Source organism: Streptomyces sp. NPDC047042 (assembly GCF_040644035.1).
Taxonomy (GTDB): Bacteria; Actinomycetota; Actinomycetes; order Streptomycetales; family Streptomycetaceae; genus Streptomyces.
The window spans coordinates 1-57,671 of record NZ_JBEYVP010000044.1 but is presented as its reverse complement, the minus strand read 5'-3'; the positions used below and the strand labels follow the sequence as shown (position 1 = coordinate 57,671).

Genomic DNA, 57,671 nt, shown 5'->3' with positions numbered 1-57,671 from the left:
TCAAGGCGTCCGGGACAGCGGAGCTCGACAGCAGTGTCCAGATGACCTGCCGACGGATCGCCGAGCTCTTTGCCGAAGACGGGCTGGCCCAGGGCCCTTGGCCGGCACAGGTGATCAGCGGATCCTGACTGGCCAGGCGCTGGCGATCGGCCGACGGCGCCCCAGAGCGCCGTCGTCCAGCTCGGTGGCACCTCCATCGAAGCTTGCCGGGCTCGCTCGCCTGCTCCAGGTCGAGCCCGGCGTGCGCCTGCCTGTGTTCGCGGGCTACCAGGCGACAACGCTCCGAGAGCAATCGGTGCTGGTCGCGGAGCCTTCGGTCCGTTCGCTCCTTGAGTCGCGACGAGGGTCCAGTGTGGTGGTCGTCCTGATCCATCCTGCCGGTGGCCGTCCACTGAGCTACCGGTCGCTTCGAGAGGCACTGCCTCCCGACCATCGCGTGATCGGGCTCAAGGACCCCTGTCCGACCTTCCGCCTCATTGTTGGCCCTGGTGGTCGGTACGCCCTCGCGCTTGAGTCGCTTGGCCGGCCGGCGCACCTCGTCGGCTGCTCGCTGGTCGGCGTGATCGCCGCGGAGATCGCTCGGCACCCGGACTCGAGGTTCGTTCGCTGACGATCCGACATGTGGCGAGCGAAGTGGGGAACTCCCCGACGTCGACGCGCCGCGGGCAGCGTGCGTGGCCGACTGCCGAACCCATCGGAGGCCAGCGCGTCGACCCAGGATGGTGCACCCTCCGTGGGCCGCCCGGATGACAGCCGCATCGAGGGGCTGCACCCCGCCGAGGGCACCGTGATCCAAACCACGTCCGGCGACGTACGACCGGGCTGTTCTCGGTTGGTCGCCCATGCCCTGGAGCACGTGCCCGCGGTGGCGCAGGAAGCCTCCGAGGACTTGGTCGCACCGACGGCAGCTGCCTCTGTCCGCATTCAAGTCGGCTGCTAGGGTTCGGTCATGCGAATCTTGGTCACCGGCGGCAGTGGCTACATCGGCTCCCACACCACACTCCAACTCGTCGCGTCGGGCCACGAAGTCGTGATCGCGGACAACTTCAGCAGGAGCAAGCCCTCGGTCATCGGCCGCCTCGATTCACTGTCCGGTGCGTCTATCGAGCACCACGTCATCGATCTCACGGACCGGGAGGAGACTGACCGTCTCTTCGCGCAGGGGGCGTTCGACGCGGTCATCCACTTCGCTGGGCTGAAGGCGGTCGGGGAGTCCGTCGCGTTGCCCTTGGAGTACTACTCGAACAACCTCGGCTCGACCCTCTCCCTGCTGACCGCGATGCGCGCGAACGGCGTCAAGAAGCTGGTGTTCTCCTCCTCCGCAACCGTCTACGGTGAGCACGCGCCGGTGCCGATGCAGGAGGGGTTCCCGACCTCGGCGAACAACCCCTACGGCTGGACCAAGGTGATGCAGGAGCAGATCCTGCGCGACGTCGCCGCGGCCCACCCGGAGATGCGGATCGCACTGCTCCGCTACTTCAACCCTGTCGGTGCCCACCAGTCCGGGATGATCGGCGAGGACCCGCAAGGCGTGCCCAACAACCTGATGCCGCTGCTCGCCCAGATCGCTGTCGGGCGGCGAGACCTCCTCCGCCTCTACGGCAAGGACTACAACACTCCCGACGGCACCGCACGACGGGACTACCTGCACGTCGAGGACCTGGCCGCCGGCCACATCGCCGCCCTGGACAGGCTGGAGAAGACAGAGGAGTCGGTCTCGACCTGGAACCTGGGCACCGGGACGCCGACCTCAGTCCTCGAGATGGTGTCGGCGTTCGCCGAAGCCAGCGGTCGAGAGATCCCGATCGTCGACGCGCCCCGGCGCCCCGGCGACATCGCGGACTCCTACGCGGACCCTGCCAAGGCTCAGGCCGAGCTGGGCTGGGTGGCCTCCCGCACCATCCACGACATGTGCACGGACACTTGGCGGTGGCAGTCGCAGAACCCGGACGGATTCCCGGACGCCTAGTGTCCAGAGTCCCAGAAAAACAACGGACCTGGTCCGCGTGAAGGGCTTGGGGCCGTTGCCCCCGGGGGCGATCCAGGCGCGGATGTCTTCTCGAGTGCGGACGTGTTTTGTGAACACTGGATTCGCGTTCCTGCGCAGGGCTGGTGGTCGGTTCTCATGCGGCTCTGGAGAAGGCGGCTGACGGCTCCGCAAGGCATTCGCGCACTGACGTCACCCTGGGGGTCGGTCGTTGCATCCTCGAGTCACTGCGGTCGTGCGGCGCTTGCCCACATCACGGGGGTAGACGAACCTCCTTGTACGTACAAGGACGTTGGTCGTCATCACGCGGGCCGGACATGAGCCGGTCGTCATCGTGTCCCTTGAAGACTACGAGTCCCTGAAGGAGACGGCATACCTGCTGCGGAGTCCCGCGAACGCCCGGCGCCTGCTCGCGTCCATCGACGAGCTGGAAAACGGCGGCGGCACCGTACGCGAGCTGGCGACCGACGACTAAGGGCCACGAGTGAAGATCACCTTCTCTTCCCGCGCCTGGGAGGACTACCTGTGGTGGCAGCTTCAGGACCGGAAGATCCTCAAGCGCATCGACACACTCATGGCGGACATCGCCCGCAACGACAACGAGGGGATCGGCAAACCGGAACCGCTCAAGCACGGCTTCTAGGGCTACTGGTCGCGCCGTATCAACGACGAGCACCGACTGATCCACAAAGCCACCGAGGACGGTGTCCTGATCGCACAGTGCCGCTACCACTACGAGAGCTGACAGAAGGCGAGGCAGAGCACAGCGCGGCAGCCTCCTCGCGACCTGCCCCACCCCGAACACGAATAGGCGTGTGAACGCGGAGTGGGCTGGGTCACATCCATGCCGGAACTGGTCACGGCCGTCCGCTCGGCGAAGCAGTTCCTGACGTATGTGGCGTCGGGGCCCTTCCAGTACGCGGTGGCGGAGGCGCTGTCCCTGCCGGACTCGTACTTCGAGGAGTTCCGCGCGGACATGCGGGCCAAGCGGGACCTGCTGTCGGCGGGGCTCACGGAGGCGGGCTTCAAGGTCTTCAACCCCTCCGGCACGTACTTCATCACCACCGACATCCGCCCCCTCGGCGAGACGGACGGCTTCGCCTTCTGCCGCGCACTGCCGGAACGGGCGGGAGTGGTGGCGATCCCGAACGCGGTCTTCTACGACCACCGGGAGCAGGGCGCCCCCTTCGTCCGCTTCGCGTTCTGCAAGCGGACATCGGTACTGGAGGAGTCGGCGGAACGGCTCCGCAAGGCATTCGCGCACTGACGCGGACGAACACCGACGTGGACGAACGCAGCCTCAGGAAAGCGGGCCCGCGAGCAGTTGGAGCCGTTCGGCGTCGGGGCCGCCCTCCTCGGCGGTGTAGACGATGAGCACCGGGCCGGGGGCACCGGGCATCGGGGAGGCGTCCCGGTCCAGGTTCCGCTCCCCGACCAGCGGGTGGTCGACCCGCATCCGGCCGCGCGTGGTCTCCTCGACGTCGTGGCGGGCCCACAACGTCGCGAACTGGGCACTGCGGACGGCGAGTTCGCCGACGAGTTCCGGGCCGCGCGGGTGACCCGGATCGGCGGCGATCCGCGTGCGCGGCATCCCGGTCAGTTCGGCGACGGTAGCCGCCCGCTCCGGGCCGAGCCGGGCAGCGGCCGCGTCTTTCAGGCCCATCGGGCCTGGGGCGCCCTGTGAGGTCCTTACTCGGTCGGCTGCACCCCATGGCGGACCTGGACGATCGGCAGCCGCAGAGCGGCGGGGGCGTGCTCGGGCACCACGGGACGCCGGGGGCTGACCGGGGCCAGGCGGTGATAGGCCGAGCCCACGGGAGGCCGCTGATCGGCTTCGCCCTTGTTGGGCCACAGAGCCATGGCCCGTTCGGCCTGGGCGGTGATGGTCAGTGACGGGTTGGCCCCGAGGTTGGCCGAGATCGTCGAGCCGTCGACCACGTGCAGGCCGGGGTGGCCGTAGAGGCGGTGGTAGGGGTCGACGACCCCGGTCTCGGGCGAGTCGCCGATGGTGCAGCCCCCGATGAAGTGCGCGGTCGCCGGGGTGTTGGTGATGTCGGCGGCCGTGGCGGTGGCTCTGCCGCCGATCTTCTCGGCCACACGGCGGGCGACCTCGTTGCCCACGGGGATCCAGGTCGGGTTGGGTGGGTGCCCCTGGGAGGTGACCAGCTTGTGGCGCCCGAACCGGGTGTTCTTGCCGGAGACGGTGAGGGAGTTGTCCAGTGACTGCATCACCAGCAGCATGATCGTCTTCTCCGACCAGTTGCGCACCCACGGTGAGCCCAGGTGCCGTGGGTTGCGCGCGAGTTCCTGGACCCAGGTGACCCACCGTGGATGCGGCTTGTCGCCGTCGGTCAGGGCGGTCATCAGCAGGCCGAAGGCGTTGCTGCCCTTGGCGTAGCGGAACGGCTGGATGTGGGTGTGCTCATCGGGGTGGATCGAGGAGGTGATCGCCACCCCTTGGCTGTAGTCGACGTCATTGCGCTCGGCCGTGGCGCCCAGGATCGCTTCGGAATTGGTCCGGGTCAGCAGGCCCAGTCGGCGGGAGATCCGCGGCAGTAGGCCGGTGTCGCGCATACGGTGCAGGAGCTTCTGGGTGTTGTAGGTGCCCGCGGAGAACACCACTTGTCCGGCGGTGAAGGTGCGCAGGTTCTCGCGGCGCCGCGGCGAGCGGCCACTGTGTACCGTGTGCACCGCGTATCCTCCGCCGGCCAGCGGACTCACCGCGCGCACAGTGGTCAGCGGGTGGACCTCGGCACCATGGTGTTCCGCGAGGTACAGGTAGTTCTTGTCCAGGGTGTTCTTGGCGTTGTGCGCGCAGCCGGTCCAGCACGACCCGCAGCCGGTGCAGGTGTTCCGGCTCGGACCGCTGCCGCCGAAGAACGGGTCCGCGACCTCGGTACCCGGTGCGGTGCCGGGACCGCCGAAGAGCACCCCTACCGGGACGGGGCGGAAGGTCTCCTCGACCCCCATGTCCCCGGCGACTTCTTTCAGGACCTTGTCGGCCTCGGTGACCAGCGGGTTGGCGGTCACGCCGAGCATGCGCTCGGCCTGGTCGTAGTACGGCGCCAGCTCACTCTGCCAGTCGGTGATGTGCGCCCACTGAGGATCCCTGTAGAACTTGGCCGGCGCCCTGTAGAGGGTGTTGCCGTAGATCAGGGAGCCCCCACCCACGCCGGAGGCAGCCACGAGAAACACGTCCTTGAGCCAGTACATGCGCTGTAGCCCGTAGAGGCCCAGCCGGGGCGCCCACACGGAATTGCGGGCGTCCCAGGAGGTTTTGGGGATGTCGGCGGCTTCGAAGCGCCTTCCGGCCTCCAGCACCCCGACCCGGTAGCCCTTCTCGGTCAGCCGCAGCGCGGATACCGAGCCGCCGAAGCCGGAGCCGATGACCAGCACGTCGTAGTCGTACGTCATGTCGTTAACTTCATTCCTGCCGGCTTGATCGCCTGGAGCGAGATGGTCTGGGACGCGTCCCACCGCGCGAAGGACATTCCCTCGGGCGGTACGAAATTCATGAGCCGCACGTGGCCGGCGAGCAGGCGTCACGCCACCGCGTTCAGCAGGTCCGCCAGGATGTCGGGCCGTTCCAGGGCGATGAAGTGGCCGGCTCCCCGCACCTGGGTGAAGTCGGCGGCCGGCAGCAGTCGCCTGTTGGCCTCCCGGTCCGAGGGCCGGGACCAGTCCTTCTCGCCGTAGACGAGGTGGATGGGGGCCTTGACCTCGGGGTAGCGCGAGCGAGCCGCGATGAGGCTGGGCAGCGCCTGGTACACGCTCCGGGCGACGGTCGGGTAGCCGGGACGCCGGCCCACCTGGAGGAGCTCGTCCAAGTAGTCGTCCCGCAGGGCGCTGTTGTCGCCCAGGCCGCCCTGAAGGATCTTGCGCATGACGGGCTTGGGCTGCACTCCGGCGATCACGGGGCCCACCACGGGGGCGAGGACACCGCTGACCACCGCGCGGGCGAGGAGACTGGAGCGAGCGATCCCGCCGGCGAAGTCGTACGTGTTCACCGCGACCACGCGTCGTACCCGCTCCGGCAGGTCGGCAGCGGCGGTCAGGGCGAGCACCGCACCCATGGACTCCCCCACCAACGTCACGTCACGCAGGTCGAGTTCGGTGAGGAGGCGTTCGACACCGGCGCGCATCGCCGGCTCGTCGTACGACGCCCCGGGCACGATCTCGGAGTAGCCCATCCCCGGCAGGTCCAGCGCGTACACGGTGTAGTGGTCGGAGACCAGCGGGATGAGCGAGCGGTAGTGCTCGGCCTGCGTGCGCACCGTGTGCAGCAGGACCAGGGGAGCGCCGGAGCCCGCCTTGAGGTAGCGCAGCGTGCCCTCGCGCCTGTTGCGCTCGCCGCGGGGGGCGAGGGTGTGGGTGGTGGTCCCGGGGACGGTGATCGTGGGACGTGCATTCTGACTGGGCATCTCGCCGACTCCTGGCGTGTGAACCGCTGGGGGGATGGGGGTACGGTCCGACGGACCTACGGTGGTACCGATCGGTTTCCAACATCATAAACCGATCGGTTTCCAAGCGCGCAACCCCTGATCAAGTACTGCGGGAAGGCTTCACCCTTTCTCCATAGCCGCGACGGCGGTGGCCGAGCGTGTGCGAGCGGCACAGCAGGGGTAAGCACGGCACGCCGTCGTCATCGGCCACGATCACGTCACCGCGCCGGACGGTGATGCCGGGCATCCACCCAGTCCAAGTGCGTGATCAGCCGCTTGAACCGCGGGTACGCGGTCCGCTCGATCGAGGCATCCGCAGCGAGAAGGGCATTCGCTGGGGTGGAGATCAGACAGAGGTCAGGCTCTTCGCCATGACCCGCTCCCTGCCAACGCCATCGGGCAGAAGATCGCCAGGCTCATCCGTGTCCGTGAAACCATTCCGCTCATAGAGCGCGGTCGCCTTGCGGTTGTCCGGCTTGACGGACAACCGCAGCGTCGTCGCACCGCGCTCCGCCCCCCACCGCTCGACCGCCTGGATCAAGCAGTCACCCACGCCCTTGCCCCGAGCCGTGGGGTTGACCCACAGCGAGATCAACTCCACGTTCTCCGCTCCCTCGCCCGGCACTCCGCTGGCCATGCCCACCGGAAGGCCGTCGAGGAGCGCGACAAGATCGTGCGCGCCAGGTATCGACAGACGGGCACGCCAGCGTTCCTCTCGGTCGCCGGAGCCCTGCCACTGAGCCAGCGTCGATCCGAACGCGTAGGGCGCCTCAGCGAGCGCGGACAGTCGCAACTCCCGCCAAAGGGGCCAGTCGTCTGATCCCAAGGTGCGTAGCTCAAGCATGATCCAGACCTTGCCCGCCCGACGGGACGGGCAGCAAGTTGATTACAACCACGCAAACGAGGCCGTTCAGTCCTGCCACCCGATCGCCTTTCTTCAGGCTCACCCGCGCACCTCGACCGGGCCGAGGTCGACGTCGCCAAGCGGGCGGAGGGCTTCCCTGAGCTGCTCAGGGTCAGCGTTGACCCGGGCAGTCGCCCGCCACGAGACGATCGCTCGACGCACCGTCTCCCTGGCGCCCAGCTCAGCCGCGTCGGACGACGCGTCCGAGCTCGACGGTGAATTCCCGGACTTCCTCGTCGTCCAGGTGACGCACCCACCGGAACACCTCGGGCACCTGACTCACGCGGCAAGGTGTCCGGCCGCTCGGGACCGGCAGTCCCGGCAACGGCCGGGTTCCGTCGCGCGGAACGCCCTGTCGCAGCCGTCGCAGTTCTGCAGGAGCCGCGCCGAGGTCGGATGCACGGCGGGTCCTGCGCTTCTGGTCGGCTCGGACGGGGCGAGGGGTGTCTCCTTGAGCCGGTAGGCGAGGATGCCCGCCGGGCGGGTCAGGAAGGTGTCCGGGAGCCGTGCGGTGAGGTGGTCGGTGATGTGTGTGGGCCGGATGCCTGCCGCGAGCCACCTGCTGACGCCGGGGGCGAGGCGGGCTGCTTCCTGTTCGGTCAGGGCGAGGCGGGGGTCGATGCGGCGCAGACCGGCGAGTACGGCGATGGCTTGCGGGTCGGCGTCCGCCATCGAGATCGGCGCCTCGGCCTCTACGGGCACCGCGACCGTTTCCTCCACGGGTTCCACGGGCTCCGCAGGCTCCACAGGCGCGGACACGGGCACCGGCGCGGGTGGAGCCGCAGCGACGGTGGCCTGTGTCAGGGACGGGCGCGGGTCGCGATCGAGGCGATCGAGGCGTGGGACGTCGTAGAAGTACGTCCGTGTGCGGATCTGGCCGGTGGAGAGGCGTTCGCGGCGGCGTTCCAGGTATCCGGCGGCTTCGAGTTCCCTGAGTGCCCGGGAGATGAGGATCTCGCCCTCGTCGAAGTGCTTGCACAGGGCGGCGATGGTCACGGGGGCGCTGTCGGGCAGGGAGTGGATGTAGGCCGCGACGCCTACGGTGACGGCGCTGCCGCGTCGTTGGGCGAGGGCGTTGGAGATCACGGTGAAGTCGGCCGTGAGGCGGGTGCGTACGTGGATCACGCCGGAGGTGGGAGCTCCGGCGTCGGCGCGCATGCGCGCGTTAGACTGCGGCTCAGCCATTGGGAAGGTCTTGCTTCCTGTTTGGTCAGGCCCTCGTTCGGGATTGCAGTCCCGGCGGGGGCCGAAGTCTTTGTGCGGTTGTCGCGGCGAACGTAACCGCCCACATCCCGCGCCCGCAAGCCGGTCACTCGGACGGGTGACGCGCGTGTGACGCGCGCCTCGCGTGCGGGGAGGGAGGGTGGGCGGGTAGCTTCCCCGCCTCCTTTGTAGTGGTTCTTTCTCCCGGTTCTCTAGGGAGGTCAGGAGCCCACCGGACCCCGACGGACCAGGCCCCGGTGGCCCCGTGACACCGGACGAAGACCGGGCCCCGGCCGCCCCGGTACCGGTCGCCTCGGCAGTGGCCGGCCCGGAAACGGCGAGAGCCCGGCCTCCCGGCCGGGCTCCCTGATCCACAGGCGTGCGGGGAGACCTACTCTTCGTCGCCCTCGGGCTTCTCCGCCTCGTCGATCTCCTCTTCCAGGCCCAGCTGCTCGATGAGCCACTTGTCGAACTCGATCGCGGCCCGTACCCAGCTCACCGTCGACGACACGAAGTGCTCCAGGCTGACGCCCGTCCCGATCAGCATCTGCGCCTCGCCGATGAGGCGGACGGTGCCGTCGTCGTGGGTGTGGCTGTAGACCTTGGGCCACAGGGTCCGGCGGTTCCAGTCGTCGATCGACTCGAGAAGCAGGGGCTTCTGCTCGATCTGGTGGGGGCGGTCGTAGAAGGTCCGCACCGAGAAGACCTGCTGGTCGCCCTCACCACGGAACATGAAGTACGTACGGAACTGCTCCCACGGCGCCGCGAGGTCACCCTCGTCGTCGACGACGTACTTCAGCTCCATCTGCTCGAGGAGCTGCTTCACAAGGTCCTGATCCGGGACGACGGGGCCCGCCGGGCCGCCGGGCTGCGGCTCGGGCTGGCCCCCGAAGTTCGGAATCGAGGACGGGTCGATGGTCATACGGAACACTCCTGCACTCGTCTGGCTCGTCCGGCCATCGCTGAGACCAGACCTACACGCCCCACCCTCTCCTGCTTCGCCCCCGAGCGGCAACAGCCGCCCGCGTGCGTCGGCCCGAGGCGTCCGAAATCAGCGTATGAAGATCCACGGGACACCCGCAGGGGCCCCTGCCGTCGAGTTCGACTACAGCGTCTTGCCGGTCGCCGGGCCCACGATCAGCCCGTCCCCGAACGCGTCCACCCGTACCGTGTCGCCGTCCTTGACCTCGCCCGCCAGGATCTCCTTGGCGAGGCGGTCGCCGATCGCCGTCTGGATCAGTCGGCGCAGCGGGCGGGCGCCGTACGCGGGGTCGTTGCCCTCGTCGGCGAGCCAGGCCAGGGCCGCCGGGGTGATGTCGAGGGTGAGGCGGCGTTCGGCGAGTCGCTTGGCGAGCCGGTCGATCTGGAGGGCCGCGATGCGCTCCAGCTCCGCCCTGTTGAGCGCGGAGAAGACGACCAGGTCGTCGAGACGGTTCAGGAACTCCGGCTTGAAAGAGACCCGGACGACCTCGAGCACCTGCTGCTTCTTCTCCTCCTCCGACGTCATCGGCTCGACCAGGAACTGGCTGCCGAGGTTCGACGTCAGGATGAGGATGGTGTTGCGGAAGTCGACGGTACGGCCCTGGCCGTCCGTGAGGCGGCCGTCGTCCAGGACCTGGAGGAGGACGTCGAAGACCTCCGGGTGGGCCTTCTCGACCTCGTCCAGGAGCACCACGCTGTACGGGCGCCGCCGCACCGCTTCGGTCAGCTGGCCGCCCTCCTCGTAGCCGACGTAGCCGGGGGGCGCGCCGACGAGCCTGGCGACGCTGTGCTTCTCGCCGTACTCGCTCATGTCGATGCGGACCATGGCCCGCTCGTCGTCGAAGAGGAAGTCGGCCAGCGCCTTCGCGAGCTCCGTCTTGCCGACGCCCGTCGGGCCGAGGAAGAGGAAGGAGCCGGTGGGGCGGTCGGGGTCGGCGATACCGGCCCGCGTCCGCCGTACCGCGTCGGAGACCGCCTGTACGGCCTCGCCCTGACCGATGAGGCGACGGCCCAACTCCTCCTCCATACGCAGGAGTTTCTGGGTCTCGCCCTCCAGGAGACGGCCGGCGGGGATGCCGGTCCAGGAGCCGACGACGTCCGCGATGTCGTCGGGGCCGACCTCCTCCTTGACCATGGTGTCCCTGGCGGCCTCCTCCTCGGCCTCCGACGCTGCCTCCAAGTCCCTTTCCAGGGTGGGGATCTCGCCGTAGAGGAGTTTGGAGGCGGTGTCGAAGTCGCCGTCACGCTGGGCCCGTTCGGCCTGGCCGCGCAGTTCGTCGAGCTTCTCCTTCAGCTCACCGACCCGGTTGAGGGACTGCTTCTCCTTCTCCCAACGGGCCGTCAGACCGCGCAACTCCTCCTCCTTGTCGGCGAGATCGCGGCGCAGCCGGTCGAGGCGCTCGCGCGAGGCCGGGTCGGTCTCCTTGTCGAGCGCGAGTTCCTCCATCTTCAACCGGTCGACGGCGCGCTGGAGTTCGTCGATCTCGAGGGGCGAGGAGTCGATCTCCATGCGCAGCCGCGACGCCGCCTCGTCGACCAGGTCGATCGCCTTGTCGGGGAGGAAGCGGGAGGTGATGTAGCGGTCGGAGAGGGTCGCCGCCGCGACCAGCGCGCTGTCGGCGATGACGACCTTGTGGTGGGCCTCGTACCGGCCCTTGAGGCCGCGCAGGATCGCGATGGTGTCCTCGACGCTCGGCTCCGCCACCAGGACCTGCTGGAAGCGGCGCTCCAGGGCGGGGTCCTTCTCGATCCGCTCGCGGTACTCGTCGAGGGTCGTCGCGCCGACCATGCGCAGCTCGCCGCGCGCCAGCATCGGCTTCAGCATGTTGCCGGCGTCCATGGCGGAGTCACCGCCGGCGCCCGCGCCCACGACGGTGTGCAGCTCGTCGATGAAGGTGATGATCTGCCCGTCGGAGTCCTTGATCTCCGCCAGGACGGTCTTCAGCCGCTCCTCGAACTCGCCCCGGTACTTCGCGCCGGCGACCATCGCGCCGAGGTCCAGCGAAACCAGCCGCTTGTTCTTCAGCGACTCCGGCACGTCACCCTTGACAATGCGCTGGGCGAGGCCTTCGACGACGGCCGTCTTGCCGACGCCGGGCTCGCCGATGAGGACCGGGTTGTTCTTCGTGCGGCGCGACAGCACCTGCACCACCCGGCGGATCTCCTGGTCACGCCCGATGACCGGGTCGAGCTTGCCCTCACGGGCGGCGGCCGTGAAATCCGTACCGAACTTCTCCAGGGCCTTGTACTGGCCCTCGGGGTCGGCTGTGGTCACGCGACGCCCTCCCCTGCTCTTCTGGAACGCGTCCAGCAGCTTTTTCGCGCCGGCGCCCTGCTGGGAGAGTACGTCCCCGGCGGCGCCGCCCTTCGCGGCGATGCCGATGAGGAGATGCTCGGTGGAGAGGTACTCGTCGCCGAGCTCCTTCGCCCGTTCGGCCGCGTCGGCGATGACCGAAAGAAGTTCCCGGTTGGGCTGCGGGGGTGCGACGGTCGAACCGGTCACGCTGGGCAGGCTCGCGAGAACACGCTCGGCACCGGACCGTACGGCCGCCTGGTCCGCCTCGACGGCGGCCAGCAGGTCGGTGATGTTCTCGTTGTCCTCACCGCTCAGCAGCGCAAGCAGCAGGTGCGCCGGGGTCAGGTCGGGGTGCCCCCCGGACACGGCCCTGCTGGTGGCCGCATTGATGGCGTCCCGGCTCCTGTTGGTCAGCTCGGCGTCCACGGTCACTGTCTCCCTTCCCTGTACGGGTCCTGCCCCGGTCGTGATGACTGACACAGCCAACGTACACAAAGTTGAGTCTATTCCACTCAAGGTGTGGATGGGGAGGGCCGGGAGGACTGGGAGTGCGGCTGGGCAGACAAAAAACCCGCCCGTCATGAATGACGGACGGGAGGCACAAACGGGGTCGAGGAAACGGCTGGTTTCAGCCAAGCAGGCGGACACCCGGGCCCCTCCCCGAGAGGAGCCCAAGTCCCGATATATCCCCGGAAACAGCAGCGGCGTCACCGTGTTCAGGTCACGGTGACGCCGCTACTGGGGGGAAGCACCTGAGCGATCTACTGCGACGGGGGAATCGCGTCAGGCACTGCGGGGGGTGGCTGAGATGGTCTGGACGTCCTGAAGATCCTGGAGGTTGGGGCCGTCCGAGATATCAGGCTGGTCCAGCCCGTGGTCACGCTGGTCGAGATTCACAAAGATCATTCCGTACCGAATGGCACACCGCACGGGCTGCGGCGCCCCCCGAGGCCGCCGCAGACACCGGTACGCCCTGACGTCCTCTTCGTCGTCCCGCGTCACGACGACCGGCTCTCCGAACACGGTCACCATCAGCGAGTCACCGCTGTGGGGGATGGCGGTGACCAGGTCGATGAAGTGCCAGCCGGAGCGGTAGGCCGTGGCCATTTCGCGACGGAAGGAGCGGTCGTCGGGTGGAGTCGTCATGTCATTCCCAAACGCTGTCAAACAGACCGTCGGAGGACTTCGCAATGCTGTCGTCGGCGACTACGGCATGCGTGGTCAACGGCGGCCAGACACTGTCCGCCCTACTGTCACCCTCCGCACCGGAGAGGCCACCCAGTGCTCCGAAGGTCGCAACGGCAGAGAAGGCGGCGACAAGCGCCCAGCGAAGCATTTTCTTACTCATAATCGGCTTCGTCCTCACTTGAAGGTCCCTCTTTCCCCCGTCGAGTAAGACGATGGCTCATTCGGGCACGTCATGGCCACACAATCGATGCATCATGTTCCTGCACGTTCAGGACCCTGGGGGGTGGAGATTTGGTGATGAATCGGACTAAAGAGACACATCCCCATGCGGTGACCGAGTTGTGCGAGGACGGCAGCCGTCTTTATGCAGCCGCACTGCGCACCGGGCGTGTCTCCCGTTCGGACGTTTCGACTGCTCCGTGCCTGATGGAGTTCGCTCTTCTGCAACCCGATCCCGACGACCCCACCTGGTTGCGGCCAGTACCCCCGTCGGTGGCTCTTACCCAGTGGCTGGACCCGATAGAGCGCGAGATCAGCGAACGCAGAAGACACTCGCTCGAACTGGTCGACTCCTTCGAACCTTTCATGGCCCTCACCGCCCAGCCGGCCGACGGCATGCACGCGATCACCGTGCTGGAGGGCAACGACCGGATCAACGCCGCGCTCAACCTCGCCACGGCCCAGTGCCAGACCGAGATGCTCACCGTCCAGCCAAGCCAGGGAGGCGCCCGACCCGAGCGCAGCCTCCTCCAGGGACTGGAGCGCGACCGCCCACTGATCGAACGTGGTGTGAAGCTGCGCACGCTGTATCAGCACACGGCCCGCTACAACCCCGAGCGCCTCGCGTACGTGGACCAGTTCGCCGACGGCAAGGTGGAATACCGCACGATCGACGAGCTGGTCGAGCGTCTCATCATCTGCGACGAAACGGTTGCCTTCATCCCCGTGCGCGACGACCGGCAGGTGGCCCTCGAGCTGAGGCACACGGGTCTGGTGCGCTATCTCATCAAGGTGTTCGAATTCATGTGGAACCGCGCGGTCCCACTGAGCGCGGGCGCCCCCTACGAGACCGCGCCGGACGGCATCACCGAAATCCAGCACTCCATCGCCAAGCTCCTCATCGAGGGCCACGTCGACGAGGCCATCGCCCGCCGCCTCGGCATGAACGTACGCACCTGCCGCGCCCACATCGCCAAGCTGGCCACCGCCCTCGGCAGCGGCAGCCGCGCCCAGCTCGGGTTCCTGATCGCGCAGTCGGGGATCCTCGACCAGGAACACTGAGCACTAGGGAGTCACCAGTGACGACACGGCACCCGCACGGGGCCGAGGAACTGTGCGAGGCCGGCCTGAGCCTGTACGGCCGCGCGCTGCGCGAGGGCCACGTCCCGGCGGGCGAGGCCGCGGACACCCCCTGCCTGCTCGACTTCGGGCTGCTCCAGCCGGACATCGAGAACCCGCTCCGACTGCGCCCGCTGGCCCCCGCGGTGGCTCTTCCCCGGTTACTGCGCGAGAGCGCGGAGGCGGTTGCCAGAAGGCGACGGCAGGAGGCGCTGCTGGCCGAGGCGTTCGAGCCGCTGATGCATCTCGACGTCCCGGACGCGGCGACCGAGACGCCCATGATCAGCCTCCACAGCGGCTTCGACCGGATCAACGAGATCATCGCCCGCACCCTGACGGAAGTCTCCGACGAACTCCTCACCATCCAGCCCCACACGGGCCTGCTCTCCAGGACCCTGACCGCCCTGGAACGCGACCAGGCCGTCCTCGACCGAGGCGCCCGCATCCGCACCCTCTACCAGCACACGGTCCGCCACTCCCCCACGATCCGCGCCCGCTACGAGACGCTGAAGGGCGACGCCGAGGCCCGCTCCCTGGACGAGGTCACCGACCGCCTCATCATCATGGACCGGACCGTCGCCTTCATCCCCGCCAACAAAGACCGGACCCTCGCACTGGAGATCCGTCACCCGGTCCTCGTCCAGTACTTCGTCACCACTTTCGAACGGCTGTGGGGCCTGGCCACTCCCATGTATCCCCAGGCCGTCCGGCCCCCGACCCTCAACGGCGTCACGCCCCGCCAACGGGCCATCGCCGGCCTCCTCGTCGAGGGCCACACCGACGCCGTGATCGCCGGCCGGCTCGGCATGAACATCCGTACCGCCCGCGTCCACATCGCCAAGCTGGCCGCCACCCTGGGCAGCGAGAGCCGCGCGCAACTCGGCTACCTCATCGGGCAGTCGGGGATTCTGGAGCCGGGGCCGGAGCCGGAGCCGGAGGAGCCGGAGCGGGAGCAGGAATCGAGGTCGGGGTCGGGGCCGGGGTCGCGGTCGGGGTCGTCCGCGCCGGAAGACTGAGCGCCGGGCCCGCGCCCGGCTCGGCGGCTGCTCCCGGCGGCCCATCCAGGCCCGCCTGTGCGATCCGTACCCCCAGCTGCGTCCGGCTCGCCGCCCCCAGCGTCTCCGAGAGGCGTGCGATGTGTGCCCGGCACGTACGGACGCTGATGCCCAGGCGTTCCGCGACCATGGCGTCCTGGTGGCCCTCCGCGAGCAGGGCGGCGATGGACCGCTCCCGGTGGGAGATGCCCTCGATGCCCGTGTCGGGCAGCGGGGCCGTCAGCGGGACGGCGAGGCGCCACAGCCGGTCGAACACCGTGACGAGGTACTGCACCAGCGCCGGGTGCCGGATCTCCAGCGCGACCGTCCGCTCCGTGTTCGCCGGGATGAAGGCCACCGTGCGGTCGAAGAGGATCAACCGCTCGACGACCTCGTCGAGGGTGCGCGCTTCGGCGGCTCCGCCCACCAGTTCCAAGTAGTTGAGCAGCCCCTGGCCGTGCCGGGCCACATGGTTGTACAGGCCGCGCATCCGCACGCCGCGTCCGCGCAGTTCGAGCGCCCGGTGCAGGCCCTCCGACAGTTCGTACTCACGGCGAATGCCACCCGGCTGAACGGTGAGCACCTCGGTCGTACACGCCTGGGTCGCCTCGTCCATCGCGGCCTGGATACGGGCGAGACCATCCAGAACGCGAAGCGCGGCGCCCTCGCCCGTGCCGGCACTTGGGCCGGGGGACTGGCCCTGTTCGCCCAGGGCCGTGTACCGCTCGAAAGCGGCTACGGCGGAGCCGACGCGCCGCTGACTCTCGCTGACCTCGTCGTAGACCCCGCGCAGCAGCCGGGTCATGACCTCCTGCGGGGACGTCGGCACCAGCCAGGCCATGTCGTCGGGGTCGGGGTGCAGCAGGGCGAGTTCGAGCAGGCACGGCACAGCCTCGGCGTCCACGCGCCGCACACGGCCCCGCCGTACGGCCCGGGAATACACCTGATCCCCGGCCTCGCACAGTCGGTCAGCACCGTGTGGATGCTCGTCCGTCCCGTGCCCGGCCATCGCCCATCCCACCACTGGTTCCAGCCCTCTGCAGCGCAACTATGCGCGGCCGGGACGTGCTCCGCAACACGGCTCGACCCGCCGGGCGCCCCCAATCCCCTTACTATGTCCGACTTTCGCCCCTCCTCCGCCCGTGCCCCTGCAACAAGCTGACGGTAGTGGGGCGTTGCCCTTAAGGGCATTGTTGAAGGCGCTTCCCAGGGCGAAACGGGGGCGCCGAAAGGCGCGAACGGGGGAACGCCCTGAAGCGGCCTCGGCCGGATGTCCCCCATCCAGCCGGGGCCACAAGCATGCCCACAACTGGCCCGCCCTATGCGACGGGTGAGGAGAGGAGAGGCCGTCGGGTCCGAGGGCGTGGCGGTGTGTCCTCAGGCAGGCGGCGAGGAAGCGGCGGGCATAAGGATGCCCTGGTCCTCGATCGTCAGACAGACGGCGTGGTCGTGGTCCCGCGTGCGAGGAGTTGCACTGGGCCGCGGCCACCGGCGTGCGATCCACGCAGCCCGCGATCCAACGGCAGTACCCGTCCATTTCTGACCCCTACGGCACGACCCGCGCCCCGCCCGGACTCAACGGGGCGCGCGCCCCTGCCTCGCCTCGGAAAGACTTCCTCTGTGTTCACCGCGATCTTCCAAGACCACTACGGTTTCCTCGCCGCCCTGTGCGCCGTAGCCCTGGCTACCAGCGCCCTGGCCTGGCGGTTGAGCGTCCGTCTGGGCGCCCCGCACCGCACGTGGTGGGCCGCCCTCGCCGCCACTCTGGTCGGAGTTCTCGGTGTCACGTCCTTCGGGGGAAGCGACGTACCGAGCGGCCAATGCGTGGTCAACCACCAGTTCGCTGAGCCCTTTCACACCACCCAGGGCATCTGGAACCTGGGAATGTTCCTCCCGGTCGGATTTTTCGCCCTGCTCGCTCTGCGCAAGCCTGCCCCCGCGCTCGTGGGAGTAACTGTCCTGCCGTGCGCCATCGAACTCGCACAGGCACTCGTGCCTGGCATCAGCCGTAGTTGCGACAGCTCCGACGCCGAGATGAACATCGTCGGCGGCGTTCTCGGCGCCCTGGCCGCTGGCGTCCTCCTCGCCGCCGGCCGCCGCACACTCGACTGGCGGGGCTGGGCAAAACCGGCCTTTTTCGCCGCCTTGGCCCTCGGGCTGGCGGGGATCGGTGTGTTCCGGACTGCCATCACCCCACTGAACTACGACGGCACAGGCCTCAGCAGTGCCGACGGTACCCAGCGACAGGCCGCACACGAGGCCGCCCGCCAGGCCTTCGGCGACCGCTACCAAATCAGCCACGTCTACGTGCAGCCCTGCGTGGGCGTCCGCTGCACCAACCTCTTCTTCCACGTCGCGGACGAAGGCATCGCAACCCTGGCCTGGCCCACCCGCCGTCACCTCAACATCCTTCTGGAGCAAAGGGATGTCCCAGGACCAGGCAGCTTCCCTGTCTCCGGTGCCACCACGCCTCGCGGCAAGGACGACGCGGCCCGCATCGCCGACCGGTACATGCGCGACCACTATCCCTGGGCAGCGCACGCCACCAGTCGCAAAACGTACCCCGTCGGAAAAAAGGCCACCTTCGGCTGGCTGACCAGTTGGCGCTTCTTCGACAGGGAAGGCGAAGGCGGCATCCTCATGCCCCGCACGCTCGATGTCCAGATCAACCGCGCCGGGCGCGTCTCCCAGATCGACGTCACCGAGGGGCCCACCCACCTCGACGACCTGCCCGAGCCCCGGCTCAGCGCCGAGCAGGCCGAGCAGGTAGTCGTCCGGCAGGAGAACGCACAGAGCGCCCGGAGCGGACGCGGACCGTCGGGCCTCGAAGCTCACGCCACCACCCTCAAGGCCATCGACCGGGGCAACGGCTGGCGGCCCGAGTGGCTCATCAGCATCGGCACAGGCAGCGGAGAAGAGGCCGACTCCAGCGCCGGAGTCGGCTCCGCAGTCGGATCCGGCGCCGACTCGCAGACCACAGCATGGGTCGACGCCATCGACGGAACCGTCCACGACAGCCAGTACCCCGCGGCATAGCGGCACGACGGGACGAGAGGACGACGGGGCAAATATCGTCCGACGGCATGAACATCGGCTGACGGCCCCTCACCGCCCCGCCGCGCTCGCCACCCCATAACAAACCGGATACCGCCCCGGTCTGTCGGAGAAAGCACGTACCTCGCCTGTCCGGATGAGGTCACGCGTACCGTGGCGGCGTGGCAAACGAAGACCTGGGGCGGGTTCTCCGCCGCCTGCGCCGCCTGGCGTCTCTGACGCAAGAGGAACTGGCCGAGCGATCTGGCGTATCCGTCGACGTGATCCGTCAGCTCGAACAGCGCCGGAAGCATTCGGCTCGCCTGCCCACGCTGCACGCGCTGGCGAACGGCCTCGGCGTAGAACTGACGACACTCCTGGGGGACCCTCCTGCCGTCTCCTCGACGGCAGAAAACGACGGGCCGCGCTTCGTGGCGGTGCGGCGTGCCATCATGCCGGCGCTCTGGGGGCCGGAGCTGGAGCCGCCAGGACCGGACTTTTCACTGGCCGACCTGCGTGAGCAGATCGCGGACGGCTGGACGCAGTACCACGCGGCCGAGTTCGACACGGTGATGAAATCGCTGCCTGACATGATCTCGGGTGCGCGCGCGGCCGCGGTCTCGGCCAACGGAGACGATCGGGGCGCCGGTTTCGCAGCGCTGGGCAAAGCTCTCCAGCTCGCCGGTCACGTCGCCGTGCGGATGGGGAAGACGGATCTCGCGCTCGTCAGTCTGGAGCGCGCCATAGACGCTGCCGAGCGATCCTCCGACCCCCTGCTACGCCCCATGATCGTCAACTCCGTCGCCTGGACGTACCAGCGGCAGGGGCGCCTCGGTGACGCCCTGAGTATCGCCCTGCGCGTCGCAGACGACATCAGGGACAGCGGGCACACGGCTACTGCTGACGGCCTGAAAGTCTGGGGCGCGCTGACGATGTCCGCCGCGACGTCTGCCGCACGTAGCAATGACTACGACCGGGCCTCTGCCTTGATGGCGCACGCGGAGAACGAAGCGGCCCGGGTGGCCAAGCTGCCGCAGGGCAGCGACAGCCGCATGGTCAGCGTGTTCAGCCCGTCATCGGTACGCATCGAGCGCGTCCGGCTGGCCGTCCAGTACGGCCACCCCGAGGATGCCCTGACCCTGGCGAAGGGAATGCGGCTGGGCAAGGACGTGCCTCCGTCCTGGCGGACGTGGCTGCTGCTGGACGTAGCCCGAGCCCATACTGACCTCGGGGACGCGGCGGGGGCCGTGAAGGCATTGGAGTCGCTGCGCCGTGTGGCGCCGACGTGGATGCGGCACCACACGCTGGCCGTGGCCATCGTGCGCGACCTGTGGGCACTCCCTCATCACCCGCCGGGGCTCCGGCCGTTGGCAGAGTTTCTGGGGATTGGCGCATAGCGTCGTAAAACTGGGACGCCACATCCCTGTCACGCTGCACAGCGCGCCGATTCCATAAGACGGACAGTGCCCCCGCGACCACGCGAACGGTCCGGGGCATGGACGACTGGTTGGAGCCGACATGCCCGAGCCTGTGCAGCCGGAACAACGCCCTGCCATCCCCCGCACGGGCATCGCCTGGTGCGCCTGGCACGAGGCGTACAGCAACACCGCCCGCCCGGTACGCGACACGTCCGGCGCCCGGCTCTTCGCCTGCCGCTCATGCCGACAGGCCTACGACCTCACCCCTATCGCGGACCAGCCGTGACCGCCCCCGCCAACCTGTCCACGGAGTGCACAGTCGGCCAGGAGCCCGGCTACCAGGACGTTCACGCGATGTGCCGCCAGACACGGGACGTTTCCCTCCCACACTCCACCGGCATCCTCCTCATCGCCCGCTGTACCTGCACCTGCACCTGCCACAAGGAGTCCGCATGACCACGGCGACGTCGTACCTGCTGCAGATGCCCGCCGTACCGCCCGAGCCGACACCGGGCTGTGTGGTGTGCGCGAGCCTCGGCAGGCAGCGGACACAGGCCCGGAGCGTGGGCGACTACTCGCGGGTGTCCGACTGCAACGTCCGTATGGGCGCCCACACCTGCCGGCTGGCGGAACCGTGCACGACAGCCAGTTCCCACCGGTGAAGACGGCGCCTGACAGCAGGTCACCGCCGTGCGGAACCCAACTCCCCCTGGATAAACCGGACACCGCCCCCCGTCCGACGAGAAAGCGCGTACCACGCTTTTCGCGCAAGCTTCCGGAAACCACTCGGAGATCGTCCCGTTACCTCCCGCCCCTACCGTCAGGTCATGGCGGACATATTTGACGCATACGCGTTGGCCGACGCGTGGGACGAGATGTTTGTGCGGCCGGGTGAGGTCAGGGCCGCCTATGAGCCGGTACTGGCGGCGCTCCAGCCCATCGAGCCGACCGAGCTGCGCTTCCGGGCGGACCAGATGGCCCGGGCGTTCACCGACCGCGGGGTGACCTACGCGTTCGCGGGTGAGGAAAGACCCTGGCCACTGGACCTCGTACCGAGAATCCTCGACGCGCTGGAGTGGGATCTCATCCAGCGCGGGGTCGCCCAGCGGGTGCGGGCGCTGGAGGCCTATCTCGCGGACGCCTACGGGCACTGCCGGGCCTTCGAGGACGGGGTCGTGCCCTGGCGGCTGCTGCTCAGTTCGGCTCATTTCCATCGCGCCGCCCAGGGCATCGCGCCGCCCGGCGGTGTGCGCATTCACGTCGCCGGCATCGACCTCGTACGGGACGAGGCCGGGGACTTCCGGGTGCTCGAGGACAACGTCCGGGTGCCGTCCGGGGTGTCGTACGTCATCGAGAACCGGCGGGCCATGACCCGCATCTTCCCGTCCCTCTTCGCCGAGCAGCACGTCGTCCCCGTCGACGGCTACGCGCAGCGCCTGCTGGCCGCCCTGCGCGCCGCCGCGCCGGACGGGACCGCCGATCCGCGGGTCGTGGTCCTGACCCCCGGGCCGAGCAACGCCGCCTACTTCGAACACGCCCTGCTGGCCCGGCTGATGGGCGTGCAACTGGTCGAGGGGCACGATCTGGTGTGCCGTAAGAACCGGGTGTGGATGCGGACCACGCGCGGTGAGGTGCCCGTCCATGTCGTATACCGGCGGCTCGACGACGACTTCCTCGATCCGCTCCACTTCCGGCCCGACTCGGTGATCGGCTGCCCGGGCATCCTGAGTGCCGCCCAGGCGGGGACCGTGACCCTCGCGAACGCCGTCGGCAACGGCATCGCCGACGACAAGCTGCTCTACACCTACGTACCCGATCTGATCAGGTACTACCTCTCCGAAGAACCGATTCTTCCGAATGTCGAGTCGTTCCGTCCGGATGAACCGGGGCAGTTGGACGCCGTGCTCGACCAGATCGACCAGCTCGTCATCAAGCCCGTCGACGGCGCCGGCGGCCAGGGCATCGTCATCGGGCCGAAGGCGGACAGGGAGACGCTGGAGCGGACCCGGGAGGCCGTTGCCGCCGATCCCCGGGGGTGGATCGCCCAGCGGCCGGTAGCCCTCTCCACCTCCCCGACCCTGGCCGGCGAGCGGATGGCGCCGCGCCACATCGACCTGCGTCCGTTCGCCGTGAACGACGGCAACGATGTGTGGGTGCTGCCGGGCGGGCTGACCCGCGTCGCCCTCCAGGAGGGCAACCTGATCGTCAACTCCAGCCAGGGCGGCGGCTCCAAGGACACCTGGGTACTCGCCGAGGGCCCCACCGAGACCCCCTACCCCGAGCCGGCCGCCACGCTTCCCGAGGTCGCCCCGCGCCAGCACGGACCCGACGGCAACCTGAACCTCGTACAGGAAGGGGCGCAACAGCAGTGAACGACGTGATCCTCTCCCGGATAGCCGAGGCCCTGACGTGGACGGGCCGTTACGTGGAGCGGGCCGACGCCACGGGCCGCATCCTGGACGCCTATCTGCACCGCCTCCTCGAGGACCCCTGGCGCGACGAGGACGTGGCCTGCCGCTCCCTGTACGCGATCCTCGGCGTCGACGCGGGCGCCCAACCCGTCGACATGCAGCAGGTGTTGGACCAGCTCGCCTTCGACGCCCGCTCGACGTGCTCGATCGAGGGCGCGCTGGGTGCGGCGCGGCTCAACGCGAGAAGCGCCCGGGAAGCCGTCTCCTCGGAGATGTGGGAGTGCCTCAACTCCACCTGGCACGCCCTCGCCGACCAGCGCCTCGCGGCCCGACGCACGGGCCCCTACGCCTACTTGGAGCTCGTACGGCGCCGGTCGGCCCTCTTCTTCGGTCTCGCCGACTCCACGATGAGCCGGGACGACAGCTGGCGGTTCGTCGTCCTCGGGCGCAGCCTGGAGCGGGTGGACATGACCGTACGGCTGCTGTCGGTACGGGTGTTGGACGCCGCCCACGCCCCCGACTGGCCCACGCTGCTGAGCGCGAGCGGCGCGGACGAGGCGTACGCGCGGGTGTACAGCGGCTTCGGGGACACCCCGAGAGTGGCCGAATTCCTGCTCCTGGACCGGGACTTCCCGCGCTCGGCGCTGCACGCCCTGACGACGGCGGAGGAGTGCCTCGCGGCGCTCGGACGCCCGCGCCAGGACCCGGCCCGGCGCCCGATCGGACGTCTGCGCACCAGACTCGAGTACCTGGACTCACAGGCCCTGGAAGAACAACTCCCCTCACTGCTAAGGGACTTGCAGGTCGCCTGCATGGCCTCCGCGGAGGCGGTCGCGGAGAGGTTCTTCCCGTACCAGGGGCCCGTGGAGTGGGCCCAGGAAGGAGCGCGAGCGGTATGACGACCGATCGGACGACCAACCGGACGACCAACTCCGCGACGGACGCGGGGGTGACCCGCCGGCTCCGTATCCGGCACATCACGCGTGTCGCGTACGCGCAGGCGGCGGTCTCCTCGCACAACGAGGTCCGGATGACCCCGCTGACGCTCCCCGGCCAGACCACGCTGGACGCCCGGGTCACCGTGAACCCGACGACGCCGACCTGGTCGTACTGGGACTACTGGGGCACGCAGGTCACCGGTTTCGACCTGATGGACCCGCACGCCGACCTCACCATCACCGCCCAGAGCCTCGTCGAGACGTCTCCGCCGGGCCCCCTGGACCCCGCGCCGAGCTGGGCGGAGGTGGCCGAACGGACCGCGAACTCCCGCCTGTTGGAGTACGCGACGGCGACCACGCGTACGACCGTGCCGCCCGAGTTGGTCGCACGGGCGAGGGAGGTCGCGGCGGGCCTCGACCCGCACGCGACGGCGACGGCGGTGGCCGCGCTCGTCGCGGACCGCGTGTCCTACCTGCCGGGGACGACGGGCGTGAACACGTCGGCGGCGGAGGCGTGGGAGCAGGGCGCCGGCGTCTGCCAGGACATCGCCCATGTGACGATCGCGCTGCTGCGCGGCCTCGGCCTGCCCACCCGCTATGTCTCCGGCTACCTCCACCCCGAACGGGAGGCGGAACTGCACCGCCCGGTGGCCGGCCAGTCCCACGCCTGGATCGAGTACTGGGCGGGCGACTGGTGCGGCTACGACCCGACGAACCGCACCCGCGCCGACGAGTCCCACGTGGTGGTCGGCCGGGGACGCGACTACGACGACGTGACCCCGCACAAGGGCGTGTACCGGGGCGTGGCCGGGGGGCCGCCGGAGGTGACGGTGGAGTTCACGCGGGTGGCGTGAAGCGCCGGGGAGGGTGACGTGTGCGTGCCCCGGGGGGTGGGTCCCTCCGGGGCACATGAACGTTCGGACTACGGGCTACGGGCTACGGGCTACGGGCTACGGGCTACGGGCTACGGGCTACGGCGTGTGCCTACTTCAGGCCCAGGGCCGCGCACTCGTCCTCGTACTTCTGGGTGCAGATGTCGGACACCTTGTAGATGCCGTCCTCGATCACCGTGCTCTTGATGTTGGACTTCGTCAGGGCGACGACGCTCACCAGCTGGGACGGGACGTCCTTCTCCGTGGGGCTGTCGACCTTGTCCCGGGTGAGGGCGTCGAACTGGATGTCGCGGCCCTGGATGTGGGCGACGGCCATCTCGGCCGCCGTCTCGGCCTCCTGCGGGTACGACTTGTAGACGCTCATGTACTGCTCGCCGGAGATGATCCGCTGCACGGCGGCCAGCTCGGCGTCCTGCCCGGTGATCGGGGGCAGCTTGCTGACGCCCGCGGCCTCCAGCGCGTTGATGATGCCGCCCGCCATGCCGTCGTTGGCGGAGTAGACGGCGGCGATGTTGTCCTTGCCGATGGCCTCGATCGCCTTCGTCATGTTCGCCTGGGCGTTCTCCGGCTTCCAGTCCTTGGTGTCGAAGGACTGCGCGATCGTCACCTTGCCCTTGAGCTCGGAGAGGGCGCCCTCCTTGAACTGGGCGGCGTTCGGGTCGGTCACCGACCCGTTCATCATGACGATCTTCGCGGAGGGGTTGATGCTGCCGCCGAGCGCCTCCAGGATGGAACGTCCCTGCACCTCGCCGACCAGCTCGTTGTCGAAGGAGATGTACGCGTCGATGGGGCCCTCAGCCAGCCTGTCGTACGCGATCACCGGGATCCCGGCGTCCTTGGCCTTCCTGACCTCGGGCGCGATGGCATGCGCGTCCACGGCGTCCAGGAGCAGGACGTCGACCTTGTCGTCGATCATCTGCTGGAGCTGCCGGGCCTGCTTGGCGGCGTCCGCGCCTGCGTTGGCGTACTCGACCCTGCCCTCGCCGTTGGTGAGCGACTCGACCTTGTTCTTGATGATCGGGTAGTCGAACCGGTCGTACCGAGTGTTGGCCGTCTCGGGGAGCAGCAGCCCGACCGTGATGTCGTTGCCCTTCGCCGGGGTCGCCTCGGCCGTGTTCCCACTGTCGGCGTCGAGCACGCCGCAACCGGCGGCGAGGGAGACCGTGACCGTGGAGGCGGCCACGGCCATCGCGGTACGACGCAAACCAGCCACACGAGTCACACGACTCATGTGAGTCGGACGAGCCGGACGAGTCAGACGAAACATTTCGGGTGCTCACTTCAGGTGCTTTTGGGACGCGGGCGCAACAGTGCGACCCATGTGTCCGAAAGACAACGTCGGCGAGCCCCCGGGCGTCAAGCGAAACTACGGAACGAGAGGGCAAGATCACAGCCCGCTGCGCGGGTGAAGAAGTGGTGGAAGACCGCGTGAACTCTCTCCGCGCGTCCTTCATCAGGTGGGGAGCTGGGGTGCGGAACCGGGGTGCGGGGAGAGGAGGGCAAGATCCGTACAACCAAGCGCACACCTCACCGGTCCTGATCATCGACGGCCCAGTTCCGCCGTTCTCGAAAGGCACGCGCACGCACGCGCACGCACGCGAACGCACGCGACCGGATGCGAAGGACCGAATGATCTCAGCCAGAAGTACGACAGCCAGGGTGCCCGCGACCGCTGTCGCACTCGCACTCGCCACCGCCGGCGGACTGCTCACGGCGGTCACCTCCACGCCCGCCGCGGCGGCGACGACGTGCGCCTCCCCCACATACACGAGGCAGTTCTTCTCCAACACCACCTTCTCCGGCACCGCGAAGCGGACCGACTGCGACGCGTCGATCGCGGAGAACTGGGGAGCCGGGGCCCCCGCCACGGGCCTCCCGAAGGACAACTTCTCCGTGCGCTGGACGGTGACCCGGGACTTCGGCTCGGGCGGCCCCTTCGCGCTGGTGGCGGCCGCGCAGGACGGCATACGGGTGTACGTCGACGGCACGCGCAAGGTCGACCTCTGGAAGAACGTGTCGTCGACGGTGAAGAAGAACGTCAACGTCACGGTCCCCGCCGGGAAGCACACCCTGCGCGTCGACTACGCCAACTGGAACGGCAACGCGAACGTCAACTTCGCCTACGCGCCCCGGACTTCGGCGGCGGTGGACAGGGTCAAGCCCCTCGTCCCGACCGCGCCCACGGTCACGTACGACAAGACGACGGGCAGGGCGAAGCTGACCTGGGCGAAGAACAAGGAGATGGACCTCGCGGGGTATCGCATCTACCGCCGCCTGAACGGCACGTCCTTCGGCAGCACCCCCCTCACGACGACCACCGCCACCGCCACCACCTACACGGACTCGACCGTCCCTAAGACCGGCCAGACGTACGCCTACGAGATCCGCGCCCACGACAAGGCCGGCAACCAGTCCGCCGGCACCGCCGATCTGACCGTGACGACCGTCGACAAGACGCCGCCGGGCCAGGTCACCGGGGTGAGGGTGACCGTGGCCGCGTCCGCCGTGCGGCTCGACTGGAAGGCGGTCGCCGACGCGTTCTCCTACAGCGTCTACCGGGCGAGCGCGCCGCAGGGCCCGTACACCAGGATCACCGGGGCGGTCGGCGAGACCTCCTACACGGACGTCACGGCGAACATCAAGCAGCGCGCGTACTACCGGGTCACGGCCGTCGACAAGAACGGCAACGAGTCCGTCCCGTCCGCGACCGCCGACCCCGGCGAACCGGACACCACGGCACCCACCCAGGTCACAGGCCTGACGGCGCAGGGCACCACGGCGGGCAACGCGGTCCGCTGGGAGGGGTCGTCGGCCGACGTGGAGCGCTACGAGGTGTGGGTGGCCCCCGCCGGCCAGTCCGACCCCGACGGCCCGGACATCGCCCTCGGCACCTCCTTCAACGACACACGGGCGGAGGCCGGCGTCCCGATCACGTACAAGGTCCAGGCGATCGACGCGTACGGGAACGCCTCCCCGGTGTCCGAGACGGTGACCGCGACCCGCCCGGCGCCAGGGGAGTCGGCCGCGCCCACGGGCCTGACGGGCACCCTCCGCGACAGCGACACCGCACTCGCCTGGGACTACTCGACGGACGCCCGGTTCGGCTTCCGCGTCTACCGCCGCACGGGTGGGAACGACGCGTGGACGCGGATCAGCGAGGACGAGGTGACGGCGGTCCGCTACGACGACACCGAGGCCCCGGTCGGCCCCGCCTCCTACTACGTGGTCGTCCTCGACCAGTACGGCAACGAGTCCGCGCCCTCGGGAGTGGTCACGGTGAACCGGGCGACTCCGGCCACGTCCACCGGCCCCAAGCCGCCGACCATCACGCTGTCCGCTCCGTACACGGAATGCACCGCGAACGACTGCGCCGCGCACGGCAGTTCGGGCACTCCGGTCACTGTGACACTGACTCCTGATCCGGAGCGGCTGATCGGTGGCTACACGTACAAGTTCTCCAGTGACAGCAGCTATACGACAACCACGAAGTCGACGGTCACGTGGACGCCGCCCAGGTCCGGCCTCTTTGTCTTTGAGGTGCGATCGGTGGACTACTACGGCCGGAGCGGCGCCTTCACTCAGATCGACTTCAAGGTGGGCTGACCTCACCCGTCCCACTCGAACAAATTCACACCAGCCGTACAACCAATTCACACCTTCGCCGGTCCTGATCGTCAACGGCACCTTCCTCGCCGTTGACGATCAGGACCCGAAGGATCGCCTTGAACCCAGCCAGACGCACGACGCAGGCAGCCACCACCGCCCTCGTGCTCGCCACCACCGGCGCCCTCCTCAGCACCGCGGCCCCGGCCGCCTCCGCCGCGACGACGTGCACTGCTCCCGTCTACACGCGGCAGTTCTTCGCGAACACCACTTTCTCCGGCACACCGAAGAAGACCGACTGCGACGCGTCGATCGCTGAAAACTGGGGAGCCGGGTCCCCCGCCACGGGCCTCCCGAAGGACAACTTCGGCATCCGCTGGACCCTCACTCGCGACTTCGGCTCCGGCGGCCCCTTCGCCCTCACCGCCGCCGCCCAGGACGGCATCCGCGTCTACGTCGACGGCCGGCGCAAGATCGACCTGTGGAAGAACGTCACGACGACGGTACGGAAGACGGTCAACCTCACGATCCCGTCCGGCAGGCACACCCTGCGCGTCGACTACGCCAACTGGACGGGCAACGCGAACGTCAACTTCGCGTACGCACCCCGCACTTCGGCGACCGTGGACAAGGTCAAGCCGCTCGCCCCCACCGCCCCCACGGTCACGTACGACAAGACGACCGGCAAGGCGAAACTCACCTGGGCGAAGAACAAGGAGATGGACCTCGCGGGGTACAGGATCTACCGCCGCCTGAACGGCACGCCCTTCTCCAGCACCCCCCTCGCGACGACCACCGCCACCGCCACCACGTACACGGACAGCACGCTCCCCGTGACCGGGGAGAAGTTCGCCTACTCGGTCCGCGCGTACGACAAGGCGGGCAACGAGTCGGCCGGGACGGCGGACCTGACGGTCACGACCGTGGACCGTGTCGCCCCGGGCGTGCCCCAGGATGTGGCGCTCGTCGGTTCGACGTCGTCGGAGGGCATGCGCATCGGCTGGAGCACGGTCGGAGGCGCGGTGTCCTACCGGGTGTACCGGGCACCCGAGGTGTACGACGGGGTCAAGTACGTGCCCGGCGCGTACACGATGATCGGCAGCACGAGCGGGCTCGCATACCGGGACACCTCGGCCGCTGAGAACAAGGGGTACTACTACCTGCTCACGGCCGTCGACGCGGCGGGCAACGAGTCCGCGCGGTCCAAGGCCGTGACGGGCCGCCTCTTGGACGACGTCCCGCCGCCCGCCGTCACCGGCCTGACCGTGACGCCGACCGAGTACGGCTTCGAGGTGGACTGGGACGCGAATCCGGCCCAGGACCTCGCGTATTACCGGCTCTACCGGGGCACGTTGGGCGACTACGACGAGGACGGTGTGGAGGACTGCCTGCTGAGCGTGGCCAGGGAGTACCTGCCGGCCGACCGAACCTCGCTCACGTACACCGCGGTCTCGGACTCGTACAAGTACTCCGCCCTCCTGGACGGCGAGCAGGGCTGCTTCCTCGTCGACGCCGTCGACGACTTCGGCAACTCCTCCTTCAAGTGGACGGGCGAGGGCAAGACCGTCATGGCCGACGAGCTGGACATGCGGCCGAGCGTGGCCACACCCGAGGGCTCCCCGCTGGAGCTGACGACGACGAACTCCGAGGGCGCCACCGAGGGGAACCTCCTCAACTGGACGTGGAGTTCCACCGCCCAGGAGACGACCGGCTACCGCGTCCACCGCTGGAACCCCGCCACCAAGGCGTACGAGAAGATCGCCGACCTCGGCGCCGACGCCAACGACTACTACGACACCGACGCCCCGCGCGACACGACGTCCTTCTACTGGGTGACCACCCTGGCCGCGGACGGCACCGAGTCCGTGCCGGCGGGCGCCTGGGCGGTCAACACCCCCGCGACGTGACGGCGTACGGGACCACAAGCCAGAGAAAGAGCAGACCTACACCCGTATGAACCTCGCCAGACGCACGAACGTGACCACGTCCGCCGCGACGGCCGTCGTACTCGCCACGGCAGGCGGCCTCCTCACCGCGGTCGCCGCCGCACCGGCCTCCGCCGCGACGAGCTGCAACTCCCCCGTCTACAAACGCCAGTTCTTCTCCAACGCCACCTTCTCCGGCACCCCGAAGCGCACGGACTGCGACGCCTCCATCGCCGAGAACTGGGGAGCCGGATCCCCCGCCCCCGGCCTCCCGAAGGACAAATTCGGCGTCCGCTGGACGCTGACCCGCGACTTCGGCTCCGGCGGCCCCTTCGCCCTCACCGCCGTCGCCCAGGACGGCATCCGCGTGTACGTCGACGGCACGCGCAAGGTCGACCTCTGGAAGAACGTGTCGTCGACGGTGAAGAAGACCGTCAACGTCACGGTCCCCTCCGGGAAGCACACCCTGCGCGTCGACTACGCCCACTGGAACGGCAACGCGAACGTCAACTTCGCCTACGCGCCCCGCACTTCGGCGACCGTGGACAGGGTCAAGCCGCTCGCCCCGACAGCGCCCACCGTCACGTACGACAAGACGACCGGCAAGGCCAAGCTCACCTGGGCGAAGAACAAGGAGATGGACCTCGCGGGGTACCGCATCTACCGCCGCCTGAACGGCACGTCCTTCGGCAGCGCCCCCCTCGCGACGACCACCGCCACCACCTACACGGACTCGACCGTCCCGAAGACCGGGCAGACGTACGCCTACGAGATCCGCGCCCACGACAAGGCAGGCAACCAGTCCGCCGGCACCGCCGACCTGACCGTCACGACCGTCGACAAGACCCCCTTGGCCGCGCCCGCCAGGCCGACCGTCACCTCCGAAGACAAGGGCCTGCGGCTCGGCTGGAGGGGGGTCACCGGAGCAGCGTCCTACCGCGTCTACCGGTCGACGAGCTGGGGTGGGAGGTACACCCGGGTGGGCAGCACCAACCAGCTCAGCTACCTGGACACCTCCGCCACCGAGCGCGTCCCCTACTTCTACAGCGTGACGAGCCTCGACTCGGCGGGCAATGAGTCTCCCCGTTCCCTGGTCGGAGAGGGCACGCGCGAGGACCTCACCCCGCCGCCCGCCGTCACCGGCCTGAAGGCGACCCCGACCGAGTACGGCTTCAAGCTCCACTGGGACGCGAACCCGGCCCGTGACCTCTACCGGTACGTCGTCTACGCCGGCGACCTCCTGCGCGAGGAGGGCCAGCAGTTCTGCGTGGATGTCCACCAGGTGGAGTGGCTGAGCCCCAACACGACCTCGTACGCGTACGCCACCGGCCCTGACGGCGAGGAGCGGTGTCTCTTCGTCGACGCCCTCGACACCAAGTGGAACTCCCACTACGAGTGGACCCGTTCCCCCAACATCGTGATCGCCACCGAACTCGACACGACACCGAGTGTGCCGACGCCTGAGGGCTCGCCGCTGTCCCTCGCCGTGTGGGACGAGGTGGGCAGCGAGGGGATCGAGCTGACGTGGGGCGGCCTCCCCCAAGGTTCCCCGCTGGACGCGGCTGGTTACCGCATCTACCGCTGGAACCCGGCCACTACCACGTACGAAAAGATCATCGACTGGGAAAGCGACATTCACCAGTACTTCGACACAAGCGCCAAGCCCGGCACCGCGTCCTACTACTGGGTGACGGCAGTGGCAGCGGACGGCACCGAGTCCCTGCCCGCCGGCGACTGGACGGTCACCGCCCCCGCGAACTGACGGCGCACAAAACGACGAGACAGAGAAAGTGCAGACCCACACCCGTATGAACCTCGCCAGACGCACGAACGTGACCACGTCCGCCGCGACGGCAGTCGTACTCGCCACCGCGGGCGGCCTCCTCACGGCGGTCGCCGCCACACCGGCCTCCGCCGCGACGAGCTGCAACTCCCCCGTCTACAAACGCCAGTTCTTCTCCAACGCCACCTTCTCCGGCACCCCGAAGAAGACCGACTGCGACGCCTCCATCGCCGAGAACTGGGGAGCCGGATCCCCCGCCACCGGCCTCCCCAAGGACAACTTCGGCGTCCGCTGGACGCTGACCCGCGACTTCGGCTCCGGCGGCCCCTTCGCCCTCACCGCCGTCGCCCAGGACGGCATCCGCGTCTACATCGACGGCACGCGCAAGGTCGACCTCTGGAAAAACGTCTCATCGACGCAGACCAAGAAGGTCAACATCACCATCCCGTCCGGCAAGCACACCCTGCGCGTCGACTACGCCAACTGGACAGGCAACGCCAACGTCAACTTCGCCTACGCGCCCCGCACTTCAGCTGCCGTAGACAGGGTCAAGCCCCTCGCCCCGACAGCCCTTTCCCTCTCGTACAACAAGTCCACCGGCAGGGCGAAGCTCACCTGGGCGAAGAACAAGGAGATGGACCTCGCGGGGTACAGGATCTACCGCCGCCTCAACGGAACCTCCTTCGGCAGCACCCCCCTCGCGACCACCGCCTCCCCCTCCTACACGGACACCAACCTCCCTCTCACAGGCGCGAGTTACTTCTACGAGGTACGCGCGTACGACAAGGCGGGCAACGAGTCCGGCGGTACGGCGGACAAGAGCGTCGTCACCGTCGACCGCACCGCTCCGGCCGCGCCCCAGTCGCCTGCGATCGTCAACGAGTCCGAGCTGAACGGGCTCCGGCTCAGCTGGAGTTCGGTCGAGGGCGCCGCGTCGTACCGGGTGTACCGGGCGGTCGGAGCGCAGGGCAGGCTCTTCGAGGTCGCCCGGACGAACAAGGCGTCGTACCTGGACACGTCGGTCGTCGAGGGCGTCGCCTACCGCTACCGCGTCTCGGCGGTCGACGCCGCGGGCAACGAGTCCGCGCGTTCCGTCGCCGTGGACGGCAAGCACGACGACCACACCGCGCCGCCCGCGGTGACCGGCCTGAAGGCGACCCCGACCGAGTACGGCTTCAAGCTGAGCTGGGACGCGAACCGGGCCTCGGACCTCGCGCGATACGCGGTCTACGCGGGCGAGTTGGTGGACGGCAAGGACAGTACGGGCGCCCCGACCGGCCAGAAGGTGTGCTCCGCCGGTCTCCTGAAGTACGTGAACGCCGACACCACGTCGTACTCCTACCTCACCCGCCCGAACGGCGAACAGGCCTGCTTCTTCGTCGACGCCCTCGACGGCGGCTGGAACTCGGTCTACACGGAGACCGGCGCCGCCCCCACGGTCGTGGCCACGGAACTGAACACCACGCCGACCGTGGCGACCCCGCCCGGCTCACCCCTGCACGTGACCGCCGTCCCGACCGAGGGCAACCGGGCCAACCAGGTCTTCTGGACCGGCCTGGACGCCAACTCCCCTCAGGCGGCGGGGGGTTACCGCGTCTACCGCTGGAACGCGACGACTTCGACGTACGAGAGGATCGCGACCCTCGGCAAGACGGCCATCGTGTACGTCGACACCGCCTCGAAGCCCGGCACGACGTCCTACTACTGGGTGAAGGCCGTGGCGGCGGACGGCACTGAGTCGCTTCCGGCGGGTGACTGGGCGGTCAACGCCCCCGCCAACTGACCGCACGCACGCTCACCTCAGAGAGAGCAGCCGCAGAACCGCATGAACATCACCAGACGCACGACCGCCACGACGGCGACCGCGGTAGCGCTCGCCACCGCGGGCGGTCTTATCACCGCAGTCACCGCCCCGGCCGCTTCCGCAGCCACGGTCACCTGCAACTCCCCTGCCTACAAGCGACAGTTCTTCGCGAACACCACGTTCTCCGGCACGCCGAAGCGGACGGACTGCGACACGTCCATCGCCGAGAACTGGCGCGCCAACGCCCCCGTCACCGGCCTCCCGAAGGACAACTTCGGCGTCCGCTGGACTGTGACACGGGACTTCGGCTCCGGTGGCCCCTTCGCCCTCACCGCCGCCGCGCAGGACGGCATCCGCGTGTACCTCGACGGCAGGATCAAGGTCAACCTCTGGAGGGACGTCACCGCGACCCAGAAGAAGACCGTCAACATCACGGTCCCCTCCGGGAAGCACACCCTGCGCGTCGACTTCGCCAACGTCACCGGCAACGCGAACGTCAACTTCGCCTACGCGCCCCGCACTTCGGCCAGCGTCGACAGGGTCAAGCCGCTCGCCCCGACGGCCCCCACCGTCACGTACGACAAGGCGACGGGCAAGGCGAAGCTCACCTGGCCGAAGAACAAGGAGATGGACCTCGCGGGGTACAGGATCTACCGCCGCCTGAACGGCACGTCGTTCGGCAGTACCCCTCTCGCGACAACCACCGCCACCACGTACACGGACTCGACACTCCCCAAGACCGGCGAGACGTACGCCTACGAGATCCGCGCCCATGACAAGGCCGGCAACCAGTCCACGGGCAGCGCCGACGTGACCGCCACCACGGTCGACAAGACAGCGCCGGGGCAGGTCACCGGACTGTCGGGTCAGGGCACCACGGCAGGCAACTCACTTACGTGGAAGGCCCCTGCGAAGGATGTGCACCACTACGATCTGTGGGCCGCCCCGGTGGGGCAGAGCGACCCGGACGGGCCCCAGCCCGTGTTCGGGACGTCCTGGACGGACCAGTTCGCGGACGCGGAGACGCCCTACACGTACAAGGTCCAAGCTGTCGACGGCGCCGGGAACATCTCCCCGGCCTCCGCGCCCGTGATGGTGACGCGCCCCACGGCGTCGACGACGCCCGCTCCGACCGCCCTGGAGGGCACGCCCGCCGACGCCTCCACCCATGTCTCATGGGTGCCGTCGGAGGACGGCACCGTAACCGGGTTCCGTGTCTACCGCCGCACCTCCGCCAACGGAGCCGGGGCCCTCGTGGGCAGTGTCGACGGCCCGACAGCCTCGTCGTACGACGACACCTCGGCCCCCAAGGGGACCGCGTACTACTACGTCGTCGCCGTCGACAGCGCGGGCGTCGAGTCCGTGCCCTCGGCGCAGATCAGCGTCAACCGCCTCACCCCGGCCACCGCGACCGGCCCGGCGGCACCGAAGCTGACCGTGGTGTCCGAGGGCGGGACTCGCTCCCCGATCATCGTCGACATCAAGCCAGGAGCGGGTGCCGAAGGCCGGATACTGAAGGGGTACTCCTGGGACTTCGACGGGTACGGCTCCCCCAGCGGCCCGCAGCTGACGACGACGGGCAGGATCGAGTTCCGGCCGCAGTACACCGGCGTCTACGTCGTCACGGTGCGAGCCGTGGACTTCTACGGTCGCGAGAGCGAGCAGGCGTCCTCGGCGGAGGTCCTGGTTCTCCGCTGACCGATCGGCATGCCGGCGGCGGTCACGTCCGTCAAGGCAGAGGGGCCGGGAGTCACCTCCCGGCCCCTTTTGCGTTCCCTAGGAGGGAGCCCCGTCCCCGGTCCGAAGGTGGGCAGCCACGTCAGAGTTGGCGATCCGTCCCGCCAACACCCGGGGACTCACGCCATGGCCGTTGTCCCGGTCAGGATCGGCACCGGACTCCAGCAGCAGCCGGATCGTGGCACCGTTGCCCTGCGCGCAGAACACCGCCCTCCACAGCGGGGTATCACCGTGCCGGTCCGCTGCATCGGCCGCCGCGCCCGCTGCCAGGAGAACCTCGACGGCCGATGGGGCCTGGGCCTGGGCCGCGAAGTGCAGCGGCGTCCACCCCGCGTCGTCAGCTGCCTCTGGGTCCGCGCCTCCGGCCAAGAGCACCCTCAGACCATCCGCGTCCCCGTCGGCAGCCGCATAGTGCACCGCCGTCCGACCCAACCGATCCCGATCCGTCATACCAACCATCCTCGCCCCCCTGAAACCTCACGCCCCACCCGTACAACCAACCCCCACCCCCAGGAGTCCTGATCATCAACGGCTCCCCCGCCGTCGACGATCAGGACCGAAGGACCGCATGAACCGAGCCAGACGCACGACAGCCACGGCCACCACCGCGACCGCTGTCGTGCTCTCCACCGCCGGTGCGCTGCTCTGCACCGCAGTTCCGGCCGCCTCCGCTGCCACGGTCACCTGCAACTCCCCCGTCTATACGCGGCAGTTCTTCGCGAACACCACCTTCTCCGGCACACCGAAGAAGACCGACTGCGACACCTCCATCGCCGAGAACTGGGGCGCCAACGCCCCCGCCACCGGCCTCCCCAAGGACATGTTCGGCGTCCGCTGGACCGTGACACGGGACTTCGGCTCCGGTGGCCCCTTCGCCCTCACCGGCGCCGCCCAGGACGGCATCCGCGTCTACGTCGACGGCGTGCGCAAGATCGACCTGTGGAAGAACGTGTCGTCGACGGTGAAGAAGACCGTCAACGTCACGGTCCCCTCCGGGAAGCACACCCTCCGCGTCGACTACGCCCACTGGAACGGCAACGCCAACGTCAACTTCGGCTACGCGCCCCGCACTTCGGCGACCGTCGACAAGGTCAAGCCGCTCGCCCCGGCCGGCCTCACCGCCACCTACACCGGCGTCACCCAGCAGGCCAGGCTCAGCTGGCGGAAGAACGCCGAGCTGGACCTGGCCGGATACCGGGTGTACCGGCGCGTCGCCGGCACCACCGGCTGGCAGGTCCTGCGCGACGTCGCTGCGACCACCACCTCGTACACCGACACCCCGCCCGCCACCGGGGGACAGTACGAGTATCTGGTCCGGGCCTACGACAAGGCCTTGAACTACTCGGCCGAGACCGCCGTCGCCAAGGTGACCAGCATCGCCGTCACCACGCCGACCGGCCTCACCGCCACCGGCACCGACACCGGGATCGCCCTGAAGTGGGACGCGGTGCCCGGAGCCGTCAACTACCGGGTGATGCGCGCCTCTTCCATCGACGGCAACGCCAGCTGGACGATCGCGGGTACGTCGATGACCGACACCCGCGTGACCCGCTCCACCGCGAACCAGTACAACGTCTCCGCGATCGACGCGAGCGGCCGGGTCACCGCCTCCACCGCGTCCAAGGCCGCCCGCCGCCTGGTGGCCGCCCCCATCATCAAGCAGGCCTTTCCCCACCCCAACGCGGTCACCGTGACCTGGACCACGGACGCGAAGACCGGCGGAGGCTACATGGGCTTCCGGATCTACCGCGCGAAGGGCACGAGCACCGACTGGGTCGAGGTGACCGAGCGCTGCCACTGGACCTGGCGCACCCTCGCCGACGGCAGCCGCCAGTACCTGTGCACCGACTCGTCAGCGGGCACCGGCACCGCATACCGCTACGCCGTGAGCGGCTATGACAGCAACGACAAGGAGGGCCTGCGCAGCGGCGAGGTCGCGGCCACCACCGGCTCCGACAAGCAGGCTCCCGCTGCTCCGGCGTCCCTGAAACCCACCGTCGCGGACTGGGGCACGACCCTGACCTGGTCGCAGGTGGCGGACGCCGACCTCGATCAGTACACGGTGTGGCGGGGCACCACCGTCGACGGCGTCTGCACGGACACCGAGCAGATCGGGCACACGGAACTGACCGAGACCTCGTACCGGGACGTGAACGTCGCGGACGGCGAGAACCTCTGCTACGTCGTCCGGCCCGCCGACTTCGCCGGCAACCTCGGTGCGGGCACCACGGTCCACCTCACCGAGCACGACCTGCGGCCCACGGTGGAAACCCCGGCCGGGGCCACCCACGCCGCCGGGGCGTCGTACTCGTCGGTCGGCGACGTGCAGGTGAACGGCTGGTCGCCCGCGGGCACAGAGGAGTACGCGAGCCTTCATGCGGCCCGCTGGAACCCGGTGACCAGCACGTTCGAGGCGCTGCCCGACTCCGACCCGATGACCGACAGGAACGTCCCCAGGGGAACGTCCCTCTGGTATCAGGTCGTCGGCGTCCGCGAAAACGGCACCACCTCGCTGCCGGTCCTGGTGAGCGTGGTCGTACCGCCGGTTTCCTGACCGGTTTCCTGACGGGATGCGAAGGGGCCCGGAGGTTCGGTCGAACCTCCGGGCCCCTTCACACACCCACGTGGCTAGTCCTTGGCCTTCTTCGGCCGCCAAACCACCAACGCACTCGTCTGCTGAACTTCCTGATAAGGCACCAGATCCCGCCGATACGACGCGTGCACCGCCGCCTCCCGCTGCTGCATCGCCGCCGCGGCGCCGTCAAGCGCCGACTCCATCTCCGCCACCCGCTGCTGCAACGCGGCGACCTGGTTCTCCAGTTCGATGATCCGCTTGATGCCGGCCAGGTTGATGCCCTCGTCCTGCGACAGCGCCTGCACCGTGCGGAGCAGTTCGATGTCGCGGGCCGAGTAGCGGCGGCCCCGGCCGGCGGTGCGGTCGGGGGAGACCAGGCCCAGGCGGTCGTACTGGCGCAGGGTCTGGGGGTGCAGGCCCGAGAGCTGGGCCGCCACCGAGATGACGTAGACCGGGGTCTCGTGGGTCAGTTCATACGGATTGCGTCGACGACCGTCCATCTCGGTCAGGCTCCCTTCGCCGCCTCGAACAGCTCCGCCCGCGGATCCTCGTCCGCGGTCGCCTCGCGATACGCCTCCAGTGCGTCACGAGCCTTCCCCGCCAGCTCCGTCGGGACACTCACCTCGACGGTGACCAGCAGGTCGCCCCGGGTGCCGTCCTTGCGGACCGCGCCCTTGCCCCGCGCGCGCATCGTGCGCCCGTTGGGCGTGCCCGGGGGCAGTTTCAGGGTGACCGGCGGGCCGCCCAGGGTGGGGACCCTGACCTCGCCGCCGAGTGCCGCCTCGACGAACGTCACCGGCACCGTCACCGTCAGGTTGTCTTCCTTGCGGCCGAAGACCGGGTGGCTGTCGACGTGGACCGTGACGTACAGGTCACCGGCCGGACCGCCCCGCTCGCCCGGCGCGCCCTTGCCGCGGAGCCGGATGCGCTGGTTGTCCGCGACCCCGGCCGGTATGCGCACCTGCATCGTCCGGGAGGACTTGGCGCGTCCCGAGCCGCTGCACACCAGGCAGGCGTGCTCGGCGATCAGGCCCCGGCCCTTGCAGTCCGGGCACGGGTCGGTGAGCGAGAAGCCGCCGCCCGAACCGCGCGCCACCTGACCGGTGCCCACGCACGTCGGGCACACGCGCGGTGTGCCGTTCTTGTCGCCGGTCCCCGAGCAGGCCTTGCACGGGGACTGGGACGTCATGCGCAACGGGACCGTCGCGCCGTCCACCGCCTCCGTGAAGCTCAGCGTGACCTCGGTGTCGATGTCCTGGCCGCGCCGGGGCTGCGTACGGGTGGTGCCGCCGCCCCTGTTGAACAGGCCGCCGAACACGTCTCCGATGCCGCCGCCGAAGCCGCCCGCGCCGGAGCCGGACCCGGCCCCGCCCTGGGCGCCGCCGCCGAAGAGGTCGCCCAGGTCGAAGTTGAAGGAGCCGCCGCCCGCGCCCGGCCCGGGGCGGAAGCCACCGTTGCCGAAGAGGGCGCGGGCCTCGTCGTACTCCTTGCGCTTCTTGGGATCACCGAGGACGTCGTTCGCCTCGGAGATCTCCTTGAAGCGCTCCTCGGCCTTGGCGTTGCCCTTGTTGGCGTCCGGGTGGAACTCGCGGGCGAGTTTCCGGTACGCCTTCTTGATCTCGGCCTCGGTGGCGTCCTTGGGGACGCCGAGAACCTTGTAGAAGTCCTTCTCGATGAAGTCCTTGGTGCTCATCCTCGACGTCCCTCCTTCCCACCGCCGTCATGCACGTCAGCCCTCTTCCGGGCCACCGCTCTCCTTGCCGTCCGCCGCGTCGCCCGACGTCGAGTCCTTGTCGGCCGGCGTCGCCCCGGGCTGGGGTTCGGCCACCGCGACCCGCGCGGGACGCAGGTTGCGCTCACCGAACTTGTAACCCGGCTGCAGGATCGCCACACAGGTCGTCTCCGTGACGTCCGGCGCGTACGAGTGCATCAGGGCCTCGTGGATCGTCGGGTCGAAGGGCTCGCCCTCCTTGCCGAACTGCTGCAGGCCCATCTTCGCGGCGACGGACTCCAGCGACTCGGCGACGGACTTGAACCCGCCCACCAGTTCGCCGTGGTCCCGCGCGCGGCCGATGTCGTCGAGCACGGGCAGGAGTTCGGTCAGGAGGCTCGCGACGGCGATCTCCTTGACCGTGATCCGGTCCCGCTCGACCCGGCGGCGGTAGTTCTGATACTCGGCCTGGAGCCGCTGGAGGTCCGCGGTGCGCTCACCGAGCGCCGTACGCACCTGGTCCAGCTGTGCCGTCAGACCGGCGACCTGTGCTGCTGCTGCGTCCCCGGCCGGGGCCGCCCCCTCCGAAGAGGGGGCGGCCTTCGGCTCGGCGTCGTCGGACGTGGCGCCGGAAGGGACGTCGGGCTTCTCGTCGAAGCCCGGAGTCTCCTCCGTCACGCGGCACCGTCCTTGCGCTCGTCGTCGACGATCTCGGCGTCCACCACGTCGTCGTCGGCCTTGGGGGCCTCGGCGCCGGGCGCGTCGCCACCGGCGGCCTGCGCGGACTGGGCGTCGGCGTACATGGCCTGGCCCAGCTTCTGCGAGACGGCGGCGACCTTCTCCGTGGACGTGCGGATCTCGGCGATGTCCTCGCCCTTGAGCGCGGTCTTCAGCTCCTCGATCGAGGCCTCGACCTCGGTCTTGATGTCGCCGGGGACCTTGTCCTCGTTGTCCTTGAGGAACTTCTCCGTCTGGTAGACGAGCTGCTCGCCCTGGTTGCGGGTCTCGGCGGCCTCGCGGCGACGGTGGTCCTCGTCCGCGTACTGCTCGGCCTCCTGGCGCATCCGGTCGACCTCGTCCTTCGGCAGCGAGGAGCCGCCGGTGACGGTCATCTTCTGTTCCTTGCCGGTGCCGAGGTCCTTGGCGGTGACGTGCATGATGCCGTTGGCGTCGATGTCGAAGGCGACCTCGATCTGCGGGACACCGCGCGGGGCCGGCGGCAGGCCCGTCAGCTCGAACATCCCGAGCTTCTTGTTGTACGCCGCGATCTCGCGCTCGCCCTGGTAGACCTGGATCTGGACGGACGGCTGGTTGTCCTCGGCCGTCGTGAAGATCTCGGAACGCTTGGTCGGGATCGTGGTGTTGCGCTCGATGAGCTTCGTCATGATCCCTCCCTTGGTCTCGATGCCGAGGGACAGCGGGGTGACGTCGAGGAGGAGTACGTCCTTGACCTCGCCCTTGAGGACACCGGCCTGGAGCGCGGCGCCGATGGCGACGACCTCGTCCGGGTTGACGCCCTTGTTGGCGTCGCGGCCACCGGTCAGCTCCTTGACGAGCTCGGCGACGGCGGGCATACGGGTCGAGCCACCGACGAGAACGACGTGGTCGATCTCGGACAGGGCGATGCCCGCGTCCTTGATGACGTTGTGGAACGGCGTCTTGCAGCGCTCCAGCAGGTCGGCCGTCAGCTGCTGGAACTGGGCGCGGGTGAGCTTCTCGTCCAGGTGCAGCGGGCCCTCGGCGGAAGCCGTGATGTAGGGCAGGTTGATCGTGGTCTCGGTGGACGAGGACAGCTCGATCTTGGCCTTCTCGGCGGCCTCGCGCAGGCGCTGGAGGGCCATCTTGTCCTTGCCGAGGTCCACGCCGTGGCCGGTGCGGAACTGCTGCACCAGGTAGTCCATGACGCGCTGGTCCCAGTCGTCACCACCGAGGTGGTTGTCACCGTTGGTGGCCTTCACCTCGACGACGCCGTCACCGATCTCCAGGAGGGACACGTCGAAGGTGCCGCCACCGAGGTCGAAGACGAGGATCGTCTGGTCGTCCTTGTCGAGGCCGTACGCGAGGGCGGCGGCCGTCGGCTCGTTCACGATGCGCAGGACGTTCAGGCCCGCGATCTCGCCGGCCTCCTTCGTCGCCTGACGCTCGGAGTCGTTGAAGTAGGCCGGGACGGTGATGACCGCGTCCGTGACCTTCTCGCCCAGGTAGGCCTCGGCGTCGCGCTTGAGCTTCTGCAGGATGAACGCGCTCATCTGCTGCGGGTTGAAGTTCTTCCCGTCGAGCTCGATCTTCCAGTCGGTGCCCATGTGGCGCTTGACCGACCGGATGGTCCTGTCGACGTTGGTGACCGCCTGGCGCTTGGCGACCTCGCCGACCAGCACCTCACCGTTCTTCGCGAAGGCGACGACGGACGGCGTGGTCCTGGCACCCTCGGCGTTGGTGATGACGGTGGGCTCGCCGCCCTCCAGAACGCTGACGACGGAGTTAGTCGTGCCCAGGTCGATGCCGACCGCACGTGCCATTTCGATTCCTCCAAGGGAATGACCGAGTTGCATGACCGAGTCGGACCCTGACGTGGAGCCTGAAGTCCGGAGTCCGACCTGCAGTCTGACTTGAGTGGAACAGGCTCAAGTGTGCATCACTCCCGTCGCCCGGTCAACAGAACTGAGTCGACCCCACTCAACTCTTATCCGTTCCTTACACGCAATGCTGCTCTGACCTGCGCGGATTGCACCGCCGGACCCCGCCGAACCTCGTACACGGGAACCCTCAGCAGCCCCAGGACGACCGCCCCGGCCACCCCCACCACCCACCACAGCCCCCACTCCCCGGCCCACCCGCCGTGCGCGAGCACACCCACCAGCACCGCCCCGAAGGCGCCCGCGCCGAGCAGCAGGGCCGCCCCGCGCGGAGTGAGCCCGAGCCGCCGCAGCCGGTGCGCGAGATGGTCGGGCCCGCCCCGGGACAGGGGCCGTCCGGCCAGCCGCCGCGACACCACCACCAGCACCACATCGGCGCCCGCGACGGCGGTGAGCGCGAACAACACCCCCGCGCTGGGCGCCAGTTCGTGCCCGGTCCGCACGATCACCGCCGCCGAGGCCAGCACGAACCCCGTGAACAGCGACCCGCAGGCGCCGAGGGCGATCCGCGCGGGATGCCAGTTGTGCATCAGGAACCCGGTGAGCGCGGCGGCCAGCACACTGAGCAGCACGGCGAGCCCGTCGAGCACCTCGACGGCGGCACACGCGCCCACCCCGAAGGCGGTGAGCACCCCGACCGTCCCGAGCAGCCCGTCGGCGTGGTCGAGGGCCCGGAAGGCGAGGGCCACGAACACGATCCAGAGCAGCGCGAGCAGCCCGACCCCGAGCCCCAGCTCCCGGTACGGCACGACAAAGGCGGCGGCGATGCCCGTACCGACGACGAGGAAGCGCGCCTTGACCCGCCGTACGTCGGCCACCAGCCCCAGTGCGCCGACACCCGCGCCGGCGACCAGCAACTCGCCGACCCCGTCCCCCAGTGGGGCGTACCCGGTCCACTCCCCCGCGCCCGCGACCAGGCCCGTGGCGAGCGCGACAGCGAGTCCGCCGAGCAGGGGCAGGGGCCGCGCCCGGCGCCGGTCGAGCACCCCCAGCCGCAGGGCGAGGGTCCGCAGGAGGGCGGTGAGGACGGCGGCGAGGAGCAGGGCGGCGGTGGCGGCGAGAATCCCGTAGAGCACGGATTCACGGTAGGCGCAAATGTAACAATTCCGTACGAATAACACGACAGAACATCATCTGTCCCGATGAGTTTCGATCGACGACTCAGGTAAGCCTGAGCGATCCAGATCACTTCGCCGCTGACTACAGTGCGGTTCAAGATATGAGTAGTCTCTGGCAGACTGCCTAAGTTACCGCTTAGTAGTAACTGCTTCATGAGTCACTACGCAGCCATTACGAGTCATTACGCGCAGGCCTGAGGAGCCCCTCCATGCAACTCGCCGCGATCATCGTGTCGCTCGTCCTGACCGTGATCGGCGTCGCGCTGCTCGCACGCGCCATCGGTCAGTTCGTCCGGTACTTCAAACTCGGCCAGCCGGTCCCGGCCGGTCTGCGGACGGACAACCCGTACCAGCGCAGCGTGACGCTGGTGAAGGAGTTCCTCGGCCACACCCGGATGAACCGGTGGGGCATCGTCGGCTTCGCCCACTGGTTCGTGGCGATCGGCTTCCTGACGCTGCCGCCGACCCTCGCGCAGGCCTTCGGCCAGCTCTTCTCGGCCGACTGGACGCTGCCGGTCATCGGCGGCTTCCTGCCGTTCGAGCTGTACATCGAGTTCATCGGTGTGATGACGATCCTCGGCATCGCCGTCCTCATCGCGATCCGCCTGCTGAACCTGCCCTCGCGCCCCGGGCGCAAGTCCCGCTTCGCGGGCTCCAAGGCGGGCCAGGCGTACTTCGTCGAGTACGTCATCCTCACCATCGGCCTCGCGATCTACACCCTGCGCGGCCTCGAGGGCGCGATCCACCACGTGGACTCCTACGAGGCCGGGTACTTCGCCTCGTACCCGCTGGTCCTCGTCTTCAAGGGCCTGTCGCTCGGCACCCTGCAGAACCTGATCTACCTCACGGCGATGATCAAGATCGGGACGTCGTTCGTCTGGATGATCGTCGTCTCGCTCAACACCAACATGGGCGTCGCCTGGCACCGCTTCCTCGCCTTCCCGAACATCTGGTTCAAGCGCGAGGCGACCGGCGGCACCGCCCTCGGCGCGCTCCAGCCCATGACCTCCGGCGGCAAGGCCATCGACTTCACCGACCCCGGTGACGACGACGTCTTCGGCGTATCGCAGGTCGAACAGTTCAGCTGGAAGGGCCTGCTCGACTTCTCCACCTGTACGGAGTGCGGTCGCTGCCAGTCGCAGTGCCCGGCCTGGAACACCGGCAAGCCGCTCTCCCCCAAGCTCCTGATCATGTCGCTGCGCGACCACGCCCACGCCAAGGCCCCCTACCTGCTCGCGGGTGGCGGCAAGACCGCGGAGGGCGAGGAGAAGGGCAGCGAGGAGCAGCTGAAGGACGTACCGGCGGCCGCGCTGGCGGAGGCCGAGCGCCCGCTGATCGGCACCGCCGAGGAGAACGGCGTCATCGACCCGGACGTCCTGTGGTCCTGCACCACCTGCGGCGCCTGCGTCGAGCAGTGCCCGGTCGACATCGAGCACGTCGACCACATCGTCGACATGCGCCGCTACCAGGTGATGATCGAGAGCGCGTTCCCCTCCGAGGCGGGCACGATGCTCAAAAACCTGGAGAAGAAGGGCAACCCCTGGGGCCTGGCGAAGAAGCAGCGCCTGGAATGGCTCAAGGAGCTCGACTTCGAGGTCCCGGTCGTCGGCAAGGACATCGAGGACCTCACCGAGGTCGAGTACCTGTACTGGGTCGGCTGCGCCGGCTCCCTCGAGGACCGCGCGAAGAAAACCACCAAGGCGTTCGCCGAACTCCTCCACATCGCCGGCGTCAAGTTCGCGATCATGGGCGGCGACGAGAAGTGCACGGGTGACTCGGCACGACGGCTGGGCAACGAGCCGCTGTTCCAGGAACTCGGCATGGAGAACGTCATGGCGCTGAACATGGCGTTCGGCGAGGAGATGGACGACGACGGCAAGGTCACCGAGGAGTCGAAGAAGCCCAGGTCGGCGAAGAAGATCGTCGCGACCTGCCCGCACTGCCTGAACACGATCGGCAACGAGTACCCGCAGCTCGGCGGCGACTACGAGACGATCCACCACACCCAGCTGCTCCAGCACCTCATCGACGAGGGCAAGCTGCTCCCGGTCACCCCCGTCGAGGGCCTCATCACCTACCACGACCCCTGCTACCTGGGCCGCCACAACAAGATCTACACGCCCCCGCGCGAGATCATGTCGGCCGTCCCGGGCCTGCGCCAGCAGGAGATGCACCGCCACAAGGAACGCGGCTTCTGCTGCGGCGCGGGTGGCGCGCGGATGTGGATGGAGGAGCGGATCGGCAAGCGCATCAACAACGAACGAGTCGACGAGGCCCTGTCCCTCAACCCCGACATCGTCTCCACCGCCTGCCCGTTCTGCCTCGTCATGCTGACCGACTCGGTCAACGGCAAGAAGAACGAGGGCAAGGCGAAGGAGTCCGTCACGGTCGTGGACGTCGCCCAGCTGCTCCTGACGTCCGTGAAGACCCCGGTCCCCGACGACGAGCCCCCGGCGGACGAGCCGGAGTCCGAGAACGCACCGGAGCCGCAGCCGGTGAAGTAACCGGCGGTACGACCACTGTCGACAGCCCTCTGCCCCGTACGGGCACGGGGCTGTCGCCTTGTCTCGAACACGTGCATCATTACTGGGTAGTTGCCAATGGGGTCAATGGTCCGGACGAGGTGCAGGGTGCGGATGCGGGCGCAGGTGCGGGCACGAACGCAGGCGCGGGCGCGGGTGCGAAGAGGCGGTCGGCGTACGACGGCCACCAGCGCCCTCGCGGCCATCGGCGCCCTCGTGGCCCTCACCGCCTGCGGCCCCCTCTCCGGCGACGAGGGCGCGACCCCCGACCGGACCCCGATCCGCGCCGCCAAGGCCCCCGCCCAACGCCCGATCCCGCAGGGCGACGGCAGCAAGGTCCCCGACGACTTCAACGGCGACGGCCACCGAGACCTCGTGCTCAACGACCTGGTCAAGGACCAGCTCCACACCGACGACGCCGGCATCGGCATCGTCTACGGCTCCCCGGGCGGACTCGTCCCGGGCGCCCGCCAGTTGCTCAGCCCGTCCCGCCAAGCAGCCCGTACGAAGGGTCAGTTGCCGGCGGTCTTCGACGCGGAGGAGACCTGCGACCTCGACGGCGACGGCTTCACCGACCTGATCGTGTCGACGGACCCGCCCTACGACGGCCAGGGCCGGCCCCCGGTCCCCCTCCAGCTCCTCTTCGGCTCCCCGAACGGCCTCACCGGCCGCGCGGTCACCCTCACGATCCCCGGCCAGGCCCGCGCCGGCAACGACTGGCCCGACCAGCCGGTGTGCGGCGACTTCGACGGCGACGGCGCCAAGGACCTGGTCGTCCACGCCTCGGAGGGCCAACTCAGCTATCTGCGCGGCCCGTTCACCCGCAAGGGCACCCCGCGCAAGGCCGGCCCGCCGATCATCGCCCCCGGCAACGTCCCCACGGGCCCGGCGGCCGACGTGAACCGCGACGGATACGACGACCTCATCGTCCGTACGGCGGACGGCACCGCGAAGTCGGCGGTCGTCCTCGGCGGCCCGAACGGCCCGACACGCACCGGGGCCGTACTGCCCGAGGGCATCGACGTAGCCCTCGGCCGCTTCGGCAAGGGCAGGAACCTGGACGCGGCGGTGGGCGCGATGGGTGAAACGTCCCTGCGCTACGACCTCCCCGACGCGGCCTCCGGCACCCTCGCCACCCCCGGCTCGATGCTCGACACCGGCGACTTCGACGGCGACGGCCGCGACGAACTCGTCTCCAGCGGCTCCCGGTTGAGGATCTTCCGGGCCCCGACAGCCGCGGCCGGCCTCTCGACGAAGGGCATGGTCACCGTCGCCCCACCGACCCGGGGCACGACCCGCGTCCTCACGGTCGGCGACTTCGACGGTGACGGCCGGGCGGACCTGGCGGTGCGGACGTATCGGGGGGAGACGTGGGACGAGGTGGCGGTCTACCCCGGCACGAAGAACGGCCTGGTGGCGGCGAAGCCGTCGGTGACGTTCTCGAGCTCGGAGTTCCTGTAGAGGTTCCTGCAGGGGTCCTGTAGGAGTTCCCGCGTACAACCTTCGGCCGTCACCGACCGTCTCCCACGTACTCACGGGAACCGCCCACCGTGCCAACACGCGTACGCGGACGGGCACTTGTCCGGGTACACCTGTATCGGGGAGACCACCATGCGACGCGAACGCATCACCACGGCGGCCCTGGCCGCCACCCTGCTCGCCACCGGCCTGGCACCACTGGCCCTCACCACGCCCGCCACCGCGGCCCCCGCCAAGTACGCCGACGACTTCAACGGCGACGGCCACCGCGACTACGCCGAGTTCTCCTACGGCGCCCGGCACGAGCACCGGGGCGGCGCCGTCAAGGTCACCTTCGGCACGGCGAACGGACCGGGCACCAAGGTCCAGTACATCGGCCAGAACAGCCCCGGTGTGCCCGACTCCGACGAGGTCGACGACAACTTCGGGAACGTCCGGGCCGCCGCCGACTTCAACGCCGACGGGTACGGCGACCTGGCCGTATCCGCCACCGGCGAGAGCGTGGCGGGCCGGATGAGCCAGGGCTCGGTCACCATCCTCTGGGGCAGCAGGGCGGGCCTGTCCGGCGGGACCAGCATCCCGGCGCGGTCGCAGACCTCGTGGGCACGGATGGGCACGGACCTCGCGGTCGGCGACTTCAACGGGGACGGCAAGAAGGACCTGGCCGTCGTCGCGGGCGCCAAGGCGTGGGTCTACCGGGGCACCATCTCCCGCGCGGGCGTGGCCGGTTCGGTCACCGCCCTGGACAGGAGCGGGCAGTTCGAGGTCTCCTCGCTGATCGCGGGCAATGTGACCGGCGACAACAAGACCGACCTCGTCGTCATCGGCGATGTCCTCGGCGACGGCACCATCGCCTCCGACGCCTGGTTCATCAAGGGCGGCACCAACCTGGTCCCCGGCCGCACGCTCCGACTGGAGGGCGTGCACAGCCTCGGCGGCCAGGTCGAGCGCGGCGGCGACGGCGTCATCGCCGACTTCAACAAGGACGGCAAGGTCGACATCGCCATCGGCACCCCGCTGTTCTCCTCCTACCGCGGCATGGTCAGCATCTGGTACGGCGCCGCCGCAGGACCCGCCAGGGTCACCCGCCTCACCCAGAACACACCCGGTATCGCGGACAGTACGGAGCAGTACGACGACTTCGGCGCCGGCATCGCCGCCGGCGACATCAACGGCGACGGCTACCGGGACCTCGCGATCGGCGCGTACGGCGAGAAGATCGGCGGCCAGCCGTACGCCGGCGGGGTCCACGTCCTCTACGGCCGCGCGGGCGGTCTCACGACCACCGGCTCGCAGTGGCTCGCCCGCAGCACGGCCGGCATCCCCGGCAACCTCACAGCCGGCGACATGTTCGGCGCGAAGCTGCGCCTGCGCGACGGCAACCGCGACGGCAAGGCCGACCTGTACGTGTCGGGCGGCGTGAGCTCCGTGCGCCTGCTCGGCTCGGCGACGGGGATCAGGACGGCCGGGGCGACCGTGGTGCCGGACAGCCTGATCGATGGCATGCTCCCGTAAGGGACAGAAGCGAAACTCCCCTAGGGAAGCGGCCCAGGCCCCCCTTACGGGATGTCACAGGTCGGCAGCAAAGCGGGGCCCGGAAGCCCGGGCCCCACGCGCCACTCTCCGGGACCAGGTACGTTCGATGACGTGGCTGGATTCAGGATCGGACGCGGCGGCCGGGACAACCGCCCCCCGCAAGCGCGACCGCAACAACAACCGCGGCAGCAGCCGTACGGCCAGCAGCCCCCGCAGGGCGGCCCGTCGTACGGCTACCCCTCCGCGCCGCAGCAGCAGCCGTACGGCGGCGGACAGCCGTCCTACGGCGGCCCGGGCGGCGCCGGAGGGCGGCAGTGGCCCCCGCAGCCGAACCCCGGCGGCGGCTACGGCGGACAGGGCGGGCACGGTGGACACGGTGGACACGGCGAGCCGGAGTACTTCGGCGACGGCGGTCACGGGCAGCAGCACGGCCAGTACGGCCACGGCCCCCAGGGCCACCCCAACGCCCCCGTGGACCCGTACGCGGCCAACAACCCTGGTCACACACAGGCGTTCACGACGGGCGACGACCCGTACAACCAGGGCGACACCTACCGCGCGGGCGGCCCCTCGGCCCCGCCGACCGGTCCTCGGCTGGGCTGGAAGGAACTGCTGCGGGGCATCGTGACCGCCCCCGACCGCACGTTCCTCCAGATGCGCGACTACCAGGTGTGGGCGCCCGCTCTCGTCGTCACGTTCCTGTACGGCCTGATCGCCGTCTTCGGGTTCGACGACACCCGCCAGGACACGATAAACGCGACCCTCAGCAACGCGATCCCGATCGTGCTGACGACGGGCGTGGCGATGGTCCTGAGCGCGTTCATCCTGGGCGTGGTCACCCACACCCTGGCCCGCCAGCTCGGCGGCGACGGCGCCTGGCAGCCGACGGTCGGCCTCTCCATGCTGGTCATGTCCATCACGGACGCGCCGCGCCTCGTCGTCGCGATGTTCGCGGGCGGCGACGCCCCCTTCGTACAGATCCTCGGCTGGGCGACCTGGGTCGCGGCGGGCGTACTCCTGACCATCATGGTCCGCCGCTCCCACGACCTGCCGTGGCCGAAGGCACTGGGGGCGTCGGCGATCCAGCTGATCGCGCTGCTGTCGATCGTGAAGCTGGGGACGTTCTGAGGTTCCAGAGGGCTCGCTGAGTTTTCAGGGGGCCCGCTGAGGTGCCAGAGGGCCCGCTGAGGCTCCAGGGGGCTGTCTACTGCCGGTCGGCGGCGGGTGCGCCGTGCCAACGCCATTGCGTGAGTCTCGGCCGGCCCGGGATTTCCGCGCGGCCGGTGGCCCACAGCAGGGTGAGCCACCGGTCGGTGTCCGTCGGGGCGTGGGGGAAGAGCCGGAGCAGCACCCGGTGGCAGACGTCGGCGTCCGGCACCCAGCCGATACCGAGGCCCTCGGCGATGTCGTACATGTGCACCAGCGTCTCGACGACCCCCATGGCGGCGAAGCCCTCGGGATCGGACGCGCCGAAGACGTGGTGCGACCTGACCGCCGGCGGCGCGGTCCGCACGACGGCCGTCAGCAGGGCGCCGCAGGCTTCCAGTACCTGCAACAGGCCGGCCGTGCCGGCGTCACGGTCCGCGAAGATGACGTTCGCCGGGCCGCCCGGCTTCTTCCGGCTCCAGACGAACGGGACATGCGTGTCCAACGGCGGGCTCGCGGGGCCGAGTTGGGCAGCGTAGGAGAACAGGTCGTCGGCGAGGTGCTCGACGGTCTCCCAGCAACTCCACTCCAGGGAACCGGCCTTGGCGTCCCAGTCCGGCGCTGTCGCCGCCCGCAGGGTGGTCACCGCGAGACGGACGGCGTACTCGACGTCGTCGGCGGTGACGGGGCCTCTCGATCCGCGCGTTTCAGGCATGCCGGGACCGTATCAATGACCGTGGAGGGCTGCGGCTTCGCGATCAACTCCGCGTCCACATGCGAGAATTCGCGCCGTGCAGTGGACAACGATCGTCAGTACCGCCGTCGGCATCGCCGGCGGAGCGGGGGCCACCATAGCCGTCGAGCATGTTCGCTGGCGCCGGGCGATGATCGATCGGGTGTTCCAGGATCGCCGCGATCTGTACGTGGACTGCTTCGTCACGCTCCGGCGGGCCCACGAGGCCATGCGAGGCTCGGTCGCGGACGGGGGGCCGCACGCCGAGGTGGCGGCGAGGGTCCGCGAGGCTTTCCGCGCCTCCGGCTGCGACGAGGCCCGGGAACGCATGTTCCTGCTGGGCGTCTCGGAGGAGGTCGAGGCCGCGATAACGGCGTCCTACCACACCCTCCGCGAGGTGAGGGAGGTACTGGCCGAAGGCCACGACCTGGCCTCGGCCGAGTACTCGACCGCCAGGGAGGCGCACGGAGACGCGACGCGCGCGGCCCGCGTGGTGCTCCGCCGCGATCTGAGCGCCGTGCGCAGGTAGGGCGAGTAGGACGGGTAGGGCTGGCAGGACGGGTAAGGCGGGCGGGGCGTCAGAGTGCTTCCGTGTTCGGCGTCGCCGCCGCTCCCGGCCGGTGTACGGGCGGCAGGACACTCCACGGGAAGTTGATCCACGCGTCGGTCCGCTTCCACACGTACTCGCACTTCACGAGCGACTGCGTCTTCTCGTAGATCACCGCCGAACGCACCTCGGCGACGGCGTCCAGGCAGAAGTCCCGCACCAGTTTGAGCGTCTTGCCGGTGTCGGCGACGTCGTCGGTGATGAGGACCTTCTTGTCGGAGAAGTCGATCGCGTTCGGGACGGGCGCGAGCATGACGGGCATGGGAAGCGTGGTCCCGACGCCGGTATAGAACTCGACGTTGACCAGATGGATGTTCTTGCAGTCGAGCGCATAGGCAAGCCCACCGGCGACGAACACCCCGCCCCGCGCGATGCTGAGCACGACATCGGGCTCGTACCCGTCGTCGGCGATGCTCTGCGCGAGCTCACGCACGGCACCACCGAACGCCTCGTAGGTCAGGTTCTCCCGTATCTCACTCACGCCACTCACACCACTCATGTCACTCACACCTGTGTCCGGTGGAAGTTGAGGAAGGACCGGGAGGCGGTGGGCCCACGCTGCCCCTGGTAGCGGGAGCCGTACCGCTCGCTGCCGTACGGGTACTCGGCCGACGAGCTGAGCTGGAACAGGCACAGCTGGCCGATCTTCATGCCGGGCCAGAGCTTGATGGGGAGGGTGGCGAGGTTGGAGAGCTCGAGCGTCACGTGTCCGCTGAACCCCGGGTCGATGAACCCGGCGGTGGAGTGGGTGACGAGCCCGAGGCGCCCGAGCGAGCTCTTGCCCTCGAGGCGGGAGGCGAGATCGTCGGGAAGCGTGATGACCTCGTACGTGGAGGCGAGCACGAACTCCCCGGGGTGGAGGATGAACGGCTCGTCGCCCTCGGGCTCGACCAGGCGTGTCAGGTCGGCCTGCTCGATCGAGGGGTCGATGTGGGGGTAGCGGTGGTTCTCGAACACCCGGAAGAAGCGGTCGAGGCGCACGTCGACACTCGACGGCTGCACCATGGATTCGTCGTAGGGCTCGATCCGTACCCGCCCGGAATCGATCTCGGCCCGGATGTCCTTGTCTGAGAGAAGCACGCCCCGAGGATACGCAAGGCGCGCGAACCCGACACCATCGGTCGACCCCGCGCGCCTGCGACTGCTTCTGCTACTGCTACTGCCTCTACTCCTGCGATGTCACTTGCTGGTGGTAGTGCTCCGCTGCTGCTGTTGCTGCTCCAACGTCACCGGCACCACACTGCGGAGCCGCGCACAGCGCGGACACCGGACCAGCCGGCCGGGGCCGAGCCGCTCGGCCTGCTGCATCGGAAACGAAGCGGTGCTGAACACGTGCCCTTCGGCACAACGGACGACGGTGCGCTCGATCAAGTCCTCAGAGTCCCTTCCCCAAGAGCCATCGTCGGTCACTGTCGAGACCGACGAGGACCGTCACATTACGGGACGAAAAGGGCGGCCCTCCAGGCGGCACTCCGATCCCGCCCGATCCTGCCCGACCCCTCTTCCGCGCCCCCACCGTACGCCCCAACTCCGGCCGCCCGCAGCCGGGTCACGGGGTGGGAACGGGTGCGGTTCGCCTGCGTTTCGCGTGCGGTGCGCGTGCGGTTCGCGGGCGGTTTCGGCCCGGTCAGGGGCTGATCTGCGGGTGATTCACATCCGGAACATCGCCGGAACCGCCCAGAAACGGGGGCAGACCCCACGGCTTCGGCGCCGGGGGCCTGGCGTACGGTAGAGTGACTGAGCGTTCGGACACCGGTCGTACCGGCGTCTTACGCGGGTGTAGTTTAGTGGTAGAACATCAGCTTCCCAAGCTGAGAGTGCGAGTTCGATTCTCGTCACCCGCTCCATATGAAACCCCAGGTCAGTGGCCTGGGGTTGTTTGTTGTCCAGTCCAATTTGAAGGCGACCTGCTTTTTGCGAGCGTCGCGGAACCGAACCCGCAATGCCGTGTCCTTTGGACAGGGGCAAGTGCCCCCGGGCGCGGACGGACCTGCGGATGCGGGTGTTGACGCTCTCGATCGCGTTCGTGGTGCAGCATCTCCCACCTTGTCTGGAGCCACGCCTCCCTACCCGTCTCACTGTCCGCGCGGACCATGGAAGAGCTAACCTGCCCGCATGCGTGGACAGTTCACCGGCTGGCCGGAGCAGGCCATGGACGTGTTGTGGCAACTCCAGGGCGAACCGACCCACGCGACCCGCGAGCGCTACCGCGCGGACCGTGAACGCCTGGTCCGGCAACCAATGATCGCCCTGCTCAACGAGGTCGCGGACACCGACCCCCGGTACGAGGACTTCTCCGTCTGGCGCTACCGCACCAACTCCTGGTGGTGGCAGCACCAGGGCGCGGTGATCCGGCTCGGCCGCAAGATCGAGATCGGTCTCCGGTTCGACCTGGACGGCCTGCGGATTCAGGGCGCCTGGTGGTACCCCGATCCCGGCCAGGTGGACACGTTCCGCAAAGCCGTGGCCTCCGAGGAGAGCGGCCGCGAACTGTCCGCCATCGTCGAGGACGTGCGGAAGAAGGGCTACGACATCTCCGGGGACGTGATGAAACGTCCCCCGCGCGGCTATCCGACGGACCACTCCCGTACGAACCTGCTGCGCCACCGTTCGCTGATCGCCGCCCGTCCCCTCGGCTGCGAGGAGTGGCTGCACACCCCCGAGGCGGTCGACCGGGTCCTCTCGGCCGCCGCCGACCTGGACGCCCTGCTCATGTGGCTGGTCCGCCACGTGAAGCGCGCCGCCTGACGTCACGAGGGCGCCGCGCGGCACGGGAGGAACCACACCCGTGTCGCCAAACCTGGCGGGGATGCACCGCGCGCCGAGACAACCGCAGATGAAGCAACGTGAGGCACCGCGAGAATTCGCAGGTCACAGCCTCGGTGTATGCAGCGAAGAACGGGACCCTACAGCCCGGTGATCCGTGCCCACTTGCATCGATCGAGGTTTGCCAGCGCGGAGGGGCATACAGCAGCCGAATCCGGCCATCCCAGCGGTCCCCGGCTGACCTGCGGCTCGTCACCCAAGCCCCCGGCCGCATAAGGTCAACTTCCGTACTCCTGGCAAGTTTCGGCAAGTTCCTCGTTTCACGGCACCGTCGCGGGCAAGCTCTGGCACAGAGATCGTTACCGGCATTCGAGGAGGACATCATGGCCCTGCGTAAGCTCGGTAAGGACCCGGAGAGTCCCAGTGGCGGCTCCCCCACCATCTACCTCGACGAGGAGAAGGACAGCTACCTCGTGCAGGGTTGGAAGGTGGAGGACATCGAGCGCCTCGGGCAGATGGACATCCCCGGCCACGAGTCGGTGGTGGAGATCCCCCGGCGCATGGTGCAGTTCTTCCTGGAGGTGAAGAAGGCTGATGAGGACCCCGACGTTTGAGGAGCTGTTCCGCGAGTGCCAGAGGACGGCCGTCCATCTGGAGATGCGCGACGCCTACATGAAGTCGGACCCGGCCTTCATCGACTGGAAGGCCGGCATGACACTCGACCCGGCCGAGCGCTGGGGAGACTGGCACAGCCTCGTCACGGAGGCGACCTCCCGAGGCGTTGAAGTGCGCCGGGCCCGGGTCGTCTCAACTCCCGTCAGCGAGTACATCCGCTTCGAGTACGACGTGACGAATGGCCTGAACATCGCCGCCGGCGAAGACGTGCGCTGGCTCTCCCGGCGACACGCAACGGGCCTCACCCTGCCGGGCAACGACTTCTGGCTCTTCGACTCCAGCCTCGTCCTCGTCAACCACTTCGACGGCGACGGCGAGAACATGGAGGTGGAACTCACCGAAGACCCTGAGGTCGCGAAGCTCTGCGAGTCGGCCTTCGAGGCCGTATGGGCACGGGCAACACCCCACGCAGAGTTCCAGCCGGCCTGACAGCGCGAACGGCACCTTCGCAGCGACATGACATCGCCATCTTCGAGCGTTCAGGAAGCCCGCCGGGCCCTGGGGAAACGCCTGAGCGAAATCCGGCTCGAAGCCGGGCTCAGCAAGCGAGCGTTGGCCACGAGTCTCGGCTGGCACGAGTCGAAGTGTTCGCGCTTCGAGAGCGGCACGCGTCCGCCCTCGGAGCGCGACCTTCGTGCGTGGGCCGCCGCTTGCGGCGCACAGAGCGCGGCCGAGGATCTCGTCTCGACAGCCCGCGGTATCGAGGGAATGTACGTCGAGTGGCGTCGGATGGAGCGCACCGGCCTGAAGCAGGCCCAGGAGTCCGTCCTCCCCTTGTGGGAACGCACTCAGCGCTTCCGCATCTACTCGCCGTGGCTGATTCCCGGCCCGGTGCAGACGGGCTCGTACATCACCGCGCTGCTCACCTCTATTCGCGACCGTCGCGGCCTCATTGATGACCTGCCGGCGGCTGTCAGGGTGCGCGTGGAGAAGCAGCAGATCGTGTACGGCAACCACACGTTCGCGATCCTCCTGGAAGAGGGAGCACTCCGAAAGCGCATAGGCGGTACCGAGGTGATGGCCGGCCAACTCGGCTACCTGCTCAGCGTCATGGCACTGCCCTCGGTGAGCATCGGCATCATTCCCGAGGACGCCGACCGTTCCAGCCTCTGGCCTGTCGAGGGCTTCTTCCTGTACGACGACCACACGGTCCACGTCGAACTCGTCTCGGCCCATCTCGCCGTCACGCAGAAGCACGAACTTGCCATGTATGCCCAGACGTTCACCGACCTGGCCGAACTTGCCGTCTACGGCCCGGCAGCGCGCGAACTCATCACGGCAGCCATCGAATCCCTGGGGTGAATGCCGGGCAAGTTCCGGCACACTCGTAGAGCCTCACCCACCGCCCTTCTTAGCGTTACCGGCACGGCTTGAATTCGTGCGCTGAAGGGGCGAAGCGGTGATCACTGTGGCAAGTAGTGGCAAGGCATCGAGAGCAACCGACAGCGCTGGGACCGAAGTTCTCCCGGTCGACGTCGAGACGATCTCCGAGAGCACCGATGCAGTGCTCGCCATGCAGATGGCCACCTCGACCCGCAAGGACATGGACGGGTCCCTGCCAGAGATCATCGGGCACCTCAACCTTCTCCTCGGTGAGGATCTGGGGGCAGACGAGGACGAGGATGTGCGGGAGCTGTTCCGCACGGGGTACCGGCTCCTCGACCTGCAGAACCGTCCGACCGCGGAGACACCGTCGTTCGGCGCCTTCATCTACCTCCGGGACGCCGCCGACGTCACCCGAAGGCTCCTGTGGATCTATGCCCAGCGCCATGGACTCGGTGCCCCGTGAGTGTCAGGGAGGACCAGATCATCCGGGAGCTGTCCCACTACGTCCACGAGCACCCCGACGAGAAGATGGCGCTGATGCCGGTGTGCGACGCCGCCCGCGACCACGCCCACAGCGAGCGCCAGTCTTTGCAAGGTGCCTCGGTTCACACCTTCTCCGCACTCACGCGTGGGTGCTCGGCAGTGAGCAGCTCGATGTCTTCCACGTCCGAAGTCAGGATCGTCACCCGGCCGGGATGCTGCAGGGCTGTCGCACACAGCATGGCGTCGATGGCGTACTTGTGGCCGTGCAACCCCGCTGTACGCAGCAAAGCGGCAGCCGACTGCGCGACGGCTTGGGTCACCGGCTCGACACTCAGACGGGACAGGGTCCACTTCAGTGCGGCGTCGTTGATCTTCGGGTGGATCACCTCGACCAGCACTGAGACTGAGGTGATCACTGGTAGGTCGGCGTCGCGAGCCGCCGTCAGCCACTCGTGGATCTCCCGATCACGCTGTACGGCCTTTGCCAGGCCCTCGCTGTCCAGGACCAGGGCACCGCTCACGCGGCCGTTCCAGCGTTAGAGGCGCGTCCAGTCAGCCGGGCACGCTTAGCCGCCACGGCCTCGGGGTCGGCCGGGCCGTGCACCTTGTCGAAGTCCGCGATCAGCTCGTCCAGGTTCTCCCGCTCGATCTGGCGCTGGGCCGCCTTCTCCAGGTAGGCCGAAACGCCTCGCTTGCCGACCCGCTCACGGATCGCATGCAGAGTTCCGGCAGTCAGGGTGACAGAGATACCGCTGGTGGGGCCATCGCCGGGTGGGAAGTCAACATCGTCGTCAGTCACACGTCGAGTGTGCCATTGAATATGGCATAGCGCGTAGCAAGCGCACGTGGACCCTGAGCGGATGACGAGGGAGTTGAGTGCGGAGGCTGGTGGACCGGTGCAGCAGCAACGCCACCTCAACGGCTGATCTGCGCATGGGGCGGACCCTGTGGGGTGCCCCCGGTGGGCACCCGGTGGCACCGGCTTCCATCTTTTCCGAGATTCCGTGCCCTCCGCGTGCCCGTAAGAGCGGGAAACCCCGGTCAGCAGCGGTGCAATCCGGACGAGGCGGCGGGCCGCGGAGTGCGTCCGCCGCGTGTCCGGTCGTGCCTCAGGGTGTCCCGTCCCTCACAGGCATCCCAGGGTGCCTTGTTTCCGCAGGTTGTCGGGGTGGGATCGTCCCACCGTTGCGGGTTGGGTGGCGGCTGTTGTCCCAGGCCCATGAGACATCCGATGCTCTGGGCGTCGCACCGGCTGAAGCGGCCGGCCCGCCCGGCAGCACCATGCACCTGCCCCTGGGACACCTGTCCCTTTGTCCCTTCAGGCACCACCTTGATCCGCAATGCCGGTCACGTCCGCTGGAGTGGTGTATCGACGGCCACTCGGTGATCTCCTGTTGAGGCTATGCGGTGAGTTCGGTGGGCAGGACGGTCTCGGCGGTT

48 protein-coding genes, 1 tRNA gene and 4 pseudogenes (1 of these 53 running past the window's edge) are annotated in these 57,671 nt (G+C 68.9%); 31 read left to right on the top strand and 22 right to left on the bottom strand.

Features of this window, described 5'->3' with window-relative positions:
- From ABZ855_RS39000 to ABZ855_RS38980, 5 genes and pseudogenes are all read left to right on the top strand, one after another.
- A protein-coding gene (locus ABZ855_RS39000; protein ID WP_360815574.1) for a thioesterase domain-containing protein crosses the window boundary here: on the top strand, nucleotides 1-128 show its final stretch. It extends 2,218 nt beyond the left edge of the window; the window shows 128 of its 2,346 coding nt (coding positions 2,219-2,346); the start codon falls outside the window, past its left edge; its stop codon occupies nucleotides 126-128.
- 821 nt (nucleotides 129-949) lie between these two features.
- On the top strand, nucleotides 950-1,969 hold the full coding sequence (gene galE / locus ABZ855_RS38995; RefSeq protein ID WP_360815493.1) for a UDP-glucose 4-epimerase GalE: 1,020 nt from the start codon (nucleotides 950-952) through the stop codon (nucleotides 1,967-1,969).
- A gap of 307 nt (nucleotides 1,970-2,276) precedes the next feature.
- A pseudogene (locus ABZ855_RS38990) lies at nucleotides 2,277-2,462 on the top strand (type II toxin-antitoxin system prevent-host-death family antitoxin); the annotation flags it as partial.
- Nucleotides 2,463-2,471: 9 nt separating this feature from the next.
- A pseudogene (locus ABZ855_RS38985) lies at nucleotides 2,472-2,732 on the top strand (Txe/YoeB family addiction module toxin).
- 81 nt (nucleotides 2,733-2,813) lie between these two features.
- Nucleotides 2,814-3,254: pseudogene (locus ABZ855_RS38980) on the top strand (aminotransferase class I/II-fold pyridoxal phosphate-dependent enzyme); the annotation flags it as partial.
- 33 nt (nucleotides 3,255-3,287) lie between these two features.
- Here the strand turns inward: ABZ855_RS38980 and ABZ855_RS38975 are convergent.
- The 8 genes from ABZ855_RS38975 to ABZ855_RS38940 form a co-directional block, all read right to left on the bottom strand.
- Nucleotides 3,288-3,650 (bottom strand): hypothetical protein, encoded by a 363-nt coding sequence (locus tag ABZ855_RS38975; RefSeq protein WP_360815490.1) that lies wholly within the window; start codon nucleotides 3,648-3,650, stop codon nucleotides 3,288-3,290.
- A 26-nt stretch (nucleotides 3,651-3,676) separates the two neighbouring features.
- Entirely contained in the window at nucleotides 3,677-5,401 is a 1,725-nt protein-coding gene (locus ABZ855_RS38970) for a GMC family oxidoreductase (RefSeq protein WP_360815487.1), read from the bottom strand.
- Between the two features lie 128 nt (nucleotides 5,402-5,529).
- Complete coding sequence (locus ABZ855_RS38965; protein WP_360815484.1) at nucleotides 5,530-6,408, bottom strand: alpha/beta hydrolase; 879 nt, start codon at nucleotides 6,406-6,408, stop codon at nucleotides 5,530-5,532.
- Nucleotides 6,409-6,775: 367 nt separating this feature from the next.
- Nucleotides 6,776-7,273: a GNAT family N-acetyltransferase gene (locus tag ABZ855_RS38960; RefSeq protein WP_360815481.1), complete on the bottom strand. Its 498-nt coding sequence runs from the start codon at nucleotides 7,271-7,273 to the stop codon at nucleotides 6,776-6,778.
- A gap of 339 nt (nucleotides 7,274-7,612) precedes the next feature.
- Nucleotides 7,613-8,518: a hypothetical protein gene (locus ABZ855_RS38955; protein WP_360815478.1), complete on the bottom strand. Its 906-nt coding sequence runs from the start codon at nucleotides 8,516-8,518 to the stop codon at nucleotides 7,613-7,615.
- A 409-nt stretch (nucleotides 8,519-8,927) separates the two neighbouring features.
- Nucleotides 8,928-9,458, bottom strand: a complete 531-nt coding sequence (locus ABZ855_RS38950) for a YbjN domain-containing protein (RefSeq protein WP_360815475.1) — start codon at nucleotides 9,456-9,458, stop codon at nucleotides 8,928-8,930.
- A 183-nt stretch (nucleotides 9,459-9,641) separates the two neighbouring features.
- Nucleotides 9,642-12,239, bottom strand: coding sequence for an ATP-dependent chaperone ClpB (clpB, locus tag ABZ855_RS38945; protein ID WP_360815473.1), 2,598 nt, complete (start codon nucleotides 12,237-12,239; stop codon nucleotides 9,642-9,644).
- Between the two features lie 357 nt (nucleotides 12,240-12,596).
- Nucleotides 12,597-12,959 (bottom strand): hypothetical protein, encoded by a 363-nt coding sequence (locus tag ABZ855_RS38940; RefSeq protein WP_360815471.1) that lies wholly within the window; start codon nucleotides 12,957-12,959, stop codon nucleotides 12,597-12,599.
- Between the two features lie 339 nt (nucleotides 12,960-13,298).
- On the opposite strand from ABZ855_RS38940, the gene ABZ855_RS38935 reads away from it, so the two are divergent.
- Both ABZ855_RS38935 and ABZ855_RS38930 read left to right on the top strand, forming a co-directional pair.
- Complete coding sequence (locus tag ABZ855_RS38935; RefSeq protein ID WP_360815468.1) at nucleotides 13,299-14,282, top strand: helix-turn-helix transcriptional regulator; 984 nt, start codon at nucleotides 13,299-13,301, stop codon at nucleotides 14,280-14,282.
- Between the two features lie 17 nt (nucleotides 14,283-14,299).
- A pseudogene (locus ABZ855_RS38930) lies at nucleotides 14,300-15,253 on the top strand (helix-turn-helix transcriptional regulator); the annotation flags it as partial.
- Here ABZ855_RS38930 and ABZ855_RS38925 read toward each other — a convergent pair.
- A complete protein-coding gene (locus ABZ855_RS38925) occupies nucleotides 15,228-16,382 on the bottom strand; it encodes a helix-turn-helix transcriptional regulator (protein WP_360815465.1) in 1,155 nt (384 codons plus the stop codon). The pseudogene ABZ855_RS38930 and the gene ABZ855_RS38925 overlap by 26 nt on opposite strands.
- Before the next feature lie 611 nt (nucleotides 16,383-16,993).
- Here ABZ855_RS38925 and ABZ855_RS38920 point away from each other — a divergent pair.
- The 7 genes from ABZ855_RS38920 (at nucleotide 16,994) to ABZ855_RS38890 (ending at nucleotide 24,027) form a co-directional block, all read left to right on the top strand.
- On the top strand, nucleotides 16,994-18,409 hold the full coding sequence (locus ABZ855_RS38920; RefSeq protein ID WP_360815462.1) for a VanZ family protein: 1,416 nt from the start codon (nucleotides 16,994-16,996) through the stop codon (nucleotides 18,407-18,409).
- Nucleotides 18,410-18,588: 179 nt separating this feature from the next.
- Complete coding sequence (locus ABZ855_RS38915) at nucleotides 18,589-19,803, top strand: helix-turn-helix transcriptional regulator (protein WP_360815459.1); 1,215 nt, start codon at nucleotides 18,589-18,591, stop codon at nucleotides 19,801-19,803.
- Nucleotides 19,804-19,924: 121 nt separating this feature from the next.
- Nucleotides 19,925-20,110 (top strand): hypothetical protein, encoded by a 186-nt coding sequence (locus ABZ855_RS38910; protein WP_360815456.1) that lies wholly within the window; start codon nucleotides 19,925-19,927, stop codon nucleotides 20,108-20,110.
- A 166-nt stretch (nucleotides 20,111-20,276) separates the two neighbouring features.
- Complete coding sequence (locus tag ABZ855_RS38905; protein WP_360815453.1) at nucleotides 20,277-20,486, top strand: hypothetical protein; 210 nt, start codon at nucleotides 20,277-20,279, stop codon at nucleotides 20,484-20,486.
- A gap of 165 nt (nucleotides 20,487-20,651) precedes the next feature.
- Nucleotides 20,652-22,196, top strand: coding sequence for a circularly permuted type 2 ATP-grasp protein (locus tag ABZ855_RS38900; RefSeq protein ID WP_360815450.1), 1,545 nt, complete (start codon nucleotides 20,652-20,654; stop codon nucleotides 22,194-22,196).
- Nucleotides 22,193-23,134: an alpha-E domain-containing protein gene (locus tag ABZ855_RS38895; protein WP_319205735.1), complete on the top strand. Its 942-nt coding sequence runs from the start codon at nucleotides 22,193-22,195 to the stop codon at nucleotides 23,132-23,134. The genes ABZ855_RS38900 and ABZ855_RS38895 overlap by 4 nt, the downstream gene beginning before the upstream one ends.
- Nucleotides 23,135-23,184: 50 nt before the next feature.
- On the top strand, nucleotides 23,185-24,027 hold the full coding sequence (locus ABZ855_RS38890; RefSeq protein WP_360815571.1) for a transglutaminase family protein: 843 nt from the start codon (nucleotides 23,185-23,187) through the stop codon (nucleotides 24,025-24,027).
- A 130-nt stretch (nucleotides 24,028-24,157) separates the two neighbouring features.
- On the opposite strand, the gene ABZ855_RS38885 is transcribed toward ABZ855_RS38890, so the two are convergent.
- The gene (locus ABZ855_RS38885) at nucleotides 24,158-25,297 is read right to left on the bottom strand and encodes a substrate-binding domain-containing protein (protein WP_360815447.1); all 1,140 of its coding nucleotides are present in this window, start codon (nucleotides 25,295-25,297) and stop codon (nucleotides 24,158-24,160) included.
- Nucleotides 25,298-25,725: 428 nt separating this feature from the next.
- On the opposite strand from ABZ855_RS38885, the gene ABZ855_RS38880 reads away from it, so the two are divergent.
- The 5 genes from ABZ855_RS38880 (at nucleotide 25,726) to ABZ855_RS38860 (ending at nucleotide 34,879) form a co-directional block, all read left to right on the top strand.
- Nucleotides 25,726-27,669, top strand: coding sequence for a PA14 domain-containing protein (locus ABZ855_RS38880; protein ID WP_360815444.1), 1,944 nt, complete (start codon nucleotides 25,726-25,728; stop codon nucleotides 27,667-27,669).
- 119 nt (nucleotides 27,670-27,788) lie between these two features.
- Nucleotides 27,789-29,576, top strand: a complete 1,788-nt coding sequence (locus ABZ855_RS38875) for a PA14 domain-containing protein (RefSeq protein WP_360815441.1) — start codon at nucleotides 27,789-27,791, stop codon at nucleotides 29,574-29,576.
- A gap of 46 nt (nucleotides 29,577-29,622) precedes the next feature.
- Nucleotides 29,623-31,356: a PA14 domain-containing protein gene (locus tag ABZ855_RS38870; protein ID WP_360815439.1), complete on the top strand. Its 1,734-nt coding sequence runs from the start codon at nucleotides 29,623-29,625 to the stop codon at nucleotides 31,354-31,356.
- A gap of 46 nt (nucleotides 31,357-31,402) precedes the next feature.
- Nucleotides 31,403-33,160, top strand: a complete 1,758-nt coding sequence (locus tag ABZ855_RS38865; RefSeq protein WP_360815435.1) for a PA14 domain-containing protein — start codon at nucleotides 31,403-31,405, stop codon at nucleotides 33,158-33,160.
- 42 nt (nucleotides 33,161-33,202) lie between these two features.
- A complete protein-coding gene (locus ABZ855_RS38860) occupies nucleotides 33,203-34,879 on the top strand; it encodes a PA14 domain-containing protein (protein ID WP_360815432.1) in 1,677 nt (558 codons plus the stop codon).
- Nucleotides 34,880-34,957: 78 nt separating this feature from the next.
- Here ABZ855_RS38860 and ABZ855_RS38855 read toward each other — a convergent pair whose 3' ends face one another.
- Nucleotides 34,958-35,368 carry an ankyrin repeat domain-containing protein gene (locus tag ABZ855_RS38855; protein ID WP_360815428.1) on the bottom strand — a complete coding sequence of 137 codons (411 nt, stop codon included), beginning with the start codon at nucleotides 35,366-35,368 and terminating at the stop codon, nucleotides 34,958-34,960.
- A 118-nt stretch (nucleotides 35,369-35,486) separates the two neighbouring features.
- Here ABZ855_RS38855 and ABZ855_RS38850 point away from each other — a divergent pair, with 118 nt between their 5' ends.
- Complete coding sequence (locus tag ABZ855_RS38850; protein WP_360815425.1) at nucleotides 35,487-37,472, top strand: PA14 domain-containing protein; 1,986 nt, start codon at nucleotides 35,487-35,489, stop codon at nucleotides 37,470-37,472.
- Between the two features lie 74 nt (nucleotides 37,473-37,546).
- Here the strand turns inward: ABZ855_RS38850 and ABZ855_RS38845 are convergent, their stop codons facing one another.
- The 5 genes from ABZ855_RS38845 to ABZ855_RS38825 all read right to left on the bottom strand — a co-directional run bounded on the left by ABZ855_RS38845 (nucleotide 37,547) and on the right by ABZ855_RS38825 (nucleotide 42,916).
- Nucleotides 37,547-37,993: a helix-turn-helix domain-containing protein gene (locus tag ABZ855_RS38845; RefSeq protein ID WP_360815421.1), complete on the bottom strand. Its 447-nt coding sequence runs from the start codon at nucleotides 37,991-37,993 to the stop codon at nucleotides 37,547-37,549.
- 5 nt (nucleotides 37,994-37,998) lie between these two features.
- Nucleotides 37,999-39,186, bottom strand: a complete 1,188-nt coding sequence (dnaJ, locus tag ABZ855_RS38840) for a molecular chaperone DnaJ (protein ID WP_360815418.1) — start codon at nucleotides 39,184-39,186, stop codon at nucleotides 37,999-38,001.
- 36 nt (nucleotides 39,187-39,222) lie between these two features.
- Nucleotides 39,223-39,882 (bottom strand): nucleotide exchange factor GrpE, encoded by a 660-nt coding sequence (grpE, locus tag ABZ855_RS38835; protein ID WP_360815415.1) that lies wholly within the window; start codon nucleotides 39,880-39,882, stop codon nucleotides 39,223-39,225.
- Complete coding sequence (dnaK, locus tag ABZ855_RS38830; RefSeq protein ID WP_360815412.1) at nucleotides 39,879-41,723, bottom strand: molecular chaperone DnaK; 1,845 nt, start codon at nucleotides 41,721-41,723, stop codon at nucleotides 39,879-39,881. The genes grpE and dnaK overlap by 4 nt, the downstream gene beginning before the upstream one ends.
- Nucleotides 41,724-41,887: 164 nt before the next feature.
- On the bottom strand, nucleotides 41,888-42,916 hold the full coding sequence (locus ABZ855_RS38825; protein WP_360815408.1) for an MraY family glycosyltransferase: 1,029 nt from the start codon (nucleotides 42,914-42,916) through the stop codon (nucleotides 41,888-41,890).
- Nucleotides 42,917-43,167: 251 nt separating this feature from the next.
- Between ABZ855_RS38825 and ABZ855_RS38820 the strand changes: the two genes are divergently transcribed.
- The 4 genes from ABZ855_RS38820 to ABZ855_RS38805 all read left to right on the top strand — a co-directional run bounded on the left by ABZ855_RS38820 (nucleotide 43,168) and on the right by ABZ855_RS38805 (nucleotide 49,623).
- Nucleotides 43,168-45,462 (top strand): heterodisulfide reductase-related iron-sulfur binding cluster, encoded by a 2,295-nt coding sequence (locus ABZ855_RS38820; RefSeq protein WP_360815405.1) that lies wholly within the window; start codon nucleotides 43,168-43,170, stop codon nucleotides 45,460-45,462.
- A gap of 132 nt (nucleotides 45,463-45,594) precedes the next feature.
- Nucleotides 45,595-46,941: a VCBS repeat-containing protein gene (locus ABZ855_RS38815; RefSeq protein WP_360815402.1), complete on the top strand. Its 1,347-nt coding sequence runs from the start codon at nucleotides 45,595-45,597 to the stop codon at nucleotides 46,939-46,941.
- Between the two features lie 150 nt (nucleotides 46,942-47,091).
- Nucleotides 47,092-48,474, top strand: a complete 1,383-nt coding sequence (locus ABZ855_RS38810) for an FG-GAP and VCBS repeat-containing protein (protein WP_360815399.1) — start codon at nucleotides 47,092-47,094, stop codon at nucleotides 48,472-48,474.
- Nucleotides 48,475-48,525: 51 nt separating this feature from the next.
- A complete protein-coding gene (locus ABZ855_RS38805; RefSeq protein ID WP_360815396.1) occupies nucleotides 48,526-49,623 on the top strand; it encodes a Yip1 family protein in 1,098 nt (365 codons plus the stop codon).
- A 76-nt stretch (nucleotides 49,624-49,699) separates the two neighbouring features.
- On the opposite strand, the gene ABZ855_RS38800 is transcribed toward ABZ855_RS38805, so the two are convergent.
- Nucleotides 49,700-50,356, bottom strand: coding sequence for a hypothetical protein (locus ABZ855_RS38800; RefSeq protein WP_360815392.1), 657 nt, complete (start codon nucleotides 50,354-50,356; stop codon nucleotides 49,700-49,702).
- Between the two features lie 76 nt (nucleotides 50,357-50,432).
- Here ABZ855_RS38800 and ABZ855_RS38795 point away from each other — a divergent pair, with 76 nt between their 5' ends.
- On the top strand, nucleotides 50,433-50,903 hold the full coding sequence (locus tag ABZ855_RS38795; protein WP_360815390.1) for a hypothetical protein: 471 nt from the start codon (nucleotides 50,433-50,435) through the stop codon (nucleotides 50,901-50,903).
- 49 nt (nucleotides 50,904-50,952) lie between these two features.
- On the opposite strand, the gene ABZ855_RS38790 is transcribed toward ABZ855_RS38795, so the two are convergent.
- From ABZ855_RS38790 to ABZ855_RS38780, 3 genes are all read right to left on the bottom strand, one after another.
- On the bottom strand, nucleotides 50,953-51,480 hold the full coding sequence (locus ABZ855_RS38790; protein WP_360815380.1) for a phosphoribosyltransferase: 528 nt from the start codon (nucleotides 51,478-51,480) through the stop codon (nucleotides 50,953-50,955).
- Between the two features lie 5 nt (nucleotides 51,481-51,485).
- Entirely contained in the window at nucleotides 51,486-52,061 is a 576-nt protein-coding gene (dcd, locus tag ABZ855_RS38785) for a dCTP deaminase (RefSeq protein WP_319205753.1), read from the bottom strand.
- A 99-nt stretch (nucleotides 52,062-52,160) separates the two neighbouring features.
- Complete coding sequence (locus ABZ855_RS38780) at nucleotides 52,161-52,349, bottom strand: hypothetical protein (protein ID WP_319206338.1); 189 nt, start codon at nucleotides 52,347-52,349, stop codon at nucleotides 52,161-52,163.
- Nucleotides 52,350-52,754: 405 nt separating this feature from the next.
- On the opposite strand from ABZ855_RS38780, the gene ABZ855_RS38775 reads away from it, so the two are divergent.
- The 6 genes from ABZ855_RS38775 (at nucleotide 52,755) to ABZ855_RS38750 (ending at nucleotide 56,211) form a co-directional block, all read left to right on the top strand.
- Nucleotides 52,755-52,828: transfer RNA gene (locus ABZ855_RS38775), tRNA-Gly, on the top strand.
- Between the two features lie 268 nt (nucleotides 52,829-53,096).
- Nucleotides 53,097-53,729, top strand: coding sequence for a DUF2461 family protein (locus tag ABZ855_RS38770; protein ID WP_360815377.1), 633 nt, complete (start codon nucleotides 53,097-53,099; stop codon nucleotides 53,727-53,729).
- Between the two features lie 401 nt (nucleotides 53,730-54,130).
- A complete protein-coding gene (locus ABZ855_RS38765; RefSeq protein ID WP_266499683.1) occupies nucleotides 54,131-54,361 on the top strand; it encodes a hypothetical protein in 231 nt (76 codons plus the stop codon).
- Entirely contained in the window at nucleotides 54,339-54,851 is a 513-nt protein-coding gene (locus ABZ855_RS38760) for a DUF6879 family protein (RefSeq protein ID WP_360815567.1), read from the top strand. The genes ABZ855_RS38765 and ABZ855_RS38760 overlap by 23 nt, the downstream gene beginning before the upstream one ends.
- A 27-nt stretch (nucleotides 54,852-54,878) precedes the next feature.
- Nucleotides 54,879-55,724, top strand: coding sequence for a helix-turn-helix transcriptional regulator (locus tag ABZ855_RS38755; protein WP_360815374.1), 846 nt, complete (start codon nucleotides 54,879-54,881; stop codon nucleotides 55,722-55,724).
- A 97-nt stretch (nucleotides 55,725-55,821) separates the two neighbouring features.
- Complete coding sequence (locus ABZ855_RS38750; RefSeq protein WP_360815371.1) at nucleotides 55,822-56,211, top strand: hypothetical protein; 390 nt, start codon at nucleotides 55,822-55,824, stop codon at nucleotides 56,209-56,211.
- Nucleotides 56,212-56,353: 142 nt separating this feature from the next.
- On the opposite strand, the gene ABZ855_RS38745 is transcribed toward ABZ855_RS38750, so the two are convergent.
- On the bottom strand, nucleotides 56,354-56,752 hold the full coding sequence (locus ABZ855_RS38745; RefSeq protein ID WP_360815368.1) for a PIN domain-containing protein: 399 nt from the start codon (nucleotides 56,750-56,752) through the stop codon (nucleotides 56,354-56,356).
- A complete protein-coding gene (locus ABZ855_RS38740; RefSeq protein ID WP_360815365.1) occupies nucleotides 56,749-57,030 on the bottom strand; it encodes a hypothetical protein in 282 nt (93 codons plus the stop codon). Before ABZ855_RS38740 ends, ABZ855_RS38745 begins: the two co-directional genes overlap by 4 nt.
- Nucleotides 57,031-57,671: the final 641 nt, after the last annotated feature.

What these genes read in the sequence shown, in the direction of transcription:
- ABZ855_RS38765 (WP_266499683.1), top strand. Translation starts at nt 54,131, where the DNA reads ATGGCCCTGCGTAAGCTCGGTAAGGACCCGGAGAGTCCCAGTGGCGGC.
- ABZ855_RS38965 (WP_360815484.1), bottom strand. Translation starts at nt 6,408, where the DNA reads ATGCCCAGTCAGAATGCACGTCCCACGATCACCGTCCCCGGGACCACC.
- ABZ855_RS38855 (WP_360815428.1), bottom strand. Translation starts at nt 35,368, where the DNA reads ATGACGGATCGGGATCGGTTGGGTCGGACGGCGGTGCACTATGCGGCT.
- ABZ855_RS38865 (WP_360815435.1), top strand. Translation starts at nt 31,403, where the DNA reads ATGAACCTCGCCAGACGCACGAACGTGACCACGTCCGCCGCGACGGCA.
- ABZ855_RS38910 (WP_360815456.1), top strand. Translation starts at nt 19,925, where the DNA reads ATGCCCGAGCCTGTGCAGCCGGAACAACGCCCTGCCATCCCCCGCACG.
- ABZ855_RS38870 (WP_360815439.1), top strand. Translation starts at nt 29,623, where the DNA reads ATGAACCTCGCCAGACGCACGAACGTGACCACGTCCGCCGCGACGGCC.
- ABZ855_RS38975 (WP_360815490.1), bottom strand. Translation starts at nt 3,650, where the DNA reads ATGGGCCTGAAAGACGCGGCCGCTGCCCGGCTCGGCCCGGAGCGGGCG.
- ABZ855_RS38770 (WP_360815377.1), top strand. Translation starts at nt 53,097, where the DNA reads ATGCGTGGACAGTTCACCGGCTGGCCGGAGCAGGCCATGGACGTGTTG.
- dnaJ (WP_360815418.1), bottom strand. Translation starts at nt 39,186, where the DNA reads ATGAGCACCAAGGACTTCATCGAGAAGGACTTCTACAAGGTTCTCGGC.
- ABZ855_RS38755 (WP_360815374.1), top strand. Translation starts at nt 54,879, where the DNA reads ATGACATCGCCATCTTCGAGCGTTCAGGAAGCCCGCCGGGCCCTGGGG.
- ABZ855_RS38805 (WP_360815396.1), top strand. Translation starts at nt 48,526, where the DNA reads ATGTCACAGGTCGGCAGCAAAGCGGGGCCCGGAAGCCCGGGCCCCACG.
- ABZ855_RS38845 (WP_360815421.1), bottom strand. Translation starts at nt 37,993, where the DNA reads ATGGACGGTCGTCGACGCAATCCGTATGAACTGACCCACGAGACCCCG.
- ABZ855_RS38850 (WP_360815425.1), top strand. Translation starts at nt 35,487, where the DNA reads ATGAACCGAGCCAGACGCACGACAGCCACGGCCACCACCGCGACCGCT.
- ABZ855_RS38905 (WP_360815453.1), top strand. Translation starts at nt 20,277, where the DNA reads ATGACCACGGCGACGTCGTACCTGCTGCAGATGCCCGCCGTACCGCCC.
- ABZ855_RS38950 (WP_360815475.1), bottom strand. Translation starts at nt 9,458, where the DNA reads ATGACCATCGACCCGTCCTCGATTCCGAACTTCGGGGGCCAGCCCGAG.
- ABZ855_RS38900 (WP_360815450.1), top strand. Translation starts at nt 20,652, where the DNA reads ATGGCGGACATATTTGACGCATACGCGTTGGCCGACGCGTGGGACGAG.
- ABZ855_RS38810 (WP_360815399.1), top strand. Translation starts at nt 47,092, where the DNA reads ATGCGACGCGAACGCATCACCACGGCGGCCCTGGCCGCCACCCTGCTC.
- ABZ855_RS38925 (WP_360815465.1), bottom strand. Translation starts at nt 16,382, where the DNA reads ATGGCCGGGCACGGGACGGACGAGCATCCACACGGTGCTGACCGACTG.
- ABZ855_RS38955 (WP_360815478.1), bottom strand. Translation starts at nt 8,518, where the DNA reads ATGGCTGAGCCGCAGTCTAACGCGCGCATGCGCGCCGACGCCGGAGCT.
- ABZ855_RS38960 (WP_360815481.1), bottom strand. Translation starts at nt 7,273, where the DNA reads ATGCTTGAGCTACGCACCTTGGGATCAGACGACTGGCCCCTTTGGCGG.
- dnaK (WP_360815412.1), bottom strand. Translation starts at nt 41,723, where the DNA reads ATGGCACGTGCGGTCGGCATCGACCTGGGCACGACTAACTCCGTCGTC.
- ABZ855_RS38935 (WP_360815468.1), top strand. Translation starts at nt 13,299, where the DNA reads ATGAATCGGACTAAAGAGACACATCCCCATGCGGTGACCGAGTTGTGC.
- ABZ855_RS38815 (WP_360815402.1), top strand. Translation starts at nt 45,595, where the DNA reads ATGCGGGCGCAGGTGCGGGCACGAACGCAGGCGCGGGCGCGGGTGCGA.
- ABZ855_RS38800 (WP_360815392.1), bottom strand. Translation starts at nt 50,356, where the DNA reads ATGCCTGAAACGCGCGGATCGAGAGGCCCCGTCACCGCCGACGACGTC.
- ABZ855_RS38940 (WP_360815471.1), bottom strand. Translation starts at nt 12,959, where the DNA reads ATGACGACTCCACCCGACGACCGCTCCTTCCGTCGCGAAATGGCCACG.
- ABZ855_RS38820 (WP_360815405.1), top strand. Translation starts at nt 43,168, where the DNA reads ATGCAACTCGCCGCGATCATCGTGTCGCTCGTCCTGACCGTGATCGGC.
- ABZ855_RS38790 (WP_360815380.1), bottom strand. Translation starts at nt 51,480, where the DNA reads ATGAGTGGTGTGAGTGGCGTGAGTGAGATACGGGAGAACCTGACCTAC.
- galE (WP_360815493.1), top strand. Translation starts at nt 950, where the DNA reads ATGCGAATCTTGGTCACCGGCGGCAGTGGCTACATCGGCTCCCACACC.
- ABZ855_RS38970 (WP_360815487.1), bottom strand. Translation starts at nt 5,401, where the DNA reads ATGACGTACGACTACGACGTGCTGGTCATCGGCTCCGGCTTCGGCGGC.
- ABZ855_RS38885 (WP_360815447.1), bottom strand. Translation starts at nt 25,297, where the DNA reads ATGAGTCGTGTGACTCGTGTGGCTGGTTTGCGTCGTACCGCGATGGCC.
- ABZ855_RS38860 (WP_360815432.1), top strand. Translation starts at nt 33,203, where the DNA reads ATGAACATCACCAGACGCACGACCGCCACGACGGCGACCGCGGTAGCG.